The sequence below is a fragment of the Sporosarcina newyorkensis genome (genome assembly GCF_900167515.1).
GTDB lineage: Bacteria > Bacillota > Bacilli > Bacillales_A > Planococcaceae > Sporosarcina > Sporosarcina newyorkensis.
Map to the genome: position 1 here is coordinate 1 of NZ_FUYJ01000005.1, position 56675 is coordinate 56675.

The window sequence follows — 56675 nt, forward strand, 5'->3', positions numbered from 1 at the left end:
GGTCCCTATCCGTCGCGGGCGCAGGAAATTTGAGAAGAGCTGTCCTTAGTACGAGAGGACCGGGATGGACATACCGCTGGTGTACCAGTTGTCTTGCCAAAGGCATCGCTGGGTAGCTATGTATGGACGGGATAAATGCTGAAAGCATCTAAGCATGAAGCCCCCTTCAAGATGAGATTTCCCATTACGCAAGTAAGTAAGATCCCTCAAAGATGATGAGGTGGATAGGTCTGGGGTGGAAGCACGGCGACGTGTGCAGCTGACAGATACTAATCGATCGAGGACTTAACCTATTTTAAGAAGTACTACTTGATGTACACAATGTCTTTTATTCAGTTTTGAGTGAACAATTCAAAAGTTTTTCAAAAAACGTTTGACAAATCCGCTCAGTTTGGTATAATAATGATGGCTTTGAAAACAGTTCAGTGACGATTGCGAAGAGGTCACACCCGTTCCCATACCGAACACGGAAGTTAAGCTCTTCAGCGCTGATGGTAGTAGGGGGCTTCCCCCTGTGAGAGTAAGACGTCGCTGGTCTGTGAAAAACGCTGTAAACCTTGTGCCACATACCAATTATAATTATTCCGCAGTAGCTCAGTGGTAGAGCAATCGGCTGTTAACCGATCGGTCGTAAGTTCGAATCTTACCTGCGGAGCCAAAATTGGAGAGCTGTCCGAGTGGCCGAAGGAGCACGATTGGAAATCGTGTAGGCGGTTTGCGCTGCCTCAAGGGTTCAAATCCCTTGCTCTCCGCCAGTTTTCATACTTATACTTTATATGGCCCCTTGGTCAAGCGGTTAAGACACCGCCCTTTCACGGCGGTAACACGGGTTCGAATCCCGTAGGGGTCACCATTTCAAACATTGTATCTCCGATGAAATTGGGAGAAGCGAGCAGAACTAGGAAGCAATTGAGAGAAAGAAGGAGCGTACAATAGTACGTGACTGATTTACCCAGGAGGATTAGCTCAGCTGGGAGAGCACCTGCCTTACAAGCAGGGGGTCGGCGGTTCGAGCCCGTCATCCTCCACCATTTAATTTATAGTATTATCGCGGGGTGGAGCAGTGGTAGCTCGTTGGGCTCATAACCCAAAGGTCGCAGGTTCAAATCCTGCCCCCGCAACCAAGGTCCCGTGGTGTAGCGGTTAACATGCCTGCCTGTCACGCAGGAGATCGCGGGTTCGATTCCCGTCGGGACCGCCATTATCTTTTACATAGCTTTGTCTTAAGTTGTGATCTTAAACATAGCAAATGTGGCTCAGTAGCTCAGTCGGTAGAGCAAAGGACTGAAAATCCTTGTGTCGGCGGTTCGATTCCGTCCTGAGCCACCATTTATTATTAATATGCCGGTGTAGCTCAATTGGTAGAGCAACTGACTTGTAATCAGTAGGTTGAGGGTTCAAGTCCTTTCGCCGGCATCCTTACTGGTGGGGTAGCGAAGTGGCTAAACGCGGCGGACTGTAAATCCGCTCCCTCCGGGTTCGGCGGTTCGAATCCGTCCCCCACCACCATTTAGGGGCATAGTTCAACGGTAGAATAGAGGTCTCCAAAACCTTTGGTGTGGGTTCGATTCCTACTGCCCCTGTATTTTTGAAATTATTTTATGGCGGTCGTGGCGAAGTGGTTAACGCATCGGATTGTGGTTCCGACACTCGGGGGTTCGATTCCCCTCGTCCGCCCCATGCATAATTCCATCATTGTTGTACTATAATAAATACTATCATGGCGGTCGTGGCGAAGTGGTTAACGCATCGGATTGTGGTTCCGACATTCGGGGGTTCGATTCCCCTCGTCCGCCCCATTAGTGGGGTATAGCCAAGCGGTAAGGCAACGGACTTTGACTCCGTCATTCGTTGGTTCGAATCCAGCTACCCCAGTTGGTTTCGCGGAAGTAGTTCAGTGGTAGAATACGACCTTGCCAAGGTCGGGGTCGCGGGTTCGAATCCCGTCTTCCGCTCCACTATGTTGGCGGCATAGCCAAGCGGTAAGGCACGGGTCTGCAACACCCTTACCACCGGTTCGATTCCGGTTGCCGCCTCCAAATTTTATAATATTACTTATCATGCCCGAGTGGTGGAATGGCAGACACGTCGCACTCAAAATGCGATGCCGCGAGGCGTGCCGGTTCAAGTCCGGCCTCGGGTATCACCAAAAGAACACAGCCTTTGCTGTGTTCTTTTTTTGTTTTTAAAAATTAAAATTAGCTAAAAGATGTAAGACTAGCAAAGGGATGCATCAAAGTGTTTTCAAACTGAATCAAACATAAACAACAAACAATTCCATTCTAGAACGCACCAATACAGCCAGAGACAGCAACTTGACTGGCAAGAATAAACATAGGAATTTTCCGCACAAAAAAGAGGCGCCCAAAAAGTCAAATGAAAATGACTTCTCAGACAGCCTCCATAGAGGAGAAACATGAATTTGTTTAGATGCTATTTGTAAGGGTTCATTGCCGTTGCCATGGATGGTTATGGGTTATAGGTCAAAGTGTGAAAGGAAATGGGTCATCGGTTTAGACTAGTAAAGTTGTGTTTCTGTTTCTCGCTCCATGCTCCGGAAAAGAGTCTCACCTTTCCGAAGGTCAGAAATAATTAGAACCATCAAATTCTAGGTTAATCGTATAATTTTTTGTGTTGATTCGGTTAGAGAGCTGGTGTGCTGTCTTTTCTGCCAGCTGTGCTTTTTGCCGATAAACTTCTGGGTCAAATAAAGCTACACGATAGACGGTAGTAGTTTCTGCATACCCATATTGGAGCTCCTCTTTATTTGCCAATGATAATTCTTTATAAAAGGTTGCTTTTGCTCGTAGTTGGATTGCTAATTCAATTGCTTCTACCAAGGTGATCTGCTGTCCCTCGAAGTCTACGGAATGTGTACTGTTTGCCTTGTAGATAAGGAAGTCGAGCGTACGCTGATCTTTTCTTACTTGCTCCATTTCGTTTTCAACGTCATTTAAGGTTCGAGGAACAGGTGGTGGCGCAGTGCCTTTTTCCACAGTAATAAAAGCTACCCGGCGCGCTTCTGTTTCCAGTTCACGCAGTTGTTTGGATAGAATGCTCTTTAGTTTTATACCTTCTGCTAATGTGATGCTCATTATTTCACCCCGTTATCTATGTCGCAGGAGGAATTCTGCGCATTTAACACTGTACTAAAGTGATTCCCTCCATTTATACTGGTAAACATTTTTGCGCATGCTTCAGTAAGTTGTATAGCTTCTGTGCTATCTAATGAAGGACGAATAAAAAGCAGCTGCAGTATATTTATCGTTTCTTCTGTGACGGCAGTGCGAATAGAATCGACGTGAGGGCTGCCAAAAGGGCTGTAGTCGTCGGTTAAAAGAAGAAGTTTGTCAAAGGTGTTGAAATGGTTGTTCAAGCCTTCATAGCCATCCTCGGCAGTTCCAAGTGCCAACTGAATGTTTCCAGCTATCTTGTCTGAGTCGTAAATGACAGTAGGTATTTCATATTGCAATGAAAAGAATGTATTCAAATCTTCCGCGCTATGAAATGAGGGAGTATATTTTCTTGCCCTAATTTTTCTCATAAGCACTTCCATTGCCGAAGGATTGGTCAATGGATCAGAACCAAGTGTTCTCCAAATAGATTGCCATTCTGCCAAGCCCGGAAATTCGATTAACTCTTTATCGAGCAGTTCAAAATAGAGTTGTTCTTGAAATAATTGCAAACGACCTTTTAGCATCTGAGGTGATGCGGAGACAATTGTTTTGGTATAATGAATTATGCCTAATTTAAAATCAGGAATTTTAGTGAATATAGAAGGATGGATAGTAAGTTGCATCAGAATCACCCACATGTAATTTTACTCCATCTTATCATAAGGGAGGCGGGGAATGGTGAATGTCGCTCAGTTGCAGCAAGAGATACGTGAGTTTGCGGCGTCCATTGGAATAGACAAAATAGGTTTTACGACAGCTGCCCCGTTTGTGAAATTAAAAGATCGTCTGAAACAGCAACAAGAGCTAAACTATCAGTCGGGCTTTGAAGAGCCGGATGTGGAGAAACGTACGAAGCCATTTTTATTGCTGGAGGGTGCGGAGAGTATTATCTCGATAGCTGTCGCCTATCCTTCGAAAATGGCTGACAGTCCTCGTGGTAAGAAAGGCGAGCGACGGGGGATGTTTTGCAGGGCTTCTTGGGGCGAGGATTACCATACGGTGTTGCGGGATAAACTTGCGCAGTTGGAGCTATTCATCCTTACGAAGGTACCGGATGCCAGACTCCGTTCGATGGTCGATACGGGAGAGTTAGTGGATCGCGCAGTAGCGGAACGAGCAGGCATTGGCTGGTCGGCGAAAAATTGTTCCATCATTACGCCGGAGTTTGGGTCGTATGTCTATCTAGGTGAGATGATTACGAACTTGCCGTTTGCGCCTGACAGGGCTATGGAAGATCAGTGTCTGGATTGCACATTATGTTTGGATGCATGTCCTACAGGCGCGCTTATTCAGCCGGGTCAATTAAATGCTCAGCGTTGTATTGCTTTTTTGACACAGACGAAGCAGCCAGTGCCTGAAGAGTTCAGACAGAAGATAGGAAATCGTTTATATGGCTGTGATACGTGCCAAACGGTTTGTCCGAAGAATAAAGGGATGAATCATACGCATCAACCAGCCTTTACACCCGAGCCTGAACGTGTAAAACCTCTGTTATTGTCGCTCTTGTCATTGTCTAATCGGCAGTTTAAAGAGCAGTATGGACATATGTCGGGGTCATGGCGAGGCAAAAATCCAATTCAACGCAATGCGCTTATCGCATTAGCCCACTTTAAAGATGAGTCGGCTATTCCCGAACTGGGGAGATTAGTGAGAGAAGATGCTCGTCCAATGATCAGGGGGACAGCTGTTTGGGCACTCGGACGAATTGGTACCGAGCCGGCTGAAGAGATATTGCAAAAAGTATCACAAATTGAACAAGACGAAGCAGTTATAGCAGAAATTAACAAAGCGATGAAACAGTTATCTAGTAACCAAAAGAAAGAAGTGTAAGAAATGACAATTCACGTAGCTTTATTCGAACCACAAATTCCAGCAAACACGGGAAATATCGCACGTACTTGCGCCGGGACAGATACAGCCCTCCATTTAATTCGCCCTTTAGGTTTTTCGACGGAAGATAAAATGCTGAAGCGAGCGGGCTTGGATTATTGGGAGCATGTGGACATTACGTATCATGATGGAATTCAAGAATTTTTGGATGCATATCCAGAAGGAGAATTTTATTTCATTACGAAATTCGGAGAGACGAGCTATGATTCATTCGATTACTCGGATTCGGAGAAGGATGTATTCTTTGTCTTTGGTAAGGAAACGACAGGGTTGCCGAAAGAGATTATTGCGAAACATAAAGAAACTTGTTTACGCATCCCGATGAACGACGAACATATCCGTTCATTGAACCTATCCAACACGGCAGCAATTTTAATCTATGAAGCCTTGAGACAACAGAAGTTTGCTCATTTAACGTAAAAAAAGGGGACGGGCATATTGCCCGTCCCTTTTTATATACTTATCGTTTTGGTTGACCTGGCTTGTCTTCGTATCCACCTGTAAAGATGGCAGATAAAAACGCGAAACAGACAGCTGCAATTAATAATAGTCTCATGGTTTGTACCTCCTGTAAAATCAGTAGTCCTTCAAACAGTATACCGTAAAAGCAGAAAAAATGAAATGTTCTTCGTTATACTTTGTGACAGGTTCTCAACAATTATTAATGCGGCAGAAATATTAGCTGATAGGCGAACAAAACAGCGAAAATATAAAGCAACAAGGGAACTTGTCTACCTTGGCCTTTTGTCAATTTCAATAATGGATACGTAATAAAACCTAACGCAATCCCTGTAGCGATGCTGGATGTCAGAGGCATCGTCAAGATTACAAGGAACGCAGGAAATGCTTCATCAAATGAATCCCAGTCGATGTGTTTGACGGCGCTGATCATCAAGCTACCTACAATAATCAGGGCAGGGGCAGTGATGGCCGCGACGCCAGATACAGCACTGACGACAGGACTGAAGAACGCTGCCAATATAAATAGGAAGGCTACGGTCAACGTCGTCAACCCTGTACGGCCTCCTACGGCGACGCCGGAGGACGATTCTACGTAAGCTGACGTTGGACTCGTTCCAACCATTGCGCCGACTGAGGCGGCCAGTGAATCGGCAAGAAGCGCATGACGTGCACGCGGTAAAGATTTACCTTTCATCAAACCTGCCTGCTTGGCAACACCAATCATCGTTCCCGTTGTATCGAACAACGTAACGAGCAGGAAAGCGAAGACGACACCGTATAGTCCGTGTGAGATGACATCACCCATCGCTTGTATTGGGTTCCAGACGAGAATGCCTTCAGGCAGATGTGGCATTTTCATGAAACCTTCGAACTTTAATTGTTTAGTAAAGACGGCGACGATGCCAGTTGTAAACATTCCAATGAAAATCGCTCCGTAGACATTTAAGTTCATTAAGATAATTGTAACGATCAATCCAAAGAGTGTCAGAAGTACACCTGGAGAAGTCAGGTTTCCAAGTTGTACAATATTGGATTCATGCGGCGCGACCAACCCGGATAAACGCAGTCCTAAAAATGCGATGAACAGGCCGATGCCCGCCGTAATTCCATGTTTTAAATTCTCAGGAATAGATTCGATCAGCTTTTCCCGGAACGAAGTCATCGATAGTAAAAAGAAGATGAGACCCGCGATAAAGACGGCGGAAAAAGCAGTCAGATAATCGAGTTGACCATCAGAGCCGATGACCACAGAAGCAAAATAGGCGTTCAATCCCATCCCCGGAGCAATCGCTATCGGATAATTGGCGAACAAAGCCATCCATACTGTACCGATCACAGTAGCGATGATGGTTGCCAGAAATACTTGATCGAAAGGAACACCCGCATCTGCAAGGATGATCGGGTTGACGATGACAATATAAACCATGGTCAAAAATGTAGTCATTCCTGCCAATAATTCAGTTTTAACGGTTGTATTATTCTTTTTTAATTGAAACACTATACATTCTCCCCTTAAATGACGAACAAAAGTAAAGACCATAGACCATATTATTCGTTTTAGCGACAGAAATCAACCCACTATATTGAAAAAGTTATTCGTAAATCAGTAAAAAAAACTGTACAATTGAACCAAGAGTAACCGAGGGAGGAATTTTCATGTCGACTATTTTTGAACATATGGTTTTATTGAGTAACGGCGTACAAATGCCGCAATTTGGTTTAGGTACGTATAAAATGACAGATTCAGAGGAAACAATGCAGGCAGTTGAGGAAGCGGTTTCATTAGGTTATCGTGCGATTGATACGGCTTCTATTTATCAGAACGAGAAGGAAGTGGGCGAAGCGATTCGGAATTCCGCTGTGCCGCGTGAAGACTTGTTCGTTACATCGAAAGTGTGGAACGATGAACAAGGGTATGATGAAACGTTGCGCGCATTTGAGCGTTCTTTGACTGCACTGGATATGAATTACTTGGACTTATATTTGACACATTGGCCGGTTAGCGACAGCTATGTAGATACCTACCGTGCCATTGAGCGTTTATATGATGAGAAATTAATCCGTGCAACAGGGGTTTCGAATCATCATGAACATCATTTGAAAGAAATTTTTGCGGTCGCAAACATTCGGCCTATGGTTAACCAAGTGGAATTGCATCCGATATTAACACAAGAACCACTTCGTCAATTTTGCAATGAACATCAAATCGCTGTCACTTCTTGGAGTCCGCTTGCTAGAGGCAGATTGCTGCAGGACCCAACATTATCGGCGATTGCTGCGCAACATGGCAAAACTGTCGCACAAGTGATCATCCGGTGGCATATTCAGCATGGCTTGATCGTAATCCCTAAATCGGTGACTGTAGAACGTATTAAAGAAAATAGTGAAGTAGCCGATTTTGAACTGACTAGCGAAGAAATGGCGATAATCGATGCAATGAACCGCGATGAAAGAACGGGAACGGATCCGGCCACATATTAATTGAACTGTATATGTTGAATTAAAGTTTTACATGAGTTCGTGCAGAAATCAACGGGTTCTACGTTTTGCTTTGAGTGTATGTTATTTATTTCAGTTTATATATAGAAAATGGGGGAAATAAGATGGCGCTATTTCGACGAAAACCAGAACAACGCGTGGTCATTCAGGAAGATAATTTGAATCCTGTATCTGTTACAGATGATTTGCAAACCGAACAACACGAGCGCTATAAACAAGTAGAGACGGAATTGACTGCTGCAGTAGAGCAACATGAAAAAGTAAATGCCCAGCATAACGTATTAGGCGAAGCGGTTTCAGAAATAGAAAGCAGCTTTCATGTAATTCAAGATCTTAGCGAACAAACGACAGATGCTTCCAAGCAATTATATGACAATGGACGTTCATTGGAAGAGAAATCGATTTACATGGTAAAAGAGGCAGAGAACGGAGCCGAGGACGTTCGTTTAACGGCGCAAGTAATGAATGATTTAGGAAAGCATATGGAGATGTCGGAAGAAAGTATGACACAATTGAGTGATCGTTCTGTGGAAATTCAGTCGATTGTCGGCGTCATTGAGAATATTGCAGCCCAAACGAATTTATTGGCGCTTAATGCATCGATTGAAGCGGCGCGTGCGGGGGAATATGGAAAAGGGTTCTCTGTTGTTGCGCAGGAAGTGAGAAAACTTGCGGAAAGTACATCCAACAGCACAAAGGATATTCAGTCATTAACAAACTCCTTGAAAGATGAAATTCAGCAAGCATTGGAAGCTACCAAGAAAAGCTCAGTATTGATTGAGCAAGGGGTGGCGGTGAGTTTGCAGACTGCCTCAAAAATCGATCACATCTTGGAGACGGTTCAAGGAAGTCAAATCGATATCTCCTCAATTGAAAAAATGATTGCCGAGCAAAATAAATTATCAGCCCAAATGCAAGCAGAGCTCCAAAAGGCCAATTTGCTATTTACTTCTGCACATGAACTCATTGTGGAACATATTGAAGACGCGAAAGAAGTCGATAAGCGCCTGGAGAACGGCATACATCAATTATTAGTGAAATAGGAAAACCGCGAGAAAGCATGAATGCTTTCTCGCGGTTTTTTGTTTTATTCTGTTTCCAATACGATAGATTCCATCGTAATCGGATGTTCAAAAGCAATTTTTGACGCGGTCAATTTATAGGGACCTCTCGCAATCGTTTCACTGCCGTATAATTGATCACCGATGACCGGGTGACCTAAGTGGGCAAAGTGGACACGAATCTGGTGTGTGCGTCCGGTTTCTAGCTGAGCTTCAACAAGCGTGCTGTCAGGTCTGCGTTCCAGCACTTTGAAATGAGTTACCGCAGATTGTCCTGAAGGAGATACTCTGCGTCTCGTAGCATGGTAACGATCTTTACCAATCGGCATATTGATCGTACCGCGCGGCTTTCTTAGCTGACCTTCCAGTTCTGCCGTATAGAAGCGGTCGATTCGATTCTGTTCCAACATTCGATCCAGCATTGTTTTGGCAATTGGATGCTTGGCGATTAGCAAAAGTCCTGCTGTGTGCTGATCGAGACGATGGATATGTTCTGCATAGCTGCCGCCTTTTGCATCGATATAACCCATTACTTCATTAATCAGCGTGCCTGTGCCAGGTGCGTGTTCGGGATGAACTGCGACTCCGGCTGGTTTATGGACTGCAAGCAGATGCTCGTCTTCCCAAATTACATTCAGCGAATCAAAAGGCTCCGGTTTATACGATGAATGGGCATCGGAAAAGCCGAAAATCAGTCGAGTGCCTTCAGGCAAAGGTTCTTTCCACTCCACAGGCTGACCATCCGCATATGTTACACTTTTATCCATACGCATTTGGTGAACCGTCTTTTTGCCGCCTTGCCATTGTTCTCTAAGCAACTGTTCAACAGTTTCACCGGGCTTGTTCGTCGTGTAATGAAAACTTGTCATCTATCTAATCTCCTTAGTTGCTTTCGAATTCGTCGAAAAATGCCTTAATGTTTTCATCTGGTTGTGCTCCGGACATTCTGCCTTGCTCTTTACCGTCTTTGTAGTGAACGAGTGTCGGCCAACTTTCAACGCTATAACGACTTTTTGCCTGATCTTCAAATTCCAACATATTGTACTGATAAACATGCGCGTCATATTCATCCGCGATCGGCATCAGACGCGGTGTCATCTCCTGACAAAACGAGCATTCCGGACTGAAAAAATAGACCGTTGTTGGATCTCCGCTTTCGATCTTTTTGGCAACGTCATCTGGTAGGGCGATGTTTTGGTAGTTCTTATCTGACAATAGATCGATGGTCGATTGCTTCAAGTCATTTGTTCCATACGGATTATCCGCTAATTTCTTTTTATTGGATTGGTTATTGAGCACAACGATCAGAACGAAGATTACAACAATAATGCCGCCAATAGCTAATAGTTTTTTCATGTGTGTCACTCCTTTATTTGTTTTAACAATACGAGACTTGCGATGAAAATGATAGCGAAGGCTACGAGCGCCATCAATGGAATGGTTACAAAGCCGAAGTAATTAACGTATTGGCCCGTACACGAAACAGCGCCGCACGAAGGTGCACTTTCCTGCAGAAAGGCAAGTTTTTGAATACCATAATGGTAAAGAGAGATACAGCCTCCGATGAATGAAAAAGAAGCAGTCGTCCAAGCAATCTTACCATTTTTCTGAATCAATGCCACCAAACCGATCAGGACGATCGGATACATGAAAATACGCTGAACCCAACAAAGTGTACAAGGAATATATCCTTTTATCTCTGAATAGTACAGGGAACCTAGTGTAGCAGATAGGGCTACAGCCCAGATGAAAAGGAGCAGGTTTTCTTGTTTTTTTTGCATATGTAATCTCTCCAGTTCTAATGAATGCAGACATTCCTTCATGACAAAAGCCTTCCCAATGAGTGGGAAAGCTTTGAAATTACGGGCTCATACTTTCATTGGTTACATTATTCACTTCCGCTGGTTGCTTTTTTGCTTCTAAGTAGATGATATGGTGCCCATCCACTTCCTTTACGGTGAATTCATAACCCTGTTCTATGATTTTTTCACCTTGTACCGCTTCAAAGCGCTGGTCCATGAACCAACCGCCGATCGTATCGATATCTTCTTCCAAGATCTCGATATTGAGTGCATCATTGACATTTTCGATTAGCATTTTAGCATCCAAGATGTAATGATCTGGACCAATTTTCTGCAATTCGGGCAGTTCGTCCAAGTCGAATTCATCACGAATTTCCCCAACAATTTCTTCTAAAATATCCTCGATGGTTACAAGGCCGGACGTCCCGCCATATTCATCCAACAGAACAGCCATATGAATTCGCTCACGTTGAATTTTTAACAATAAGTCACCAATCGGCATCGTTTCGATCACCCGGATAATGGGCTGCATATAATTAACGACAGATTTGTCCCCATTGCTCGGATCCTTAATGTACGCTGTCAATAGATGCTTCATATTAATTAATCCGATGACGTGGTCTTTGTCCCCATCCGTAATTGGATAGCGTGTGTACTGCTCCACGTCCATCAATTCGAAGACTTCGGATAACGTCATCTCTTTTTCCACTGTCATCATTTCGGTACGAGGCAGCATGATTTCTTTGGCAATCCGATCATCAAACTCGAAAATACGATTGACGTATTTATATTCAGCTTGATTAATTTCCCCGCTTCGTAAACTATCCGATAAGATGATCCGCAGTTCTTCTTCTGTATGCGCCACATCCAATTCGGAAATGGATTTGAAGCCAAGCAATCTTGTGACTAGCCGCGCCGATCCGTTCATCCCTTTAATAATAGGGTACATCAATTTGTAAAATAAATTCAAAGGTCCGGATAGACTCATAGACAACTCTTCAGCTTTATGCAAAGCGATCGTCTTAGGAGCAAGCTCACCAATAACCACATGGAGATAGGTCACGATGGCTAAGGCCGTGGCGAAAGAAAGAATCGTTTCAACTTTTGTGTCTAGAGCAAGGTAATCAAAGACAGGAGCCAGCATTAACTTAACTGTTGGTTCCCCAAGCATACCCAGGCCAAGCGCAGTGATCGTAATCCCTAGCTGACAAGCGGATAAATATTCATCTAAGTTATCGGCAATTTTTTTCGCAAGGACCGCGCGTTTGTTTCCTTCCACGATCAGCTGATCGAGACGCGATGACCGGACCTTCACGATTGCAAATTCACACGCGACGAAGAAAGCGGTGAGTGCGATCAAGGCAGCAAATGCTGCCAATCGTATGGCAATGTCCAAATAATGGCTTTGTGCTTAACCCAAATGAGGGAAAAGAACAAAGCGTACACCTCCTGTAATGTAAAGTTAGTTATCTTTTATAATAATTTATTTATAGAGAAAACACAATTCCTGCCACTTACATATCGTGAAAAGATAGAGTATGGTGTGCTGAATGGGGACGGCTGTAGAAAAAAGGAACCTCCTAAGTAGGAAGGTTCCACATCATTATTCGCCGTATTTCGGCTGAGTTTCTTTAAAGGCATTCTGCTCATTCGGAACACGACTTTGATCTTCAAAAACATTTTCTGTTTTCTGGTCCTGTACGTGCAGACGCTCTTTTTCAAACTGTTGTTTACCTTTTGACTTATCTTTCCCCATAACAGCACCTCCTCTAAGAGAAGGATGGTCAGTTACAGGAAAAATCATTCATAGACGTGAAAAGTCATGAGATCATGCACCATTTTCAAAACTTCTGTCTCGTTCGGCGGCGTGTCATTCTTCCAATTAACCGATCCGTCTTTATGGTAATCACCCGCATATTGTTTGTTTTGATAATAAAAAGAAATTGTCCAACCTGGCAAATCCGATCCTTCAAACATTTTTTTATAACTAAAATGCTGCAGCATATTGATCAACTCTTTCTAAATTAGTGATATCCTTGCCGTTCCTTTCATAAACTGGCCAAAAGGGAAGGAAAGGATGAGTGCGTGTTTGTTAACCAACTAAAAAGCGCCATCGAAGACGAATACAAGTCCTACTTTTATTATAAGTCCATGTACCAGCTGACGAACGATCCATTATGGCAGGAGTTCATTCGACATGCGTATGAAGACGAGAAAAGTCACTACGAAATGTTTCAACAGCTCTATTATATGATGACGGGAAAATTCGTACCAAATCCGAAAAAGCTGGCACCGTGCACGAACTTGAAGGAATGCGCAAAAAATGCGCTGGTTGATGAACTTGATGCCGTCGAACAGTATAAAGAAATGCTTCTGACAGTTCCGTTTGATCAAGCCTATGACCCTGTATTCATCGCAATGCATGATGAGATGGAGCATGCTATTCGGATGTCTACGATCTTTAATGGAACGAAATGAATCAAACGCCGAAGTCGTATGTTTTGAAGTATCGTGCGCTTTCAAGCATTCGAACACCATACCAGAACATTTCTCCGTCAATTAGCTGAATTGCGGAATCCGGCAGTAATTCTTGGAACTGGATTTGTTGTTTTTCTTTAAATGGGTAAGGCTCTGATGCCAATAAAACGAGATCAAGCTGAGCTTCTTTAAACTGCTCTTCTGTCACGACAGGATAGCGGTCATTCGAATCAGCAAAAGGTGTCACGAAGCCGATTCGCTGAAGCAGTGTATAGATGTATGTATCTTTTCCAGCTACCATATACGGCTTTTTCCAGATGACATAGGCAACACGAGCGGCAGGGAGTTCGGGCAGCGCAGTGAATGCTTGTTGGATATCAGAAACAAGTGATGCGGCTTCCTTCTGGCGATCTGTCAAATCACCCATATCTGTCATCATCCGATACGCATCGTCAATCGTTTGGACCTCGGCTACATACACTGGATAAAAGGCCGACAGTGTCTCGACCATCTCTTTCGTATTTTCTTCTTTCTCCATGATGATCAAATCAGGTTTTGCAGCATGAACCTTCTCAAGCTGTAGATCTTTTGTTCCTGCTACCGCCTGAACTTCTTTTGCTTTCTCGGGATAAATACAATAACGTGTTCGTCCGATGACCTCGTTTTCAAGACCAATCGCGAATAAAGTTTCGGTAATGCCGGGGCATAAAGAAATGATACGCTTCGGCGGAAACTCATACTCAACTGTGCGTCCTAAATGATCGATGATTTCTTTCTTCAATTAGTGGATGACCTCCTCGACATAATAGTTTAAGTAACAAACTTCTCTATAGAATCGTCCTACTTGCAACGTACCTGAAAGGTAGTCGATTGTAAAGTCAAAAATCCTCGCCTCGAATTCCTTTTCATTCAGCTGGTTTTTGTTATAATTGGAACGAAGACCAAGTGGAATAAGGTGAAACGATTGACTATAGTGCTAACTATTTTGTTCATGGCGTTTATCGGGGCATTGATTGGCGGAGTAACAAATCACTTAGCGATCAAGATGCTTTTCAGGCCGCATGAACCAAAATTTATTGGAAAAACCCGTTTGCCGTTTACGCCAGGCTTAATTCCGAAACGACGCAATGAGTTGGCAACGCAGCTTGGAAAAACGGTGACGAATTATTTGCTGACACCAGATCTGTTCCGGAAAAAAATGTTGACACCTGCAATGAAAGAACGCGCCGAACTATTTGTTCAGGGTAAAATGAACCAATATGTCTTGCAATCGGACAAGACGTTGAATGACTGGCTCGAGCTTGCAGGAGCTTCTGAACTTCCGAATCAAGTGGAGGATAAACTGCTTGCGTTGATCGATCGTCAATTGGATGACATGAGATTAAGGGTGACGACAGGTACAGTGGAAGAAGTCGTGCCGTTGCGTTGGCAGCAGCAAGTAGAAGATAGAATTCCGCTCGCGTCGGATTTTTTGTTGCAGCGCGCAGAAAGATTCATTGATTCGGCGGAAGGAAGACAGACGTTCCAAAAAATGATTGACGACTTTCTCAATTCAAAAGGGACGTTTGGCGGAATGCTGAATATGTTTTTCGGTGAATCGGAATCTCTAGTCGGCAAGATGCAACGAGAAGCGTTGCGTTTTGTTGGAGCGCCAGGAACGAAAGAGTTATTGGATAAGCTGATCTGGAAAGAATGGCGGAATATCCAGCAACAGCCGATGGAGCAATTGACTGCAGATTTTGATTTTGATAGTGTGTTCAGCTCGGTGAAGCGCTATGCACTTGACCAATTGGCACTGAGTGATCGATTGGATCACAGTCTAGCTCATTACTGGCCGAATGGAACTGCATGGACAGCCGAAAACGTCACGCCGAAAATTGTCGGATTTTTATTCGATCAGGCGGAGTTGCAATTGGAGCAGTCTTTGAAGAAGCTGAAACTGGATGAAATGGTGAAGGAACAGGTCGACACATTCCCTGTCGCTGTGCTGGAAGATCTAGTGCTCGGTATTTCACGTAGGGAATTTAAGATGATTACGGTTCTTGGCGCCTTACTTGGCGGCGTGATCGGAATCGTGCAAGGAATTATAGCTCTTACATTGAATGGATTTTAGGAGGAGATTTAAATGTCGATTAATATTTATGATGATATGAACAAATTGGAATCTACATTGCGCAAGACGGATGAGTATTTAGCGGTGAAATCTGCGATGGAGGACGTCAAGAGCGATGAGGAAGCTCGTGTTTTATTTGAAAGCTTCCGCGAGATCCAAATGAATTTGCAGCAAAAACAAATGGCAGGCGAGGAAATCGCAGGCGAAGAGCTGGAACATGCCCAGAAGACTGCCCAGCTGGCTCAGGAAAATCCGAAAATCATGACGATGCTAACAGCAGAGATGAAGCTAAGCGAATTGATTGAGGAAGTAAATCGTGTTGTACTGAAACCAGTGCAAGACTTGTATGAAAGCTTCAATTAATACTTTATCTTTATTCAGCAGAAGACTCCCACCTCTATAAGTGATGAGATGAATGCGATTCTATTACCTGTACAGCGGGTGTTCAAACGCCCGCTGAACTAAGATAATGCCTCTGGCGGATGTCATGGATTTTGTAGGGAGTTAATCGTGCACGCACGATTCAAAATTCAGATGCAATCATGCCAAGGTGTGATTGATTGGAAACCGGCCTCTGCCGGTTTTTTTCAACAGATGGAGAGTAGGAGAGAAACATGCAGCAACTAAATGTAAACGAACAGTTCCCGCAAGATTGGATCCGAATGTTCACCCATTTGGCCAATTTATTTTTTGAGCAATCGAAGATCGGGACAGAAACTGTAGACGAGGCAACCATCAACATACGATTTTTTGAGCAATTTGAAGAGAAATCTCCGAGCATATCAGCGCAATTGCAATGGAATGGCCAACGACATACCGCGCAATTTGCAGAAGATGCTTTAGAGACTGACGAAAAAGAGCTACTGCGCCAAAAGAAGAGAATGTATTCTCATGTCTTATTGGAGGTATTAGAACAAGCGACAGGTATGGTACAGGAATGGGGTATTTTAACCGGTATCCGTCCCACCAAACTCTATCATATGTACCGACAGGAAGGAAAATCAGTCGAAGAAGCGCTGGCATTATTGAGGAATCGTCACCGAGTTTCGGCACGAAAGAGTGATCTGATTGCACAAATTGCAGATGTCCAGCTGAATGCGCTGCCTGATTTGTATTCGTTGAAGCAGGAAGTCAGTATTTACATCGGCATTCCATTCTGTCCAACAAAATGTGCCTATTGCACCTTTCCCGCTTATGCCATTCACCGGAAGAATGGGCGCGTAGAAAACTTCTTGGACGGTTTACATGAAGAGATGCGGGTCATCGGAGACTGGCTGAAGGAACATGATATCCGGATCACAACGATTTATTTTGGTGGCGGTACGCCGACATCGATCGAGGCAGATGAAATGGATGCACTCTATCAAACGATGGTTGACTCCTTTCCCCATATGGAGCAAGTGCGGGAAGTGACCGTGGAAGCGGGACGGCCTGATACGATCACCATTCCGAAACTCGAAGTACTGAAGAAGTGGGGGATCGACCGAATCAGTGTCAACCCACAATCCTATACAGATGAAACGTTGAAAGCAATCGGACGTCACCATAGTGTGCAGGAAACCATCGATAAGTATTGGCTATCTCGCGAGCAAGGCATGCGCAATATCAATATGGACTTAATCATCGGTCTGCCGAATGAAGGTCTCGCCGAGTTTGAGCATTCATTGGCGGAAACGGAGAAGATGCAGCCGGAATCATTGACGATTCATACGCTGTCTTTTAAAAGAGCTTCGGAAATGACACGTAATAAAGATAAGTATCAAGTGGCTGATCGCAAGACGGTTGGTCAGATGATGAAGCGTGGCGAAGAGTGGGCGAAAGACAACGGCTATATACCGTATTATTTGTATCGCCAGAAAAACATTTTAGGCAATCTTGAAAATGTCGGCTACTCCAAGCCGGGAGAAGAGAGTCTCTATAATATTTTAATTATGGAAGAAGCACAGACGATTATCGGTCTAGGTTGTGGAGCATCGAGTAAATTCATGGACCCTGCCACCGGTAAACTGACGCAATTTCATAATCCGAAAGAACCTGCAGCCTATATACTAGGATTTGAAGACGCCATCGATCGCAAAATAGCGTATTTAGATGGATTGTTTCCTTCTGCTGAATCCATAAAATAAGTTTCAATCCCCAGTCATAAAGTTGGCTGGGGAATTTTTGTGAGAAAATTATGCAAACGGTCAGAGGTTTGTGTATAATGGAGTGAATGAATGACCATTCACACAAAAGGGGGAATTGATTTTGGTAAAACAGATCGAAGTGGAAATCGAAGGTAGATTAGCAACTGTGACATTTAATCAGCCGGATGTCATGAATGCGATGGATGGCCAGATGATGAGGGAATTGGCGGATATCGTCGATGAACTGAAAGGGAAATCTTCTGTGCATGTTGTATTATTCCGAGGAGCAGGACGTGCGTTTTCAGCAGGTGGAAATGTTAAAGCGATGCTCGACCCAAGTGGACCGATGAAAATGGAGGATATTATGGTCGACTTGTCGAGATTGGCTCTGTCGATGTACAGCATGCCCCAAATCACGATTGCATCGGTCCATGGTGCAGCAGCGGGACTTGGTTGCAGTATAGCGATTGCCTGTGATGTAGTGATTGCGGAAGAATCGAGCAAAATCGCGATGAATTTCATTGGAATCGGTTTGGTACCGGATGGCGGAGGTCATTTCTTCCTGAAGGAACGAGTCGGCACAGCGAGAGCGAAGCAGCTGATTTGGTCGGGTGAAGTGTTAGATGGTAAACGGGCGATGCAAATCGGACTCATTGATCAAGTCGTTCCAGATGGGGAAGCGTGGAATACAGCAGGGCAGCGTGCCCAACAAATCTTGAATTCACCGACAGCTTCAATGGCGGTATCTAAACAAATTTTACATGCGGCCGGTGTGGCGGAGCTTGAAAGAATCGTGGAATTAGAAAGTAAAGCACAAGCAGCAATGCGAAAGACTTCCGATCACCGTGAAGGAATACAAGCATTCGTTGAGAAAAGAAAACCAAGTTTTACTGGGCAATAAAGAAGTGAACAAAAAATAGACGCGCAATTAGCTGCGCGTCTGAAATATAATGTATCCTTGGTGGATTTCAGAAATAGATTATTTATATTTAGCTGCTGTTTCTCGCCAAGAGAAATAGCCTTTTTCAATCGCTCGTAATAATAGTTCGGCTGAAGCTAAGTTTGTGGCTAACGGAATACCGTAGACATCACACAGTCGCAGCAAGGCACTGACGTCCGGTTCATGTGGCTGAGCTGTGAGCGGGTCGCGAAAGAATAAGATCAGATCTAGCTGCCCTGTAGCAATCATCGCCCCAATTTGCTGATCTCCGCCAAGCGGTCCAGACATGAGTCGACTTATTGAAAGCTCTGTTTCCTCCATGATACGTGTACCTGTTGTACCAGTAGCATAGAGATCATGTTTAGCAAATATTTGTTCATAAGCAATTGCGAAGTTTACCAATTCAGACTTTTTTTCATCATGGGCAATTAACGCGATGTTCAAACCAGTCACTTCCTTCTACGAATTATTGACGAAGATAGCGTATCATAAACAGCGCGAAAAATCTCGCTTTTCTGAGAGCGAAGAAAAAAGAAAAATTGGAAGATAGATTTAGTGGGTAGAAAACAATTAATATTAAATGAATCGATTTACATTAAATGTGAATTATAGTTTTTTAATTATTGTTTCCCGGGAAATAATATCGATTTTAATCAATAGAAACTAGCTGTTTAAGAAGTCATTTCAACTGATTTCTTGGACAGCTTTTGTTTGTCTTGAGGGAAGTTTTATGTCCCTCTTCTAGCGCTAATAATTTTTTCTGCGCTACTGTTTTGACATAGTACTGTTAAGAAGAAAACGCGAACTGAAAGGGTTTTGAGTCTCTGTATAGAACTAACGTTCCTGACGAAGAACTTGACGTGTTTAGTAGTCTCCACTATCTGAATCCGAAAGAAAAGGTTGTCCCGGAAAGACATCCCGTCTTTTCGGACAACCTCTTTTTTATACGTGGAATAGTAATAGTTTGCCGCGCGGTGATGCAAGGCGGTGTGTGCGTTCCGATAAATCTTTTTCAGTGAGCAGTTGGCGTCCTTGCTCCTTTGCGACCTCATCATTTTCCGCTGTGAATGATTCTTCTGTAATCAAAGTGCCGTTTTTCTCGTATGCAGTCAATTTGTAGGTTTTCATTTAATCTCCTCCATATGCTTTTATTCAGTATACTATGAATTTATTGAAATGAATAGCGATTCATTTTAATTTTTATGTAAAGTGTATTTGACATTATATTAGAGGTAAAGTAAACTTTACGTAAAGGTTGCTTTACTTCTTGTGCGGAATGGCAGATAAAAGGAGGATGTCAGTGAATAACTATATCAAAGCTAGAAGGTTGGAAATGAGGTGGACGCAAGATGTGCTGGCAGAAAAATTGGACGTCTCTAGGCAGACGATCATTTCATTAGAAAAAGGGAAGTATAATCCGTCTCTGATATTAGCTTTCAAAATCGCTGCATTATTTGATTGTCGTATTGAGGACATTTTTATTTATGAGGAGGAATAAGTATGTACGATGGATTTAATACTTGGTCTTTTTTGCTGGGATTGCCGCTTGGCTTGGTCATTGCCGGAATTGTATGGTTCATCAATTGGAGAATAGGAAAAAAACAACGTCGTTATGATGAACGATACCGGAATATCCATAGGCAAGCACGATCTTATTCATGGCTTGCTACCACTGGGGCAATTTTGATTGGTTGGATGGTTGCCATGCTGTTGGAGGGACCAGGTTTAGCTTTCTTCATTTTAACTGCTATTTGGGTTATTCATATGACGTCCTATGGAGTTGGAGCGGCCATAGCGAATAGTAAAAATTAATTTAGAGGGGGATTTTATATGTTACCATCTAGCTCTGGACTCTTAGGTTTTTTAATGGGGTTTGGCACTGTGTTAGCAATTGCAGTGTATCTGCGCCGGAAAGGAAAAAACAACGTCTCTTTGATGAACGCTATGAAAAAGTCCATGCTAAAGCTAGAACGATTTCTTGGGGGATAACGATAATTGTATTGGCTGCGATGTGGCTTGGAGCTTTGTTATATGAGGGAATTCAGCTTGCCTTTATTTTACTTTCCGTGGCATATGGAATCATGTTGATATCTTATGGAATCGCAAGCTTAGTGATAGATAAAAGAGAATAGTGAAACAATTTGTTGGTAGAATCCGTAGAACTAGAAAGAGAGAATGAAAGGAGACTGTGAGTATGGCTTTGCAGCTGGAACAGGTGACCAAAAGATTTGGAGACTTTACTGCGGTTGATCAATTATCGCTGATGGTAGAAGAAGGGACAATGTATGGTTTTTTAGGGGCGAATGGAGCAGGTAAGACGACGACATTCCGGATGATTCTTGGATTGCTGAACACGACAGAAGGGTCCATTGCATGGAATGGGCGGACGATCTCATATGAAACGAGCCCTCAAATTGGATATTTGCCTGAAGAGCGAGGTTTGTATCCGAAGATGAAGGTGCTGGAGCAATTAATGTTTCTTGGTCAATTACGCGGTATGGATAAAGTCAGTGCAAAAAGTGCATCATTCCAATGGTTGGAACGTTTTGAAGTCCCTCACTATACGAATAAGAAAGTGGAAGAATTATCAAAAGGGAATCAGCAGAAAATCCAAGTGATTGCGTCATTAATGCATAACCCGAAGTTGCTTATTCTCGATGAACCATTTTCAGGACTTGACCCAGTGAATGTGGAAATGTTGAAGAAGGCGATTGTTGATTTCCGCAACAATGGAGCGACGATTTTATTTTCCAGTCACCGAATGGACCACGTAGAAGAGTTATGCGAGCAACTTAGCATCATTCATCATGGCCAGCAACTCGTCAGCGGAAAACTGCGTGATGTTAAGCGTTCATTTGGTAAACAAAATGTTCGAATTCGTTCGGATTTTCCATTGGAAGGAATGGAGTCAATGGATGGCGTCATCACTTCCCATCACTCATTAGAAGGTGCAGTGTTTCAGGTGGAGGATGAAAAAGTTGCGAATGACTTATTACAGGCGGCCTTACTAAAAGGACCAATTCGTCATTTTGAAATAGAAGAACCTTCTTTGCAAGACATTTTCATTGCGAAAGTGGGGGAAGAGCATGCGTGAGTTTTGGATTATTTTCAAACAGAGTTTTATGACGAAAGCAAAAACTAAATCATTTTTTATTACGACGCTTATCATGGTTGCAGGAATTTTCCTTTTTGCGAATTTGCCGAGTATTATTGATAAGGCGGGTAAATTGATAGGAGACAGCAAAGAAGATAAAGTACTTGTTTTAGATCAAAGCGGTATGTTGGCTGAGCGTTTGCAACAACAGCTCAAGCAAAGTGATGAGGAGATTAAAGTCGAGCTTGCGGATGAACCGAAAGAACAGTTGTTAAAACAAGTGAAAGAGGAGGACATCGAAGCATTCATTGAATTGGATTTGGACGCAACGCAGACCATTCAAGCAACGTATACGACAGCAAGCTTGGTGGATAACTATTTGCCTTCTGCCTTACAAGATGCATTGCAATCGATTCAGACAGAAGTAAAAGCAGAGCAATTATCGCTGTCCGGTGAACAAGTAGCTACTTTGTTTGCGCCGATCCAATTTGAAAAACAAAATATTTCTGATTCAGCTAAGTCAGAGGACGAACTGAATCAGGCGCGAGTGCTAGTTTATGTGCTGATGTTCGTCATTTATTTTGCGGTCATTATTTACTCTTCCATGATTGCTACAGAAGTGGCGACGGAGAAGTCTTCGCGTGTAATGGAAATCTTGATATCGAGTGTATCGCCGGTTAAGCATATGTTTGCGAAAGTGCTGGGTATCGGATCATTAGGGATTGTTCAGATTGTGGTTTATGGATTGGCGGGATTCATTGCGTACAAACTTTCTTCGATGGGAGAAGAAAATGAACTTTCCGCATTCTTCAGTCTAGAAAATTTACAAGTCAGCACGTTAGTCTATGCGGTGATTTTCTTCTTGTTGGGGTACTTTTTATATGCCACACTGGCAGCGTTGCTTGGTTCGCTTGTCAGCCGTACAGAGGATGTCCAGCAAATGATCATGCCAATGTCATTGCTCGTGGTAGCGGCATTCATCATTGCGGCAACAGGTCTTGGGAATCCTGAGCTAGGCTATTTGAAGATTGCTTCGTTCATTCCATTCTTCACACCGCTCGTTATGTTCTTGCGTGTCGGTATGTTGGATTTGCCGTTATGGGAACCCTTGCTTTCGATTGCCATTATGGTTGCGACGATTATCATGCTCGGCTGGTTTGGAGCGAAGGTCTATCGTGGCGGGGTGTTGATGTACGGTCCATCGCGCTCATTGAAAGACTTGAAAAAAGCAATTCAATTAGGGAAAGAATAATATACTCTTAGATGTCAATGGTTTTTGCCGAAAGAGATACGGTTTTGATAAAGGCTTTGTCATCTAAGAGAGAGAAACTGCGTTATGAGCGCTAGTGATACTGTTATGATCGAGTACAGGCAGTTAATGATCACAGGCAAACGCATGATACAATAAAAAGAACAAGGGCTGTTCCGAAGAAGAAATCATTTTTAAATGACTTTCGGGGCAGTCCTTGTTTTTCATGCTCTTTTCAGTTGGAGATGGCTTATGGTAAAATAGAGAACGAGTATTCGTGGGAGAGGTGCATTTATGGAGACGATCCGATTTTTACATACAGCTGATCTGCACTTGGACAGCCCCTTTAAAGGCATGGCTGCCGCCGGGCCGGATGAATTGCTTAGATTGCAACAATCGACGTTCACGGCATTTGATCGCTTTATAGATTATGCAGTGAAAGAACAGCCAGACTTTATCTTAATCGTCGGCGATGTATATGATGGAGAAGACCGAGGCTTACGTGCGCAAATTCGTTTTCAGCAAGGAATGCAACGGCTTTTTGATGTTGGGATTCCTGTATTCGTAACGTATGGAAACCATGATCATTTGGCAGGTAATTGGACAAGAGTCTCATTGCCGGCTAATGTGCAGGTATTTTCAGAAGAAGTAGAACAGAAGCAGATGACTGTAAAGGGGAAAGATGTGTTCTTGCACGGCTTTAGTTATCCTCAGCGGCATGTGAGAGAACCGATGATCGAGAAATATCCTAGTGCGCACGGTGAAGGTATTCATATTGGTTTGCTGCATGGCAGTGTGGCGGGTGATTCCGCGCATGCTGTGTATGCACCGTTCACTATCCGTGAATTGCAGGAAAAGAACTATCACTATTGGGCGCTGGGACATATCCATAAGCGTCAGCAGTTAGTGGAATATCCTCCCATCGTTTATCCCGGAAATTTGCAGGGACGGCATCGGAAAGAACAAGGAATAAAAGGATTTTACGATATTTCGTTATCCAGTGAAAAAGCATCTTTGAAGTTTGTTGAGACTTCGGATATTGTCTTTACTGAATTGACTATTTCGTGTGAAGGGATTGAATTTGCGGATGCTTGGTTGACGAAGTGTCAGGAAGCGATCGACGGGCTGGTTGCCGAGTCAGGAAGTGTGGTAGTGGAACTGGTGATGGAGCACGTCGAGGGACTGGCTGATGATCTGCAGGGGGCATCTACTGAATCGGAATGGCTGGATGTATTAAGGGAACAATATAGCGGTATGGAGCCGTTTGTGTGGATTTCATCAATTGAATGGCCCTTGGTTACGAATAGGGAGTTGCCGAAAGCTTTGCTGGAACCTATAGAACAAACAATAGAAAAATGGGAGCAGGACGACTGGAACAATCTTGTGAAAGATGTATACAGTCATCGGGCAGGGCGTTATTTGGAACGTTTGGAACCACATGATATAGAACAATTGAAACAGCAAGCGGCTGCTTTATTGGCAAATGAATTGCTGAAGGAAGGATGATCAAATGAATATTCGAAAGATCGTCCTATATGGGTTTGGTCAGCATGAGAATGTAGAAATCAAATTTTCTAATGGCATGAATCTTCTATATGGTCCGAATGAAGCGGGCAAGACGACGATTCAGCAAGCGATTCTTCATATTTTATTCGGATTCCCGCAAAAGAATCAGCAAGAACTTCGCTATGAACCGAAAACAGGCGGAAGGTATGGCGGTTGTCTTTATGTAACGGACGCAGAATTTGGCAATTGGATGATTGAACGAGTGCGAGGTAAGTCCTCGGGTGACGTCAGAATACAGTTTGAAGATGGACGGACGGCAGGGGAAGAAGAGCTGAAACATTTATTGAGAGGCTATGACCGCCAGGCGTTTGAAGCGATCTTTTCTTTCTCGCTGTTTCAGCTGCAAGGTCTAGACAAGATGGACGAAGATGAACTGAGCCGCACCTTGCTGGCATCTGGCACTACAGGTCTCGACACGCTGTGGAAATTGGAAAAGAAATTAGAAAAAGAAACAGCCGGCTTATTTAAGAAGTCCGGAAAACTGCCGCTAATGAATCAAAAACTAGCGGAAATAAAAGAACTTGTACACGCAATCCAAAACGAACAGCAGAAACTTGCAGCCTACGAACCGTTAACGCAACGGCAACACCAATTGACAGAGCAAGTGAAAGCCTTGCGACTGGAAGAACAGCAGCTGCATGTACAAGCGGATGAACAGATGATCGCGATGCAGATCGTCCCGCTGCAACAACGACAGCAACAACTTTTAGAGCAATTGGCCGAGTATTCAAGCCGGGACTTCCCGGCCGACGGCATTCGAAGGTACGAAGAGCTGGCCAGCAAACAGGCGGAATTGGAAATAAAAAAGGCTCGTTTAGAAAAAGAACAGCAACAATGGCAAACTGAACTAGTCGGGTTGCGACCAGAAAGTGAACGACAGCAGTTGGAACGTTGGGTAGCTCAAGAAGCAGAATGGCATCGCTTGCGAACGGACACGCTCTCTGCTGAACAGGAAATCCGATTGCTCGCGACGAAAAAAAATCAGCTGACACATCGTCTTGCTCTGACAGAGACTCAGTTATCAGCTATCGAACAGATGAATATTTCAATTCAGAGAGAGCGTCAATTAGAACCGCTAGTGCAGGAACAGGCTGAGGCGGAGCAACAATTGACAACACTGAATCGTATGCTTGCAGAAGCGGAAAGTGAGCGCCAGGAAGCAGAGCAGCGGAAAGAACAGCTTGAAAGACAAGCTGTCACAGAACAGGAAATGAAGAAGCTGGCGAAATGGCCTGAGTTGAAACGGCAACTTTCAGAAGCGAAACTTATGCTGTCTGTTGCAAATCATCAGCAATCATCGGAGCGCCTGGTTCCATTATTCTTACTCGTCATTGGTCTCATTATTGGAGTATATGGTATATGGCAACAGCAGTGGTTCATCGCGATTTTAGGCGTGATCAGTTTGGCTGTCGGAATGTTTCTAAGGAAAAAGCAACCAGCTACATTGGAAGAACAACGAACTTTTATTCAAGAACATGAATCATTGGCCGCTGAGATGGAGAGCCTGGAGGAGCGCTTTGAAACACAGCAGCGAACCCAACAGCAAGTATATACAGAGATTGAAAGGCTGGACCGTAAATTACAGAAACTAGCTACTGAGATGGAGCAATCACATCGGCAAAAGCAGCAAGCAATCGGTGCGTTGAAAAAAGCCGTACAAGATGATCCGATCGATCTGACATTCAACATCCAAGAGAGCTTCCGTTTGTTGCGTGAGCTGCAGGACACGTTAGCAGAGCAACACACATGGCAGCAACGTTTGGAGGCAGGAAAACAACAACTGCAAAACCAAATGGACGAGGTCGAATCTTTGATTGGACCTGTAGCGGAAAGTGCATTGTATGAACATTTGCGCCAAGAACTGATGGATCAGAAGGAACTGCTTGGAAAGTACTACAACCAACAGCAAACCCTTGAAGATCTTGATGGTCAGTTGCAGGAAACGAATGCACTTTTGAAGGCAGTACAACAAGAAATCCAGGAGTTGTTCGACCGGACGGCTGTGTCAGAGAAAGAGCAATTTTATACTGCTTATCAAAATGATCAAAATGCGCAATTACTGAAGCGCCAACTAGCGGAGATTAATTCACAACTCTCGATGTATACAAAAGAACCTCTGAAAGTCGACTGGACGTTACCTGAGCTCGAACGAAGCCGTGAACAGACAGCGCACCGTCTGCAAGTTATCCGTAAAGAAGTGACCGAGCTGGTGGATGAGCAAGTGAAAGTAGATCATGAGCTTGCACAGATGGGAACGAGTAAGACTTTCAGCGAGCTCCAGCAAGTGTTCGAAGTAAGAAAAGCGGAACTCGAGGAATTGGCAAAACAATGGACGGTTCGAAAAGCAGTAACGGAAGCCATCAGGCAAACGATGAGTGAGTGGAAAGAACATCAATTGCCGGCTGTTTTGGAACTGGCAAATGAATGGTTTAGCCGTTTAACTGCATATCGATATCGCACACTTGGTTTAACTTCAGAAGGATATTTCCAAGCTGCGGCGCAGAACGGTCAGAAATTTATGATCAATGAACTGAGTCAAGCGACAAAAGAGCAGGCTTATCTTTCATTGCGGCTCGCATTAGCTTCCGCTCTGTCGGATCGTGCACCATTTCCTATTATTATGGATGATCCATTTGTTCACTTTGATAATGAGAGACTTTCGCGTATGATAGAAATTATTAAAGAGTTGCAACCATCTCATCAATTTTTATATTTCACCTGCCATGAAGAAATGAAATTGAAATGGACGAGTGACGTACATAAAGTCGAGATTGGAACAAGGGTAAAAGGAGAGATCCAGTTATGAAAAAATTATTGGAACATCAAGTAGGAGAGCCTGTTGATCTATTTCTCTTGATTAAACAGGCTACAAAAGGCATCACCCAACAAGGAAGCCCATTCATGACACTGATTCTGCAAGATAAAAGCGGAGATCTCGAAGCAAAACTATGGGATACTGGTGAAGAACAGGCACAGTTGTATCAGGCAGCGACCATCGTCAAAGTAGGCGGCGAAATCCATGAATATCGTGGCAAAAACCAATTACGTATTAAAGCGATTCGTCCGATGAAGGAAGAAGAAGGCGTTACGATCGCGGATCTGGTCCCATCTGCTGAAAAAAGCAAAGAAGTGCTCTTTGAAGAGTTAATGCAATATTTCTTTGAGATGAAAAATCCAGATATCCAGCGCGTCACTCGTCATTTATTGAAAAAACACCAAGCGGATTTTATGTTGTATCCTGCTGCGACAAGAAACCATCATGACTATGTAACTGGTCTGTTGGATCACGTTGTGTCCATGCTAAAGCTCGGTAAGGCGATTGCAGAGCTGTATCCAACACTGAATAAAGATTTATTGTATGCGGGAATTATTTTGCACGATATCGGAAAAGTTATTGAGCTTTCCGGCCCAATCGGTACACAATATACGATCGAAGGAAATCTTCTCGGCCATATTACCATCATGGTGAATGAAATTTCGAAGGCGGCTGAGGAACTCGAGATCGATGGTGAAGAGATCATGCTGCTGCAGCATATGGTATTGTCTCATCACGGCAAAGAAGAATGGGGCAGCCCGAAGCGGCCTATGCTGAAGGAAGCTGAAATCCTGCATTATATTGATAATATTGATGCGAAGATGAATATGTTGAATCGCGTCATGTCCAAAACAAACCCAGGTGAATTTTCTGAGCGTGTATTCCCGCTCGACAATCGATCGTTTTATAAGCCGACATTTGAGTAATCCGGTAAATAGATTAAAGAAAACTCCCGTGATAATAATATCATGGGAGTTTTTATCATCTTATTTACTTTCTTCTTTTCCTTCAGCTTCTGCGTCTTTTGAATCTTTTTGTTCTTCTTCGACGTCAGGAGTTTCTTCAGAATCTGCTGGTTGTTCTTCCATCTTGAACAAATCGAGTGCAGATTTTAGATCGCTGTCTTTAATTTTAACGTCAGCCGCTTTCACCAAATCGGATACTTTTGTTAACAATTCATTCTCATCTGCTTTTTCCATCAAAAGTTCCTGACGAATTTCATCTTTCTTTTCATCAGTGATCTTCTCATCTTCTTTTTTACGCTTTTCTTTTACTTCGATAATGTGGAAGCCGTGTTCAGATTGAACAGGTTCACTGATTGTACCTGGTTCAAGGTCGTAAGCTGCATTCCAGAATTCAGGAACCATAACTCCGTAACCGAACCAGTCTAGATTTCCGCCTTCTTCTTTAGAACCTGGATCTGTAGAGTATTCTTTTGCGACTTTCGCAAAGTCCTCACCTTTGTCCAGTTTTTCTTTTACTTCTTTAGCTGTTTCTTCGTCTTCCACAAGAATATGGCGAGCGTTGATCTCGGATTGAGACTCCTCGATGCGCTTATTCAGTTCTTCATCAGATACTTCAATTCCATCAGTCAATGCAGCCTCTTGTAACATATTCAGGCGAATCATTTTCTTGAAGCTATCAGGTGTTTGTCCTTGTTGTGCCAAGAAGGCTTCGAAGTTATCGCCAAGCTGTTCTTTATTCTTGTCGAACTCTTCGTCAACTTTTTTCTCATCGACTTTATACTTATCTTCAAGAACTTTTTCGAGAACAATCATCTGCAATGCTTGTTCACCAACGGAATCTTTCATCTCTTTATAGAATTCTTCTTTCGTCACATCTCCTGCTTTAGATGTCATGACGACTTCGCTATCCCCATTGCCTGAACATGCAGACAATGCTGCAACGGATGCTGCAAGTGTAAAAGCTAAAATTTTCTTTTTCATCAAATAACTCCCCTAATCTAAATGTCATTTCAAGATATCACTATAGCATAAAACGTTTGAAAAACAAAAAGGTTCCTTCTTTTTACAACGCCCAACCGCTTTTTTCCACTTTCGCATAAGATACAGTGTGAAAGGGGGTGCCTTCATGAGCGGTTATAATCACGGCGGGGCAGGTACATCCGGCTTTGCTTTAATTGTTGTTTTGTTCATCTTGTTGATTATTGTTGGTGCAGCGTACTTGTATTAAAAAAAGCCCTGCCCCGTGAGCGGGGCGGGCATACATAATCATTTTAAGCGTGAAAGAAAACTTCCACATATAAAGACAAGATAAGGATTGTGATGAGAATATTAACAGTCCGATAGATTTTCGGCTGCTTCTCTTCTGGAATCTCTCTAGATTGGCAAAGAGCAAATGTCATTTTATTAATTTGAAATAAGTAGAACAGTGAAAATAGAATGGTAATTGTGAGAACCATTTTAAACCTCCTCATTATGCGTCTATATTATCATATCAGAGTATGCGAGTAAAAGAAAAAAACCGAATTGATTAACGGTGGTTCTTATGTTTCCACTTCTGTTTTCTGAAGATAATCTTCTTGATCTTCATAAGTCTTCTCGATATTCTGAAAACCGCGTTCGAAAATATCCATGAAATCATCCCCGTAAATATTGCGAAGAACGGACATTACCTCTAAGAACTCTGGGAATTTTCCATAAATATCTCTTATCGGCAAGGAACCTTGGAGGATACTGTAATCTTCATTATGGTAATTGGCGTTCATTTTAATCAGCAGGTCCTTTCCTTCTTCCGTTACAGTCACATATGTATTGCGTCGATCGTCATTTTTTTTGGAGAAGTAGAGGAGTTCTCGCTGTTCTAGTTTTTTAGAGAAGTTGAACGCGGTAGAAACATGCATCACACCAAATTTAGCGATATCGGAAATTGTGGCGCCTTCTAGATGATAGGCAATCCATAAAATATGGTGCTCATTAATATTTAGATCATAAGGTTTGATCCATTGCTGCCAGTCTTTTTCAACAGCCTTCCATAATGCTTTGGACATTTGGGCGACGCGCTGATTGAAGATCATGGCATCTTTACGTGTAATATTCTGCTCTGCCATCGGGGCACCTGCTTTCTTGTCAGTCTTTTTATTTATTATAGCAAAAAAGCAACAAATAAAAAAGACGGAATAATAAAATAACTAATGCTAGGTGTAAGTGCCTACAGAATATGGTCGACATTCACGACGATATTCTGCAGCCTCTCCTTACACTTTGATCAGCCAGGTGGTTGAACTGATACACAGAGGCGATTTATCCAGCCAAATTAACGATTGCTAATGGACTTTTCAAGGTCCTCTAAAGCAATTTGGATTGCAGAGATCTCTTTTTCCAAACGCTTTTTATTGTGTTCAGTTGAACGCTTCCAGTCGGCTACGGAGTCTTTCATTTCCTCTACAGTTTCTGGAACCAGTTCTTTTGTTTCCTTTGTCAAATCTGTGACAGAATCCTTTAGATCCGCTACTTTACCTCTGACATCTTTCAACTTATCTTTCATCTCTAGCGAAGCTGTTTTTACACTGGATCGCAACTCGCTGCCAGGTTTTGGAGTTGAGTATAGTACTGTAATGGCGGAAGTGACAGCACCTGCCGCTAAGCCGATAAAGAATGTAGACGCTTTCATGTAGAAAACACTCCTTTTGAAGGTTATTATTTTATTAAAGCATGCAAGCCACGGATGGGCAAGAAAAGATCGTACATTTATTATGCAGGAGAAAGCTTTCCTAAGGAAAAGCTTTCATCAAAACATCTTATGCTTGTAATCTCAATTTAATATTATTTGCTAACTCAGAAACGACTTCCATTGGGAATTGTTCCACTTTCGAATTGAATTCAGGTTGGAAACCATCCGATTTATCATAGCGAGGAATAAAATGCATATGAAAATGAAATACAGATTGCCCGGCAAAAGAACCGTTATTCTGTAACAGATTCAACCCGACAGGCTGAAATTCTTCTTTCAATGCGTTTGCGATTTTAGGAGCGACTTTAAATAGGTTGGAAGCCTCTTCTTCTGTCAATTCATACAAGTTTTCACGGTGTGTTTTAGGTATGAGAAGCACATGACCTTTAGTGACGGGCATGATATCCATAAACGCGATGACATGCTCATCTTCATAAACTTTTTCACCCGGGATGGAGCCTTCAACAATTTTGCAGAAAATACATGAGGTCATTTCTACACTTCCTTTCATGTTTGGATGTATTGTAGCATATTTTCTGATAGTTAACGAAGGCAGACAGAGCAATTTTATATTTTCTTTGCTAAAATGAAAATGAAGATTGGAGGAACTATAATGGCAATTCTAGAACTAGAACACGTAACAGGCGGTTACACGCGCAAGCCGGTTTTGCACGACCTTTCATTCCAGATAGAAGAAGGGGAATTGGTTGGTTTGATCGGTCTGAACGGCGCGGGCAAAAGTACAACAATCAAACATATTATCGGTGTGATGAATCCTCTACAAGGTCAAATCAAAATTGACGGAGCAACATTTAGCGATAAAGCACATTATCGGCAGTCATTCAGCTATATTCCCGAAACGCCGGTTCTATACGAAGAGCTCACTTTACAGGAGCATCTTGAGCTGACTGCGATGGCGTATGGATTGGACAAGCAACAATTTGAAATACGTACGGAACAGTTATTGAGGGAATTTCGAATGGAGAAACGTTTGAAATGGTTTCCTGCCCACTTTTCTAAAGGTATGCGGCAAAAGGTCATGATCATGTGTGCCTTCTTAGTGGAGCCAAAACTATATATCATCGATGAGCCATTTGTCGGTTTAGACCCGCTGGCGATTCGAGCGTTGCTGGATCAAATTATTGAGCGCAAAAAAGCGGGTGCATCCATTTTGATGTCCACACATGTCCTTGCGACAGCGGAAAAATATTGCGACCGAATCATCTTGCTCCATGAAGGCCGAGTCCGGGCGAACGGTACAATGGACGATTTGCGTAAAGCGTTCGGGCGCCCCAATGCAACGTTGGATGATTTATATATTGCGATGACCGAGGAATCTGATTATGAACAGCATGCATGATATTTGGGGACAGCGATTCTTTCATTATGTCAATGAATTGCAGAAATATATGCGCTATGTATTCACCGGACACCTTGCAATCGTCTTCATGTTTGCAATCGGAGCGGGCGGATATGCCTACAGCGAATGGTTGAAAGAAGTGCCGGTCAGTTTTCCATCTGCATTGATCGTATCCTTCATTATCGCATTGATCTTAATGAAATCTGCACCCACGACATTGCTGAAGCCTGCTGATATCGTCTATTTCTTGCCGTTAGAACATCAATTGCCAGGTTACATGAAACGCTCACTGTCATGGTCTACATTTTCGCAGTTACCCTTGCCGCTCATTGCTGTGGTCGTGTCTCTTCCTTTATTAAAAGCTACGGAAGTAGGGACAGGCATTGACTATATACTAGCTGTGTTATTGATTATTGCATTGAAAGGGCTATTTGTTGGTACAGAATACAATGTTCGAATTGCCAACAATGAATTTGTCTGGCCAGATCGTATGATTCGTTTCGTGTTGGCGTTTTTGGCGATTTATTTCGGATTGACTTGGAGTCCCATTGCGTTCATCGCAGGCATCTTAGTAGCGATCCTCTATACGAAGTGGTGGGAAAAACAAGCTGTTCAAAAGCCTTTTCCCTATGAGCAGTTCATAGAGTTGGAACAAAATCGAATGATGCGTTTTTATCGATTTGCCAATTACTTCACGGAAGTACCGCATCTAGTCGGTTCCGTTAGTAAACGGAACTGGCTAAAGTTCGCAATGAAAAGTGCGACATTCGAGCGCCGAGATGTACAAGCTTATCTTGTCGGGCGCACGTTCATCCGGACCGACGACACATTCTGGCTATGGCTCAGGCTGACTGTATTGTCGGCGCTTGGTGCATTTCTGATTCCTATACCTATCGTCTCTTTCATCTTCGTCGGTGCATTAGCATTCGCGACAGCGGTACAACTAATCTTGGCGCTTGAAGGCGGAGTTGAGTTTACGATGGATCAGCTTTTCCCGGAAGAAGAGGAAAGGTCCCAGAGTAAGGCTGTTCGCGCGCTTGTAAGAAAGTTAATCATGCTGCAAGCCATCCTTCTCCTGTTGGCAGCGTTGCCATTGTACGGATTAAGTCTGATTCCGGTCCTTATTGCAGTAGTTGCAGTTATAATCGGTGAGGCTACTATTCGTTTGACGAAAGAGCAGGAAGTAGAAATTTAGTTTATGCTGCTGGGTTAGAAAAGGTGCAAGGCACAGTGTGTGTGGCGGGAGTATGGTCACTGAAAACACTTCGGCGCTTGCGGATGGCTCCCGCAATGAGCCAGTCAGGAAGATCGCCTGTCTGTCTCATCGCTCCGCCTACCGCTTGTAAGGCGCCTGCGTTTAGTAAGCGAAAGCACTGGGTATCTGATTGTATATTGTCCTCCGACTAAGAAGCCGGATTCTGAGGCTATCTCAATTTTAAACACTACACTCATTATTTTGACGATTCTAGCGAAGCCGCAACTGCGGGGTCGGCCGTAGCCATGAGACAGCTAGCGTTCTTTGCTAGTTGGCTCTTGGCGGGAGGCAATCCCCCAGCGGCGAAGCGGTGCCAAAGCACAACGCATAACACATACTCTGTCCCGAACCCATTGTCAGTCGAGCGACGAGAAAAAAATAAATGTCAGCTGTGAATTCGCCATTCAAAAATGGTGCAGTCGAATTGTCGGTCTAGTAGCTTCGTTATAAGTCACCTTCATAGAGTTGAATTATCTGAATATATATACCTAGTAAATTGTTAACTGACTATATAGAAATCATTCAAAAGTTCGAATAGTTCATAATGTGGTTGCAATTCTGGTTTATTTGCATATATAATTACTAAAAGGTATCAGGGGTGAGAGAGATGAACAATAACAACTCATATGCTGAATTTTTAAAAGCCGTAGGGAACAACAGCACTTCTCTCCAGGCGGAAAAGCTGCTGAATGAAATTTATTGGGATCTGTTTCTGCAACACATTCACTGGGAACAAACGCAAGCCCGCATTATGAACCTGATCGATGACGCGTTGGATCGTCGCGATGAAGAAGCATTTGAAATGTATACACAACAACTCCAAGAGTTCACTCAAGAACAAGGATATGAATATCAGCCTAAATAACATAAGACAGAGCTGTCCGGAAAGTCATCTTCATCTGACCTTTCGAACAGCTCTTTTTGTATGAAGATAATTAATCATCCTCTTAGGTATATTTCATGTGCAGTATATGGCTAGTCTGAAGAGGTGCAGCTTAACTAACATGCATTCACAAAAAAATGAAACGATCAGGCGGCGCCTTGATGCGTCCGTCTGTTTTATTTGCTTCGTTATTCCTTCTCGACAAGAGTTTCTTTAACGACTTAAAGGGTACAATAAAATACATACATAGTTAGTTTAAAACGTACGTTCGTTATTTCTTTAGAAAAAGCTGTAGCTGTGGTAAAATAGAAGGACTAGGTGTTTTAGAATAGGAGTGGAACCTTTTGAACGAAACATTTCAATTGCAAGCCCCATATACACCTCAAGGAGATCAGCCGTCAGCGATCGCGAGCCTTGTTGGTGGTATAAAAGAAGGCAAAAAGCATCAAACGCTGTTAGGTGCAACGGGGACCGGGAAAACTTTCACCGTATCCAACGTCCTAACCGAAATCAATAAACCAACACTGGTCATTGCCCATAATAAAACATTGGCTGGCCAATTATATAGTGAATTTAAAGAGTTTTTTCCTGACAATGCTGTCGAGTATTTTGTCAGCTTCTATGACTTTTATCAGCCGGAAGCGTACGTACCGCAGACGGATACGTATATTGAGAAAGATTCCTCTATCAATGATGAAATTGATAAACTGCGGCACTCTGCGACCAGTTCCTTATTTGAACGTAATGATGTGCTGATTGTCGCATCCGTATCTTGTATCTACGGTCTCGGTTCTCCTGAAGAGTATAACGAGATGGTTCTGTCACTGCGAAGAGACATGGAAATTCCGCGCAATGAATTATTGCGCAAACTGGTAGACATTCAATATGAGCGCAATGACATCAACTTTACCCGCGGAACATTCCGAGTCAGAGGAGATGTAGTGGAAGTATTTCCGGTTTCACGCGACGAACGCTGTATTCGTCTTGAATTCTTCGGGGACGAAATTGAACGCATTCGGGAAGTAGATGCCTTGACAGGTGAAGTGATTGGCGATCGGGATCATGTAGCGATCTTCCCAGGTTCCCACTTCGTAACGCGGGAAGCGAAATTGTTGAAGGCGATCGAAAATATAGAAATTGAATTGGAGCAACAACTCAAATATTTACGTGAGAACGATAAATTGCTGGAAGCGCAGCGACTGGAGCAACGGACACGCTATGATTTGGAAATGATGCGTGAAATGGGTTTTTGTTCGGGTATCGAAAACTACTCAAGACATCTGACGTTACGAGAAGCGGGAGCGACACCGTATACGCTTCTCGATTATTTTCCTGATGATTTCTTGATAGTAGTCGATGAAAGCCACGTGTCGCTGCCGCAAATTCGAGGCATGTACAATGGCGACCAAGCTCGTAAGAAGGTATTGGTAGAACACGGTTTCCGTTTACCATCCGCTCTTGATAATCGTCCATTGATGTTCGAGGAATTTGAGAAGCATATCAGTCAGGCGATGTATATTTCCGCTACGCCGGGTCCTTATGAAATTGAGCATACGGATAAGATGATCGAGCAGATCATCCGTCCGACGGGTCTGCTTGATCCGATCATCGAAGTACGTCCGATTGAGGGGCAGATCGATGATTTATTGGATGAAATTCAGTTGCGTATTGAACGTGATGAACGCGTATTGATTACGACACTGACGAAGAAAATGTCGGAGGATCTGACGGATTACTTGAAGGATATCGGTATAAAGGTGCAGTACCTTCATTCGGAAGTGAAGACGCTTGAACGTACTGAAATCATACGGGAATTGCGTCTTGGCACATACGATGTACTGATTGGTATCAACTTGCTGCGGGAAGGGATCGACATACCGGAAGTTTCGTTAGTGGCTATTTTGGATGCTGACAAAGAAGGATTCCTGCGCTCTGAACGTGCTCTAATCCAGACGATTGGGCGAGCGGCGCGGAACTCTGAAGGACGCGTAATTATGTATGCAGACAAAATGACAGACTCAATGGAAAAAGCGATTGGGGAAACAGAACGACGCCGGGAAATACAGCTTGCGTACAATAAAGAACATGGCATTACACCGCAAACAATTATAAAGCCGATACGCGAAGTAATCCGTGCGACCCAAGTGGCGGAAGAAACGGAATCTTACTTACAGCGCAGAATAGAAGGCAAGAAACTGTCGAAGGAAGAAAGAGGCTTGCTGCTCGTAAAATTGGAAAAAGAGATGAAGGACGCAGCAAAGGCTTTGGACTTCGAAAGAGCAGCCGAGTTACGGGACAGTATTATAGAACTGAAGGCAGAAAGGTAGAGGCTGGATGAAAAATAAAGAATTAGTGATCCAAGGTGCAAGAGCGCATAATTTAAAAGATATTACCGTTAAAATCCCTCGTGATCAGTTAGTAGTCATTACTGGATTATCGGGTTCCGGTAAGTCTTCGCTTGCTTTTGATACTATCTACGCAGAAGGGCAGCGGCGTTATGTGGAATCCTTGTCTGCATACGCCCGGCAATTCCTAGGGCAAATGGACAAACCTGACGTCGATTCTATAGAGGGACTGTCTCCTGCTATTTCGATCGATCAAAAGACGACTAGCCGAAATCCTCGTTCGACGGTCGGTACAGTTACTGAAATTTACGACTATTTACGTTTGCTCTATGCAAGGGTAGGAAAGCCTGTCTGTCCATTGCACGGCACGGAAATTTCCACGCAAACCGTTGAGCAAATGGTCGATCGGATAATGGTACTGCCGGAACGAACGCGCATTCAAGTCCTTGCTCCAATCGTTTCGGAGCGAAAAGGAACGCATGCGAAATTAATTGAAGACATTAAAAAACAAGGGTATGTCCGAGTGCGGGTCAACGGAGAAACCATGGATCTAGATGATAATATCGAATTAAATAAAAACAAAAAACATACGATTGAAATTGTCATTGACCGAATTGTCATAAAAGAGGGCATTGAAACACGTCTTAGTGACTCGCTGGAATCGGCATTACGTCTTGCTGACGGAAATGTCATCGTAGATGTAATTGGCGAAGAAGAGTTGTTTTTTAGTGAGCATCACGCGTGTCCGATTTGCGGTTTTTCCATTGGTGAGCTGGAGCCGCGTATGTTTTCATTCAACAGTCCATTTGGTGCTTGTCCAGAATGTGATGGATTAGGCATGAAACTGGAAGTGGACCCCGACTTGATCATTCCCAATAAGGAACTGACGTTGAAAGAGCATGCGATTGCTCCTTGGGAACCGACAAGTTCACAATACTATCCGGAATTGCTGAAAACCGTTGCGAAGCATCATGGTATTGCCATGGATGTGCCGGTCGGTGAGCTGGCGGATGAAGACCTGGAAAAACTCTTGAAAGGTTCTAACAAAGAGAAAATCCACTTCCGTTATACAAATGAATTCGGCAGTACCCGCGACAGCAATATTTATTTTGAAGGAGTCTTACGCAATGTTGAGCGGCGTTATCATGAGACGTCGTCCGATTACATTCGTGAGCAGATGGGAAAATATATGACGGAGCGGCCATGTCCTGCTTGTCTCGGCTATCGCTTGAAGCCTGAATCGCTTGCTGTATTGATTGACGGTCAGCATATCGGTCTAATCACGGAACGTTCTATTGTAGATACCGTGAGTTTTTTCAACCAGCTTCAGCTATCAGAAAAAGACGCACAAATTGCCGATATGATTCTGCGTGAGATCCAAGAGCGATTAGGTTTTCTAATTAACGTTGGCTTGGATTATTTGAACTTATCACGCTCTGCAGGCACATTATCCGGTGGTGAAGCACAGCGGATTCGCCTCGCAACTCAAATTGGTTCCCGTCTGACAGGTGTCCTCTATATCTTGGACGAGCCATCCATCGGTTTGCATCAGAGGGATAATGACCGGCTTATCTCCACCTTGCAAAATATGCGAGATATCGGCAATACATTAATCGTTGTCGAGCATGATGAGGACACGATGATGGCTGCCGATTACTTAATCGATATCGGTCCTGGAGCCGGTGTAGCAGGCGGAGAAATTGTGGCAGCCGGGACACCTGCTAAAGTCATGAAAAACAAAAAATCACTGACTGGAAAATATCTAAGCGGTGAATTATTTATTCCGCTGCCTATAAAGCGCAGACCTAGGGATGAACGCAGTATTGTCATTAAAGGAGCGGCTGAAAACAATCTAAAACATTTGGATGTTGAGTTCCCTTTAGGCCAGTTCATCGCTGTTACGGGTGTCTCGGGTTCAGGTAAAAGTACGCTCGTAAATGAAATCCTGCATAAGACATTGGCTCAGAAATTGAACCGTTCAAAACAAAAGCCGGGAAAATTTGACGAAATCAGCGGAATTGAACATCTCGAGAAGGTCATTGATATTGATCAGTCACCGATCGGACGTACTCCGCGGTCCAATCCGGCAACATATACAGGAGTATTCGATGATATACGAGATGTCTTTGCAATGACCAATGAAGCGAAAGTGCGCGGATATAAAAAAGGGCGATTCAGCTTCAATGTCAAAGGCGGTCGTTGTGAAGCTTGTCGCGGAGATGGAATTATTAAAATCGAAATGCACTTTTTGCCGGATGTCTATGTACCGTGTGAAGTGTGTCACGGCAAACGGTATAATAGAGAGACGTTGGAAGTGACATACAAAGGAAAGAATATCGCAGATGTATTGGCGATGACAGTTGAAGATGGAATGATGTTTTTTGAGAATATACCGAAAATCCACCGGAAGCTGCAGACGATTGTAGACGTTGGTCTCGGCTATATTCAGCTGGGTCAGCCCGCAACCACATTGTCGGGTGGGGAAGCTCAACGTGTTAAATTAGCTTCCGAACTGCACAAGCGATCGAATGGAAAATCTTTTTATATTTTAGATGAACCAACGACTGGCTTGCACGTTCATGACATTGCGAAATTGCTAGACGTTCTTCAGCGCTTGGTTGAGAGCGGTAATACGGTACTCGTTATTGAACATAATCTGGACGTTATCAAAACCGTCGATTATATTATCGATATCGGCCCGGAAGGCGGAGACAAAGGTGGAGAAATTGTCGCAACAGGAACACCGGAAGAAGTAGCAGAAGTTGAGGCATCATACACTGGAAAGTATTTGCGTTCAATCTTGGAACGTGACCGAAATCGTATGAAAGAGCTAATCGGAAAAACAGGGAAATAACTTCCTAATGAAACTTTTATGAAGCGCAGCCGTATAAATAGATAGGAAATGAAAAGCATGTTCAAAACAAGGAGGAGTCTAGAGATGCAAAACGAACGCAGACGAATATTAACTTTGCTGGAAGAAGGCAAAATCACAGCAGACGAAGCGTTGAAATTGTTGGAAGCACTTGGGAAACAAACGGAATCCACCGTGCAAGACGAAAAGCCGTCCACTGCGCAACATTCCGATCTCCATACTGAACAGGATCACCGTTGGTTTGATGAGCAACAGAAAAAGAAAGAATCGACGAATCCGCAAGACACGACAGATGAATCTTCAGCGGATGACTTTTTTGAAGATATTCGCAAAGAATTCATGACGGCGGGAGATCGTTTCATGCAATTTATGGATACGGCTGTCCAAAGAGTGAAAACATTCGATTTTGAAGCGCCATTTGGCAAGTCCGTCTCTTTTACCCATACTGAAAACAAAACAGCAGAAGATGTAGAGGAAATCATTATCCATATAGATCACGGAAAAGTGGAAGTCCTTCCGTCTGATGGTGATGAAATCACTGCGAAGTTCTCTGTTAAGCATTTCAACCACGACTCAGAGACGGAAGCGCGCGCACAGTTCCTTGATAAACTGTTGTTTGTGAAAGACGGCAATAAACTCCGAATCGGCAGTGATTTGAAGATGGTGCAAGTGAATGTCCAATTATACGTGCCTAGCCAGCAGCCTTACCGTAAACTTTCCGTCCGTCTTTTGAATGGCGGTTGTACAGTGGAGAAAGTAGATTTTGATAATCTGCGCATCAAAACTGCCAATGGCAAAATCGAATGTGCGCATATTCGATTTGACGAAGCGGAATTGGAAACCGCTAATGGAATGGTCCGTCTGTTGAAGGTGCGAGGCAATAAACTCGAAGCCGAAACATTGAACGGCCGTGTGTATGTGGATGGAGAATTGATAGACATAGATGCTAAGTCATTGAACGGCAACGTAAGTCTGACAACGACTTCAACGGAAGCTACACGTCTCGATGCGAAGTCCATCAGCGGAACAGTGGAGCTTTATATTCCTTCTACTCTAGGTCTAAGGGGAGAAATTACGTCGAATATGGGAAAACTGGATTTGCAGCTAAAAGACGTTTCGCGAGTGGAAGAGCAAGAGCAATTCCTGCACCGCACGATTCGTTTCAGCAAAGCCGGCGACGATGAAACGAAAGCCTCTTTACAAGTTAACGGCGAATCCAGAACTGGATCTGTCTTAGTTCACTATAACTCCATCGAACTGTAAACATATTTGAAAATGAAAACACCCGCCCTGTCACTTATCTTGTGATAGGGCGGGTGTTTGAGCTGAAGAAACAAGAATAGGGGGGGGAAGGGCAACGTTGATCTACGTTCCAGGCGGACGCTTTCCGCGGGGCGCGGATGAGCCGCTTCCTTCGCTACGCTCAGTCCAGGGTCTCATCATTCGCGCTAAATCCCACAGGAAAAGCCGTCACGAAGTAAGGCTTTTGCGAGCATAAGCGAAGCGTTGGCAGCACATTTTTGCATTTCGACCGTCTTTCGCTCGAATCCCTACTTTGTGACGGTAACTTTAAAGTGTAGTTCATCGTAATTTTCAAGTGGCAATGTTTTGTTCTCCAACAATAGTGATAATAGTTCAAATGCTAAATGGCATGGAGCATTGCCTGTGAGCTTGTTGATGTTAAAATCACTTCTGCCCTTTAACAAAGTCAATGAAAAGTGCCGGTTTTGTACTCTGACTGTGGGAGCACTTTCTAGATTTATAAAAATTACAAGGAATTTGCCATATGACTTTACACTCTAATTAGCGATTGGAGCGGAAGACGGTCGACTCCTGGGGGATCAGCGTGCGTCTTGAGACCCCGCAGGAAGCGAAGCGAACGAGGAGGCTCAAGGCCACGCCCCCCGGAAAGCGTACCGTCTGGAGCGGAAATCCCGGAGTGCTCACTAGCTGTGGTTTCACACGCCTATTCGGATAGTAAATCATAATACTTATCTTTTATTCTAACAAAACCTTTGACTAGAGGTAAGAAAGCGTCCGACTAGAACGTAGAGCAACGATGCCATTATTAATCACCAATTCTCTAATTTTAGCTTTAACCCCTGCCCAATCACAAAATAAGTGATTGGACAGGGGCTTTTTTATTTGGTATAAACCCAACAAAGAATCCCAAACGTAATCGCTCTTGCGCATTGCAGTTGATACGCTTTGCTCTGCAGCAACAGAGCCTCTGTGCGATTCGACATGAAGCCGCATTCTACCAGGATGGCTGGCATCTGAGTATCTCGTAAGACAGCGAAGTTCGCCTTCTTTACACCGCGATCGGTTCGTTGACAGGCGGTGATTATGTTCTTTTGGACTAGCGACGCCAGTACGGAGGAACTTTTGCTTGCCTGTGGATAAATATACGTCTCAATCCCGTGTGCTTCGCTCCATCCATTACCATGCGCATTTGCGTGGATTGATACATACGCATCTGCCCGTAATCGATTGGCAAGCGCCGTCCGTTCGTTTAAGGGCACATCACGTGAAGCCTCATGCACGTATCGAACTTTGATACCTTCCCGGCTTAAACGATCTCCAACAAGTGCAGCAACCGCCGAATTAAACTGGAACTCACGCAGCTTTCCATCAGGGGACCTCTTTCCTGGCGTGTTTGGCCCATGTCCAGCGTCAAGAATGATTAGTGTCATTTTCATCCACTCTCCTTTACTCTGTAGATAGTTGTCTTGTTGAAAAAGGAGACAGCCCATATGAAGTATCACAAGGATAAATCCATTTCATTTCTTTTTCTTCATGTTAAAATAAGATTTGGATAGCTATGACACGAGTTGGAAAGCGGGGAGCTTTATGGGGGAACTAACAGTAGAAGATATTATGAATCGATTCGGCCTTGAATTGATTGCAGGACACGAAGGTATTCATCGGCATATCAATATGAGCGATATTTCACGGCCAGGTCTTGAGATGGCTGGTTATTTTGATTATTATCCATCGGAGCGCGTGCAATTGATCGGCCGCAAGGAAATGTCGTTCTTGGAAACATTGCCGTCGATTACGAGAAGAAAACGTTTGGAACGTCTTTGCTCGGAGGATACGCCTGCATTCATTATTGCACATGGTGAAGAAGGACCGAGAGAACTAAGTCAGCTGGCGGATGAAAAAAATGTTCCGGTTTTGCGCACTGATTACAAAACGACGCAATTTTCCGGCATGCTGACGAATTACTTAGTCGGTCAGCTTGCCCCTATGACTACAGTCCACGGTGTATTAGTGGACGTCTATGGTGTCGGTGTCTTGATCACTGGAGGAAGCGGCGTTGGAAAGAGTGAGACCGCGTTGGAACTAATTAAAAAAGGTCACCGACTTGTCGCGGATGACTCGGTGGAAATTCGCCAAGTATCGGAAAACGTTTTGATCGGTACGTCACCGAAGTTGCTTAAGCATATGTTGGAAATCCGTGGCATTGGCATTATTGATATGATGACGTTATTCGGTGCGAGTGCAGTGAAGGATGATAAGCGGGTGCTGTTGGCGGTCGACTTGGAAATTTGGGATGAGGATAAGCATTATGATCGTTTGGGAATCGATGAGGAAAAGATTGAAATCCTTGATTCACAAATTACACGCTTGTCCGTTCCGGTCAGACCAGGTCGGAATATCGCGGTCATCATTGAAGTCGCTGCTATGGATTACCGTATGAAGCGTCTAGGATTCAATGCAGCGGATGAATTTACAAAGCGTTTGGACCAAGCAATCGCAGAGAATGCGGAAATTTTGAAAGCAGAGGAGAGCGACTAAGTGAATTTATTTTTACTTGCGATTAATCCTGTCGCGATTAGAATCGGCACTTCGGATACAGCTTTAGAAGTACGCTGGTATGGTATTCTCATTGCATTAGGGATTGTATTAGGATTCATCATCGTGCAACGTGAAATGTTGAGAAGGGGCATGCACCCTGACTTTTTGACGGATATGCTCATTTGGGCGATTCCGATTTCAATCATCAGTGCGCGTATTTATTACGTCATTTTCACTTGGGATTATTATCGTGACCATCCCGGCCAGATTATCCAGATCTGGAACGGCGGAATTGCCATTCATGGTGCGCTGATCGGTGCCGTGATTACGGCCATTATTTTTACGAGAAAGCGCGGCGTGTCGTTTTGGAAAGTCGCGGATATTACAGCGCCCGGCTTATTGATCGGTCAGATTATCGGCCGGTGGGGGAATTTCATGAACCAGGAAGCGCATGGTGGTCCTGTTTCAGATGCGTTTAAAGAAAACACGATCATTCCAGACTGGATTATGAACCAGATGACCATCGAAGGAGTGACCTACCATCCGACATTTCTGTATGAGTCGATGTGGAATGTTGTAGGGCTAATTTTAATTCTAGTCATTCGAAGAGTATTGAAGATGAAGCGCGGAGAAATCTTTTTATTTTATGTCATCTGGTATTCGATCGGTCGTTTCTTCATTGAAGGAATGCGGACGGACAGTCTGTATGTAATCGGCAGCTTGAGAGCGGCACAGATGGTATCTGTTGCCGGCGTTATTATTGGGATCGCGATCTTGTTATACCGAAGATTTGTGATGAAGGTGAATGAAAATTATGAAGACAAACAAAAATAATATCTCATTGTCCAGTACGTTGCAAAGCGGTTTGCAGGCTGGGCTGAAAACCACTTGGTCACTGGGGAAAATCATTTTTCCTATTACATTGTTCGTCACCATCTTGCAATTTACGCCTATCCTGCCTTGGTTAGTGGAACTCATTTCTCCGCTCATGCATATCTTTGGCTTGCGCGGTGAAGCAGCCGTTCCACTTGTGCTTGGGAATGCATTGAATTTGTATGCGGGGATTGCAGGGATCATCTCCCTGGAGTTGACGGTGAAGGAAGTATTCATCATAGCCGTTATGATCAGTTTCGCACATAATCTTTTTATCGAAACAGCCGTGGCCCTGAAAGTTGGTGTGAAGCTTTGGCTTGTCCTTGTGGTCCGTCTTGGACTGGCAGCGCTTGCTGGCATACTATTGAACCTTTTCTGGACAGGCGGTTCGGAAACCGCACAATACGGTTTGACTCCGAAAGCGGAAGTTATTCCTGACGGCATTTGGCAGATTATCCTTTTGGGTACAGAAAAAGCAACGTTCGGAGTGTTACAGCTTGCTCTGATCGTTATCCCGCTGATGCTATTTGTTCAGTTCGTGAAAGACCGAAATTATTTGGAACGTTTTTCAAATGGAGTCGCCCCATTTACAAAGTTGATTGGCGTGAAACCAAATGCTTCCATGACACTTGTCGCGGGTCTGTTAATTGGCCTAGCGTATGGGGCAGGTGTCATGATTCAAGCTGTTCAGGAAGATGGAGTTTCCAAACGTGATATTACTTTGGCATTTATTTTCTTAATGGCGTGCCATGCGGTGATTGAAGACACATTGCTCTTCTTACCGTTAGGCATTCCGATTTGGCCATTATTCTTAATACGGCTTGTGACTGCCATATTGCTGACTGTTACGGTCAGCGTGCTGTGGAAACAGCCGAGAGAGAAGGAGGAGTCTGTTGTTGACTGTTAAACCGATCACTACCTTATTGTTTGATTTTGATGGGACTTTGGGAGATACGAACGAATTAATTATCGCTACCTTTCAACATGTACTGAATGACCATTTTCCAGGCCGTTTTCAAAGAGAGGAAATATTGCCCTTCATCGGTCCTTCATTGCATGACACCTTTTCTTCAATTGCACCCGAAATGACAGACCAATTAATCGATGAATATAGAGTTTGGAATTTAGCGAATCATGATGAACTGGTCAGTGCCTTTGATGGAGTGGAGGATACGCTCCGCAGATTGTATGAAATGGGCATGAAAATGGCTGTTGTTTCAACGAAAAAGCGTGACATGGTGGAAAGAGGCTTGCGTCTGATTGGAATAGATTCTTATTTTGAGACAGTTATCGGTCTGGATGATGTGACGAATGCCAAGCCAGACCCTGAGCCCCTTATTCTGGCATTAGAGCGCTTAGACCGTACGCCTGAAGAAGCCCTGATGATAGGGGATAATTTCCATGATATATTAGGAGGGCAAAATGCGGGTGTACGCACTGCCGCTGTTGCCTGGGCGTTAAAAGGGGAAGACTATTTGCAGACATTTAAACCGGATTTCATGTTGCATCATATGTCGGATCTATACGACGTGCTAAAGGGAGAGCGGCCGTGAGACGCACCGAACGCTATCCTTCCAAAGGAGAAGCGAATTCACTTTGGCATATTTATCGGACTGTTTCGATCTTTAAAGTAGCAAAGAATTTCATTATCATCCAAATCGCTCGATATACTCCGTTCGTATCCTGGAAAAATGTTTTGTATCGTCTATTTCTTCGGATGAAGGTAGGGAAACAGACGGCATTTGCGTTAATGGTCGTACCAGATGTCATGTTTCCTGAACGCATTTCGGTCGGCGATAACTCAATCATTGGTTTCAATACGACCATTTTGGCGCATGAATATTTGATCGATGAGTATCGTATAGGAGATGTGGAAATTGGCAGCAACGTCTTAATTGGTGCCAATACGACGATTTTACCTGGAGTCAAAATTGGCGATGGTGCCATCGTTTCAGCGGCATCATTAGTCAACCGTGATATTCCTGCCGGTGTTTTTGCGGGCGGAAATCCAGTCAAAGTCATTTATTCAGCTGAGGAAATGAAGGCACGGGCTGCCCGGGAAGACAAATGAATGACGAGTGAATAAGTTGTGCTATAATAGAAGGTAGATTGCAGAGAGGGACGTTTTGAACGTTCCTCTTACTTTTTCGGAGGAGTTCGATTGGATAAAAAACAAAGGTTCAAAAAGGATAAAATTGTGTCATTTCTGCCGGATGGAGATTTCTATCGTAAGCGTGCGATGCAGGCTATGCAGCGTGAGCAGTTTTCAGACGCTGAAAAATATTATAAACGCGCATTGGAGCTGAATCCTGAGGATGCACTGACCCAGATGGAGTATGGTGTTTTCATCATGGAGGTCGGCCGTTTTGAGGATGCTTATGAATTGCTGAGAGCAGCGGATGAGTTAGAGCCGAACAACGAAGAGACAACATTTTATTTGGCTGAAGTTCATGCGCATCTTGGGTTGTTGCGTGAGGCGAAACAGTATGCGAACAAGTATATCGGATTGTCTCCAGATGGAATATTTGTCGAGGAAGCGCACGAAATCGTTGAGTTTGCCGATCAAGAAGAAACATATCTCGAAGATGGGGAAGTCCCGGACGGAGAAGTCTTGTTCATGCAAGAAAAGGCCCGAAGGATGATGGAAGAAGGCAACTTCGAGCAAGCGATTGATGTACTGGAAGATCTTTTGGCAGACTACCCAAAAACTTGGGCTGTCCACAATAACTTGGCGCTGGCGTACTTTTATATAGGCAAAGAAAAACATGCGGAAGAGATTTTATATGATGTACTTCGTGAGGAGAAAGGCAATATTCATGCACTCTGTAATTTAGCCGTGTTTTTCTATTACGGACGAGATGAAGAGCGACTTGGCAGCATGATGGAATTATTGTCTAAGATCAAACCATATCAAGTCGAACATCGATACAAACTGGGAGCGACATTTGCGCTGACAGGTCGCTATGAAGAAGCGTATTATTGGCTGCGCAGTTTGCAGAAGCGTGGCTTCCAGGGTGATGTCGGTTATTACTTCTGGCTTTCGAATGCAGCCTATTTTACCGGACACCGCCAAGTAGCAGAGCAGGCTTATGAGAAACTATTGCAAATGGATCCGTCAAAAGCTGGATTTGAGCCTTGGAAATCGTTAGAAGATGAGTTGGATCCGGATTCGTATGAGGAAGATGTCTCGTTTTTAATCGAGAAGATTTCCAATCCTTATCGCAGTGAGCGGATGTTTGGCTTGTATTTATTAGGCAAGTCCTCACATTTGCAAGAAATTTTGTCGCATCCCGGCTATATTAATGTGGAAGAGTTAAGTGCGTCGGAACAGTTGTTTTTGGCACATAGCTTAGATTACGAATTTGTAGCAGAGAACGATTTTGAAAAATCATTGAAAAAAGCGTTAACGACGTGTGATTTACTGTATGAACAGTACATGCCACTGGATCAGCAAGGGACACATTTGTTTCAGATGTGGTTCACATTATGTGAGAATGCTTTGGTCGGAGAGTATGCTTTTGCAAATCCTAAAGCAATTGCCGCAGCTGTAGACTATATGTTCCAATCATCGCGCTATGATCAAGTGACGAAGAAGTCGCTGGCAGAGAAATATGACGTAGCTGTTGCCACCTTAACAAAGTATGTTCAGGAATTGATCCAATTTTTGCCTTACACGACGGATTGACAGCAAATTGGATGTTGCATTTAAGTTGAATTCATGCGGCAATTCCACTACGATTTTATGTAGAGCTTATATATTTAAGGAGGACAACTACGATGTCAATAGATAAAGTATATGATGTGATTATTATCGGCGCAGGTCCAGCGGGTATGACAGCAGCTGTTTATACAGCTCGCGGGAATATGTCTACGCTCATGCTGGAGAGAGGCGTGCCGGGAGGTCAAATGGCGAATACCGAGGAAATTGAAAACTATCCTGGCTTCGAGAGCATTTTAGGTCCTGATCTCTCTACGAAGATGTTTGACCATGCGAAACGTTTTGGAGCAGAATATGCTTACGGGGACGTTACGGAGATTAAAGACGGCCGCGAATTTAAAACGATTCATGTGGGCGACAAGAGCTATAAGGCACGTGCTATTATTATTACGACAGGCGCGGAATACCGTAAAATGGGCATCCCGGGCGAAGCGGAGTTGACGGGTCGCGGTGTCAGTTATTGTGCGGTATGTGATGGAGCATTTTTCCGTGGCAAAGATATCGTCGTAATTGGCGGCGGAGATTCTGCGGTTGAAGAAGGTTCATATTTGACGCGTTTCGCGAACAAGGTAACGATCATTCATCGCCGTGATGAACTGCGGGCACAAAAGATTTTGCAAGAACGTGCATTTGCGAATGAAAAGATTGATTTCATTTGGAATACGACAGTGAAGCAAGTGAACGAGAAAGATGGCAAGATCGGATCTGTGACATTAGTGTCAACTGAAGATGGATCAGAGCGCGAGATGGAAACGGAAGGGATGTTCGTCTATATTGGATTGGATCCTCTTACGGGGCCATTCAAGGAACTTGGTATCTTGGACGAGAATGGATACATCGAAACGAATGACATCATGGAAACGAAAATTCCTGGAATCTACGCTGCAGGCGATGTTCGTGAAAAACTGTTGCGTCAAGTAGTTACAGCAACGGGGGACGGAAGTATCGCTGCACAAGCGGCTCAGAAGTATATTGAAGAATTGATGGAAGAACAAGAAGCAAAAGCTTAATCGATTCGTAACTTCAATGTAACAGGTTTGCAATGTAGAAAGGTTATTGTATAGGTAGTCAAGACCCCCTTTTTACAATATAGCAACTTTGTGGCTATTTGCGGTAACAAACTTCCGTGAATAGCCTCCTTTTTTTGTCGTTTTTCCGGAAAGCATTGTATACTAGTACTACATACTTGAAAAGTGGGGAACTACATATGCAAAAAATTGCTAATTTACTCGTAGTCAAAGATGGGCAAGTCCTTTTGCTGAAGAAACCGAGACGCGGATGGTATGTGGCTCCGGGAGGGAAAATTGATGAGGGGGAATCCATCTATGAAGCCGCTATACGCGAATTCGTAGAGGAAACTGGAGCGCGTCCCATCAATCCGCATCTTAAAGGTGTCTATACAATGATGATCATGGATGATGAGGGCGAGGCATTATTGAATGAATGGCTCCTTTTCACATTCATTTCACATGATTATTCGGGTGAACTGTTGGAAACAACAGTAGAAGGAGAGCTGGAATGGCATCCTATAGAGAGTCTGCATACATTACCGATGGCGGAAGGAGATCGTTCCAATTTATTGTTTGCGATTCATCATGAAGGTACGCAATATGGAACGTTTTATTATACAGAGCAATTTCGTTTATTGCGTGAGTCGCTACAACAATCGATGGAAGGTGAATAGAATAGTATGGATCAACCACATGTTTCAAATGAATATGAAGTTGTAATTATTAGCGGAATGTCAGGTGCTGGAAAAACGGTTGCTATGCAATGTTTTGAGGATATGGGCTTCTATTGTATCGACAATCTGCCACCCGAATTATTTGTGACATTCTTGGAATTGATGATGAAATCCGATAATCAGATGAGACGCATTGCCGCGGTGATGGATACACGCGGTGGCAGCCTGTTTGATTCATTGGTCACTGCTTTGGATGAGTTGTTCAAAATGGATGGCGTTAAGGCGAGTTTGTTATTTCTTGATGCGAATGATGAAACGCTTGTTAAACGCTATAAGGAAACGCGTCGCTCTCATCCTTTATCCGAAGGTGGCGTGTTGCTCGAAGGCATACGGAAAGAACGTATTTTACTGACGGAATTAAAAGGCTTGTCGCGATCGATTTATGACACGTCCCAGTTAAAGCCGAAACAATTACGTGAAAAGATTATGCGGGAATTTTCCAAGGCAGGCGAGCCGACGTTTACGTTGAATTTTGTTTCATTCGGATTTAAGCATGGAATGCCGATCGATGCAGATGTCGTATTTGACGTCCGATTCTTACCGAATCCATATTATTTGGAAGAATTACGTCCAATGACTGGATTAGATACGGAAGTCTCTGAATACGTTTTAAAGTGGAATGACACAAAAGTATTGATTGATAAATTGACGGATCTTTTCAGATTCCTGATCCCGCAGTATAAGCAAGAAGGAAAAGGGCAGGCAGTCATCGCATTTGGCTGTACAGGTGGTCAACATCGCTCCGTCACACTTGCCGAATACTTCATGAAAGAATTCAAAGAGGATTACCCAACGTTTGTTTCTCACCGGGATGTCGAAAAAAGAAAGGTGTGACATTGCTATGCCATCCACTACTATAAAAAGAGTTGTTGTGTTCGGCGGTGGAACAGGCCTTTCAAACATTTTGCGTGGATTGAAACGCTATCCTATTGATTTGACAGCGATTGTCACAGTAGCAGATGACGGAGGTAGTTCGGGCCGATTGTTCGATCAGTATGACATCCCGCCGCCAGGAGATATCCGACAGGTTATGGCAGCGCTTTCAGACGTAGAACCGTTGATCGAAAAGATGTTCCAATACCGTTTTGAAGGGTCCGATGATCTGAAAGGCCACTCACTCGGAAATCTCATGCTGACGGCGTTAACAACGATCACTGGAGATTTTGCGCGGGCGGTGGAGCAGATGGGGCTCGTCCTGAATATAAAAGGAAAAGTCTTGCCGGCAGCAAATCAACGTATAACCTTGCATGCTGAGCTTGAAGATGGTTCAATAATTACAGGTGAATCCAAAATACCTCTCTATGGTAGAAAAATCCGAAACGTATTTATTTCACCGGAAGATGTCAAGCCGTTGCCGGAGACCGCGGCGACGATCAAAAAGGCGGATTTGATCGTGTTTGGGCCTGGCAGCTTGTATACTAGTATTTTGCCGACCATACTTGTGCAAGATATTCGGGACGCAGTTCTCCAAAGTACCGCGAAGAAGGTCTATGTCGGTAATTTGACGACACAAAGAGGAGAGACTTTCCGCTATACTGCTTCTGAGCACGTTCAGGCTCTGTATGACCACGCGGGAGAGCCTTTCCTGGATGCTGTCCTCGTTAATAATGTAGAAGCCTTCAGACGCGCTTACAAAAGTGTTGGAGAAGAAACGGAGCCGTGGTTGGTCGAAAACGATCTAGATAAGCTTCAAGCGCTCGTGCCTGAAGTATTTGTACAAGAAATTGCTACTGTATATAATGGAACGATAATGCATAAATCGGCAGACGTGGCGGATGTGTTGATGCGCTATATAGAGAGAACGTAGAAGGCGGATAGATATGAAGATCGCCGAAAAAGGGGGAATATCATGTCTTTTGCATCCAAAACGAAAAAGGAATTGACGCAAATTGAAGCGGAGGACTGCTGTACGAAAGCAGAAATTGCAGCTTTTATTCGAATGAATGGCGTGATGTCTTTTTCCAATAAACAATTAAGTCTTGATGTTCAAACAGAAAATGCAGCGATAGCAAGACGACTTTATTCTAACTTGAAAAAGTTGTATCCTTATAAAGTAGAGATGCTTGTACGGAAGAAAATGCGTTTGAAGAAAAATAATATTTATATTTGCCGTATTCGGGAAGGCGCTAAGGATTTATTGGAAACACTGTCCATTATGACGTATGATTTTCAAATGGTGAACCGAATCGACCCGCAGCTCATTGAAGACGACTGCTGCGCGCGTGCATACTTACGCGGAGCTTTCCTGGCAGGAGGTTCCGTCAATAACCCTGAGACGTCTTCCTATCACTTGGAGGTGTTCTCAAGTTATCAAGAACATAGCGAATCACTAGTCGAGTTAATGAATCGATTCCAATTAAATGCGAAATCTATAGAGCGAAAAAAAGGATTTATCGCGTATTTGAAGGAAGCTGAAAAGATATCCGATTTCCTAGGTATAATCGGTGCGCATGTATCTCTCATGAAATTTGAGGATGTCCGAATTATGCGGGATATGAGGAATAGCGTAAATCGGCTAGTGAATTGCGAAACCGCCAATCTGAATAAAACGATTGGTGCGGCCCAGCGGCAAGTAGAGAATATTAAGTTGATTGAACAGACGATCGGGCTCGATCAATTGCCGGAACGTCTGCAAGAAATTGCTCAATTACGCGTAGCTCATCAAGATGTTACGTTAAAAGAATTGGGCGAACTGGTGACAGGGACGCCTGTCAGTAAATCGGGTGTCAATCATCGCTTGCGGAAGATTGAAGAGATCGCTGAAAGATTGCGCGGAAATTAACGAAAGAACGAGTAGATCCTTCTTAAAAAAGGAAGAAAAGGAGCATACGATATGGTAGAAAAAACTGTGAAAGTGGGAATCAAACCTGGATTACAGGCGAGACAAGCCGCACTATTTGTCCAGGAAGCAAATAAATACACTGCAGATATTTATTTGAAGAAAGAAAGACGCCAGGTGAATGCGAAAAGCATCATGGGGATTATGAGTCTGGCGATTGCCAAAGGCACTGAGATCATCTTGATGGCAGACGGCATTGATGAAGACTTGGCACTTCAGAATCTTACGGATTTTGTAGAAGCTGAACAGCAATAAAAAGAACCGATTCTCCTTTTTGGGAAGAATCGGTTCTTTTTTGTCTTATTTTTTCATGTCGCTGCGTTGAACGATATGATCGATTAAGCCATATTCTTTTGCACGTTCCGCTGTCATGAAATTATCACGATCCGTATCTTGTGCGATGACTTCAATCGGCTGACCTGTACGATCGGCCAAAATTTGATTCAACTTCTCACGTAAGTGCAAGATGCGCTTCGCTGCGATTTCAATTTCAGTCGCTTGACCTTGTGCACCACCAAGTGGTTGGTGAATCATTACTTCTGCGTTAGGCAATGCGTAACGTTTGCCTGGTGCTCCCGCTGTCAGTAAGAAGGCACCCATGGATGCAGCCATACCGATACAGATTGTCTGGATGTCCGGTTTAATAAATTGCATCGTGTCGTAGATCGCCATACCCGCTGTAATACTTCCACCCGGGCTGTTAATATAAATGGAGATGTCTTTTTCCGGATCTTCTGCTTCCAGGAATAAGAGCTGCGCAACGATCGAATTCGCAACATTGTCATCGATGCCGCTGCCGAGCATGATAATCCGGTCTTTCAACAAGCGGGAATAGATGTCATACGCCCGTTCACCACGGTTGGTTTGTTCAATAACTGTAGGAATAAGATTCAATGGTACTTCCTCCTTTTAATGCTTCATAATAATCGTTCGGTTGAAATTAGTTGGTATTTCAACTATAATTGTATTTTACCTATGATGGTCAACAAAGGTCAAATCATTTGCCTTAAAAAATTAGATTGCTTTTCATTCTATTCCACGGTATAATGGAAGATGTCTGTTAGAGAAGCTTTTATAATTTTTGCAGCAGACGAGATCACTGAGTATAGGTAATGTTTTTATTTTGCCCTCGTGGTGCAACGGATAGCACGTAAGATTCCGGTTCTTAAAATGTGGGTTCGATTCCTGCCGAGGGCGTTACTAGGTTAAATCGTTATACGATATGTACTGAATAAAGATCCTGTAAATGTTGATTTATCATCATTTACAGGGTTTTTCATTTTTGTCCAATACAGTGAAACGAATTTGTGTTTCACGTGTGCTATTTCTGTTCTCATGTCCACTTTCTTGAGTATCGACAACACACGGTTCTTTTATAACATATGTTAGCAGCAAGGAAGCTAAGAAATTTCTCAATTGGTACAATAACTTTGTTGCTTGGAGTATTAAAGGTTTAGTTGCAAAAGAGACTTGTTAAACCGTCCGAAAAGTCATTTCTACATGACTTATCAGATGGTTCTTTTTTATGCTTGGTCACACAAAAAGTAGCTATAATTGAAAGATATTATTCATTTTCTTTATGAATTAAATAATGGGAAAATAAGTATGAGATTAGGCCTTTAAATCGAAAAAGAAAGTTTGTATGAAGCGAAATTAAATTAGCGCCTTTTCACCTATTAAAAAATAAAATTTAAATATATTAATAGCGAATCTTGTCTCTTGAAAACGCTGTCATAATCATGTTTGTAGATGGTATCCACTTAATTGGATATTTAGAAAATAACGAAAACGATTTGAACTCGAATTTTAACTATGGTAATCTAGCAACTAAGTAAAAAATGTTTGATGAAAAAGTCAAGGGGGAGAATTATGAAGAAGTCGGCGATAGGTGTTTTGGCGATGATGATGCTTTTACTACTGGCAGCATGCGGTAATGGTGATTCAGATTCCGGTAGCAGCAGTAGTGGAAGTAAGTTGGATGATTTGAAAGAGAAAGGCGTTGTCAGAGTCGGCTTTGCCAATGAGAAACCGTATGCATATGAGGAAGATGGGGAATTGCAAGGTGCTGCGGTCGCTATTGCCAAAGCGGTCTTTGAAAACTTGGGCGTTGAGGAAGTGGATGGCAAACTATCCGAATTCGGTCAATTGATCCCAGGCTTAGGCGCAGGGAAGTTTGATGTAGTGACAGCGGGTATGGCAATTACGCCGGACCGTTGTGCAACTGTTTCGTTTGGTGAGCCTGAAATCAAATATGGGGAAGGCTTGATCGTAGAAAAAGGCAACCCGATGAATTTGAAGAGCTATAAAGATATTGCCGCGAATCCAGATATCAAAGTGGCGGTGATGAGTGGAGCTACAGAAAAAGATTTCATGCTTCGTGAAGGCATTGCAGAAAGTCAAATTATGATGGTTCCCGATATTCCGGCTTCATTCTCAGCTGTTGAATCGGGGCGTGCTGCTGTCACAACGGGTACTGAAATGACCATTAAAATGGCGCTGGAATCAGCAAATAATGACAAGCTCGAGTTTGTCACGGATTTCGAACAACCTGATATCGAAGGCGTACCAAGCTATGGCGCAGCTGCTTTCCTAGACAGTGATGATGAACTGCGTGAAGCGTACAATGAAGAATTGCAAAAGCTGAAAGACAGCGGGAAAATTGCAGAGTTGATCGAACCATTCGGTTTCACAGAAGAGATGAATATTGTTGAAAATGAAATAACAACGGAAAGTGTCTGCAGCGGAGAGAACTATTAAAAGAGTGGCCGGGTCATGCCCAACAGCGGCATGGCCTTTTTCTTACCTTCCGTAAGCTGCTCATGGCACTAGATTAAGAAGGATGAAATGAAAACGTAAATAATGGAGTGGTTTTTGTGAGTTCCTTACCCGATATATTTTCCACCGTCGTACAAGGGTTAGGCGTAACGTTACAGGTGCTGGTCCTGTCGATTATTTGTGCGAGTATTATCGCTTTCGTCGCAGGTCTGTCGCGTGTCAACACGAATCCTTTGCTGAGAGGGTTCACTGGTTTCTATGTAGAAATTTTTCGTGGGACATCGCTGATTGTACAATTGTTCTGGTTTTCCTATGCACTGCCCGGCCTATTCAATATCCATCTGGGGAGCGATATATGGGTGGCTGTACTGGCGATTTCGCTAAATTATGGGGCCTATATGTCTGAGATTGTGCGCGGATCGATTCAAGCAGTGGCGGTCGGACAGACTGAAGCATCCGTCGCGCTGAATTTATCGAAATTTCAACGGATGCGGCATATTATTCTACCTCAGGCGCTGCGTATGATGCTTCCTGAATACGGCAACTACTTGATTCAAATTTTGAAAGCAACGTCGTTGGTGTCATTGATTGGACTGACGGACTTATTGTATTACGGAAATATTTACCGAAGCACGCACTTGGCGGAATCCCCGACGGTTTATGTACTTCTCCTCGTGATGTACTTTGTGATTGCGCTGCCGTTGATTGCTTTCACAAGAAAGATGGAGAGTGTATCGAAGAAAGGGGTGGCTAGCTGATGACTTGGAGTTGGGAAGTGTTTTTTTCAGTAATTCCTATGATTTTTAAGGGCTTATGGATCACCCTAGGACTGACGCTGGCATGCTATTTATTTGCCGCTGTCTTCGGATTCTTCTGGGTGTTTATCAGCAGACTTCCTTGGCGGCCTGTGCGATGGCTGTTTGGATGGCTTGCGGAATTCATTCGTTCTACGCCTCCGCTCGTGCAATTGTTTTTTATTTATTATGCATGGCCTATGATGCCGGTTGTAGGGGTGTCGCTAAATCCTTTTGTAGCTGCAATTCTCGGTCTTGGCATACATTTTAGCACGTACATGTCTGAAGTATATCGTTCAGGCATTGAATCAGTGGATAAAGGTCAGTGGGAAGCATCGACTGCACTGAATTTATCCACACGTCAAAAATGGATGAAAATCATTTTGCCTCAAGCAATTCCGCCGACGATCCCAATGCTCGGGAATTACTTGATCATCATGTTTAAGGAAGTT

General features: G+C 43.5%; 58 protein-coding genes, 17 tRNA genes, 2 rRNA genes and 1 pseudogene (1 of these 78 running past the window's edge). 59 read left to right on the forward strand and 19 right to left on the reverse strand.

Annotated features, from left to right (window positions below; genetic code table 11):
* The 18 genes from B5D59_RS10410 to B5D59_RS10495 form a co-directional block, all read left to right on the forward strand.
* A 23S ribosomal RNA gene (locus B5D59_RS10410) occupies positions 1 to 293 on the forward strand; the annotation flags it as partial.
* Positions 294 to 421: 128 nt separating this feature from the next.
* A 5S ribosomal RNA gene (rrf, locus tag B5D59_RS10415) occupies positions 422 to 537 on the forward strand.
* Positions 538 to 583: 46 nt separating this feature from the next.
* Positions 584 to 658: transfer RNA gene (locus B5D59_RS10420), tRNA-Asn, on the forward strand.
* Between the two features lie 5 nt (positions 659 to 663).
* A tRNA-Ser gene (locus B5D59_RS10425) sits at positions 664 to 755 on the forward strand.
* 23 nt (positions 756 to 778) lie between these two features.
* A tRNA-Glu gene (locus B5D59_RS10430) sits at positions 779 to 853 on the forward strand.
* A gap of 102 nt (positions 854 to 955) precedes the next feature.
* A tRNA-Val gene (locus B5D59_RS10435) sits at positions 956 to 1031 on the forward strand.
* Between the two features lie 18 nt (positions 1032 to 1049).
* Positions 1050 to 1124, forward strand: a tRNA-Met gene (locus B5D59_RS10440).
* A gap of 1 nt (position 1125) precedes the next feature.
* A tRNA-Asp gene (locus tag B5D59_RS10445) sits at positions 1126 to 1201 on the forward strand.
* 52 nt (positions 1202 to 1253) lie between these two features.
* Positions 1254 to 1329, forward strand: a tRNA-Phe gene (locus tag B5D59_RS10450).
* A gap of 14 nt (positions 1330 to 1343) precedes the next feature.
* A tRNA-Thr gene (locus B5D59_RS10455) sits at positions 1344 to 1416 on the forward strand.
* 8 nt (positions 1417 to 1424) lie between these two features.
* Positions 1425 to 1509 (forward strand) — tRNA-Tyr (locus B5D59_RS10460).
* Between the two features lie 3 nt (positions 1510 to 1512).
* Positions 1513 to 1583: transfer RNA gene (locus B5D59_RS10465), tRNA-Trp, on the forward strand.
* A gap of 21 nt (positions 1584 to 1604) precedes the next feature.
* Positions 1605 to 1680 (forward strand) — tRNA-His (locus B5D59_RS10470).
* 43 nt (positions 1681 to 1723) lie between these two features.
* Positions 1724 to 1799: transfer RNA gene (locus B5D59_RS10475), tRNA-His, on the forward strand.
* A gap of 4 nt (positions 1800 to 1803) precedes the next feature.
* Positions 1804 to 1875: transfer RNA gene (locus B5D59_RS10480), tRNA-Gln, on the forward strand.
* 8 nt (positions 1876 to 1883) lie between these two features.
* Positions 1884 to 1958 (forward strand) — tRNA-Gly (locus B5D59_RS10485).
* Between the two features lie 7 nt (positions 1959 to 1965).
* A tRNA-Cys gene (locus B5D59_RS10490) sits at positions 1966 to 2039 on the forward strand.
* A gap of 23 nt (positions 2040 to 2062) precedes the next feature.
* Positions 2063 to 2143, forward strand: a tRNA-Leu gene (locus B5D59_RS10495).
* 439 nt (positions 2144 to 2582) lie between these two features.
* On the opposite strand, the gene B5D59_RS10500 is transcribed toward B5D59_RS10495, so the two are convergent.
* Positions 2583 to 3095, reverse strand: a complete 513-nt coding sequence (locus B5D59_RS10500) for a DIP1984 family protein (RefSeq protein WP_078817870.1) — start codon at positions 3093 to 3095, stop codon at positions 2583 to 2585.
* On the reverse strand, positions 3095 to 3814 hold the full coding sequence (locus B5D59_RS10505; RefSeq protein WP_078817871.1) for a B3/B4 domain-containing protein: 720 nt from the start codon (positions 3812 to 3814) through the stop codon (positions 3095 to 3097). Before B5D59_RS10505 ends, B5D59_RS10500 begins: the two co-directional genes overlap by 1 nt.
* Before the next feature lie 37 nt (positions 3815 to 3851).
* Here B5D59_RS10505 and queG point away from each other — a divergent pair, with 37 nt between their 5' ends.
* Both queG and trmL read left to right on the forward strand, forming a co-directional pair.
* Positions 3852 to 5006, forward strand: a complete 1155-nt coding sequence (queG, locus tag B5D59_RS10510) for a tRNA epoxyqueuosine(34) reductase QueG (protein ID WP_246602801.1) — start codon at positions 3852 to 3854, stop codon at positions 5004 to 5006.
* Positions 5007 to 5009: 3 nt separating this feature from the next.
* Positions 5010 to 5486, forward strand: a complete 477-nt coding sequence (gene trmL, locus B5D59_RS10515; protein WP_009498319.1) for a tRNA (uridine(34)/cytosine(34)/5-carboxymethylaminomethyluridine(34)-2'-O)-methyltransferase TrmL — start codon at positions 5010 to 5012, stop codon at positions 5484 to 5486.
* A 241-nt stretch (positions 5487 to 5727) separates the two neighbouring features.
* On the opposite strand, the gene B5D59_RS10520 is transcribed toward trmL, so the two are convergent.
* Complete coding sequence (locus B5D59_RS10520; protein WP_040759548.1) at positions 5728 to 7026, reverse strand: NCS2 family permease; 1299 nt, start codon at positions 7024 to 7026, stop codon at positions 5728 to 5730.
* Positions 7027 to 7184: 158 nt separating this feature from the next.
* Between B5D59_RS10520 and B5D59_RS10525 the strand changes: the two genes are divergently transcribed.
* Together B5D59_RS10525 and B5D59_RS18570 are read left to right on the forward strand one after the other, a co-directional pair.
* Positions 7185 to 8009, forward strand: coding sequence for an aldo/keto reductase (locus B5D59_RS10525; RefSeq protein WP_139365999.1), 825 nt, complete (start codon positions 7185 to 7187; stop codon positions 8007 to 8009).
* A gap of 122 nt (positions 8010 to 8131) precedes the next feature.
* Positions 8132 to 9070, forward strand: a complete 939-nt coding sequence (locus B5D59_RS18570) for a methyl-accepting chemotaxis protein (protein WP_078817872.1) — start codon at positions 8132 to 8134, stop codon at positions 9068 to 9070.
* 44 nt (positions 9071 to 9114) lie between these two features.
* On the opposite strand, the gene B5D59_RS10535 is transcribed toward B5D59_RS18570, so the two are convergent.
* The 6 genes from B5D59_RS10535 to B5D59_RS10555 all read right to left on the reverse strand — a co-directional run bounded on the left by B5D59_RS10535 (position 9115) and on the right by B5D59_RS10555 (position 12894).
* On the reverse strand, positions 9115 to 9957 hold the full coding sequence (locus tag B5D59_RS10535; RefSeq protein WP_078817873.1) for an RluA family pseudouridine synthase: 843 nt from the start codon (positions 9955 to 9957) through the stop codon (positions 9115 to 9117).
* A 13-nt stretch (positions 9958 to 9970) separates the two neighbouring features.
* Positions 9971 to 10444, reverse strand: a complete 474-nt coding sequence (locus B5D59_RS10540) for a thioredoxin family protein (RefSeq protein ID WP_078817874.1) — start codon at positions 10442 to 10444, stop codon at positions 9971 to 9973.
* A gap of 5 nt (positions 10445 to 10449) precedes the next feature.
* Positions 10450 to 10869 (reverse strand): disulfide oxidoreductase, encoded by a 420-nt coding sequence (locus tag B5D59_RS10545; RefSeq protein WP_078817875.1) that lies wholly within the window; start codon positions 10867 to 10869, stop codon positions 10450 to 10452.
* 79 nt (positions 10870 to 10948) lie between these two features.
* Positions 10949 to 12268, reverse strand: a complete 1320-nt coding sequence (locus B5D59_RS10550) for a hemolysin family protein (protein WP_050804702.1) — start codon at positions 12266 to 12268, stop codon at positions 10949 to 10951.
* Between the two features lie 225 nt (positions 12269 to 12493).
* Entirely contained in the window at positions 12494 to 12646 is a 153-nt protein-coding gene (locus B5D59_RS18210) for a hypothetical protein (RefSeq protein WP_171805929.1), read from the reverse strand.
* A 44-nt stretch (positions 12647 to 12690) separates the two neighbouring features.
* On the reverse strand, positions 12691 to 12894 hold the full coding sequence (locus B5D59_RS10555) for a YheE family protein (protein ID WP_078817876.1): 204 nt from the start codon (positions 12892 to 12894) through the stop codon (positions 12691 to 12693).
* Positions 12895 to 12975: 81 nt separating this feature from the next.
* Here B5D59_RS10555 and B5D59_RS10560 point away from each other — a divergent pair, with 81 nt between their 5' ends.
* Positions 12976 to 13368: a ferritin-like domain-containing protein gene (locus B5D59_RS10560; RefSeq protein ID WP_078817877.1), complete on the forward strand. Its 393-nt coding sequence runs from the start codon at positions 12976 to 12978 to the stop codon at positions 13366 to 13368.
* Between the two features lies 1 nt (position 13369).
* Here B5D59_RS10560 and B5D59_RS10565 read toward each other — a convergent pair whose 3' ends face one another.
* On the reverse strand, positions 13370 to 14149 hold the full coding sequence (locus tag B5D59_RS10565; RefSeq protein ID WP_078817878.1) for an ABC transporter substrate-binding protein: 780 nt from the start codon (positions 14147 to 14149) through the stop codon (positions 13370 to 13372).
* Positions 14150 to 14323: 174 nt separating this feature from the next.
* Here B5D59_RS10565 and B5D59_RS10570 point away from each other — a divergent pair, with 174 nt between their 5' ends.
* From B5D59_RS10570 to B5D59_RS10585, 4 genes are all read left to right on the forward strand, one after another.
* On the forward strand, positions 14324 to 15481 hold the full coding sequence (locus B5D59_RS10570) for a DUF445 domain-containing protein (protein WP_078817879.1): 1158 nt from the start codon (positions 14324 to 14326) through the stop codon (positions 15479 to 15481).
* Positions 15482 to 15493: 12 nt separating this feature from the next.
* Entirely contained in the window at positions 15494 to 15844 is a 351-nt protein-coding gene (locus B5D59_RS10575) for a YlbF/YmcA family competence regulator (RefSeq protein WP_078817880.1), read from the forward strand.
* 251 nt (positions 15845 to 16095) lie between these two features.
* Positions 16096 to 17607 (forward strand): coproporphyrinogen III oxidase, encoded by a 1512-nt coding sequence (locus B5D59_RS10580; protein WP_078817881.1) that lies wholly within the window; start codon positions 16096 to 16098, stop codon positions 17605 to 17607.
* A 115-nt stretch (positions 17608 to 17722) separates the two neighbouring features.
* Positions 17723 to 18508, forward strand: a complete 786-nt coding sequence (locus B5D59_RS10585) for an enoyl-CoA hydratase (RefSeq protein WP_009498303.1) — start codon at positions 17723 to 17725, stop codon at positions 18506 to 18508.
* A gap of 78 nt (positions 18509 to 18586) precedes the next feature.
* On the opposite strand, the gene mgsA is transcribed toward B5D59_RS10585, so the two are convergent.
* Together mgsA and B5D59_RS10595 are read right to left on the reverse strand one after the other, a co-directional pair.
* Positions 18587 to 18991 carry a methylglyoxal synthase gene (gene mgsA / locus B5D59_RS10590; RefSeq protein ID WP_040759538.1) on the reverse strand — a complete coding sequence of 135 codons (405 nt, stop codon included), beginning with the start codon at positions 18989 to 18991 and terminating at the stop codon, positions 18587 to 18589.
* 498 nt (positions 18992 to 19489) lie between these two features.
* Positions 19490 to 19675 carry a YhzD family protein gene (locus tag B5D59_RS10595; protein ID WP_078817882.1) on the reverse strand — a complete coding sequence of 62 codons (186 nt, stop codon included), beginning with the start codon at positions 19673 to 19675 and terminating at the stop codon, positions 19490 to 19492.
* 166 nt (positions 19676 to 19841) lie between these two features.
* On the opposite strand from B5D59_RS10595, the gene B5D59_RS10600 reads away from it, so the two are divergent.
* The 9 genes and pseudogenes from B5D59_RS10600 (at position 19842) to yhaM (ending at position 28197) form a co-directional block, all read left to right on the forward strand.
* Positions 19842 to 20045, forward strand: coding sequence for a helix-turn-helix transcriptional regulator (locus B5D59_RS10600; RefSeq protein WP_143759401.1), 204 nt, complete (start codon positions 19842 to 19844; stop codon positions 20043 to 20045).
* A 2-nt stretch (positions 20046 to 20047) separates the two neighbouring features.
* Positions 20048 to 20359 carry a hypothetical protein gene (locus tag B5D59_RS10605; protein WP_078817883.1) on the forward strand — a complete coding sequence of 104 codons (312 nt, stop codon included), beginning with the start codon at positions 20048 to 20050 and terminating at the stop codon, positions 20357 to 20359.
* An 18-nt stretch (positions 20360 to 20377) separates the two neighbouring features.
* Positions 20378 to 20536: a hypothetical protein gene (locus tag B5D59_RS18215; protein ID WP_176132556.1), complete on the forward strand. Its 159-nt coding sequence runs from the start codon at positions 20378 to 20380 to the stop codon at positions 20534 to 20536.
* Positions 20518 to 20679: pseudogene (locus tag B5D59_RS18695) on the forward strand (hypothetical protein); the annotation flags it as partial. The gene B5D59_RS18215 and the pseudogene B5D59_RS18695, both read left to right, overlap by 19 nt.
* 62 nt (positions 20680 to 20741) lie before the next feature.
* Entirely contained in the window at positions 20742 to 21641 is a 900-nt protein-coding gene (locus tag B5D59_RS10610; RefSeq protein WP_078817884.1) for an ABC transporter ATP-binding protein, read from the forward strand.
* Positions 21634 to 22893 (forward strand): ABC transporter permease, encoded by a 1260-nt coding sequence (locus B5D59_RS10615; RefSeq protein WP_078817885.1) that lies wholly within the window; start codon positions 21634 to 21636, stop codon positions 22891 to 22893. The genes B5D59_RS10610 and B5D59_RS10615 overlap by 8 nt, the downstream gene beginning before the upstream one ends.
* A gap of 291 nt (positions 22894 to 23184) precedes the next feature.
* The gene (locus B5D59_RS10620) at positions 23185 to 24396 is read left to right on the forward strand and encodes a metallophosphoesterase family protein (RefSeq protein WP_078817886.1); all 1212 of its coding nucleotides are present in this window, start codon (positions 23185 to 23187) and stop codon (positions 24394 to 24396) included.
* 4 nt (positions 24397 to 24400) lie between these two features.
* Positions 24401 to 27262 (forward strand): ATP-binding protein, encoded by a 2862-nt coding sequence (locus B5D59_RS10625; RefSeq protein WP_078817887.1) that lies wholly within the window; start codon positions 24401 to 24403, stop codon positions 27260 to 27262.
* The gene (gene yhaM / locus B5D59_RS10630) at positions 27259 to 28197 is read left to right on the forward strand and encodes a 3'-5' exoribonuclease YhaM (RefSeq protein WP_009498293.1); all 939 of its coding nucleotides are present in this window, start codon (positions 27259 to 27261) and stop codon (positions 28195 to 28197) included. Before B5D59_RS10625 ends, yhaM begins: the two co-directional genes overlap by 4 nt.
* A 60-nt stretch (positions 28198 to 28257) precedes the next feature.
* Here yhaM and B5D59_RS10635 read toward each other — a convergent pair whose 3' ends face one another.
* A complete protein-coding gene (locus B5D59_RS10635; RefSeq protein ID WP_009498292.1) occupies positions 28258 to 29217 on the reverse strand; it encodes a peptidylprolyl isomerase in 960 nt (319 codons plus the stop codon).
* A gap of 145 nt (positions 29218 to 29362) precedes the next feature.
* Here B5D59_RS10635 and B5D59_RS10640 point away from each other — a divergent pair, with 145 nt between their 5' ends.
* Positions 29363 to 29464 (forward strand): YjcZ family sporulation protein, encoded by a 102-nt coding sequence (locus B5D59_RS10640; protein WP_139366000.1) that lies wholly within the window; start codon positions 29363 to 29365, stop codon positions 29462 to 29464.
* A gap of 43 nt (positions 29465 to 29507) precedes the next feature.
* Here B5D59_RS10640 and B5D59_RS10645 read toward each other — a convergent pair whose 3' ends face one another.
* From B5D59_RS10645 to B5D59_RS10660, 4 genes are all read right to left on the reverse strand, one after another.
* Positions 29508 to 29693: a hypothetical protein gene (locus B5D59_RS10645; protein WP_040759532.1), complete on the reverse strand. Its 186-nt coding sequence runs from the start codon at positions 29691 to 29693 to the stop codon at positions 29508 to 29510.
* Positions 29694 to 29777: 84 nt separating this feature from the next.
* Positions 29778 to 30341 carry an HTH-type transcriptional regulator Hpr gene (locus B5D59_RS10650; RefSeq protein WP_009498290.1) on the reverse strand — a complete coding sequence of 188 codons (564 nt, stop codon included), beginning with the start codon at positions 30339 to 30341 and terminating at the stop codon, positions 29778 to 29780.
* Positions 30342 to 30547: 206 nt separating this feature from the next.
* The gene (locus B5D59_RS10655) at positions 30548 to 30904 is read right to left on the reverse strand and encodes a YtxH domain-containing protein (RefSeq protein ID WP_009498289.1); all 357 of its coding nucleotides are present in this window, start codon (positions 30902 to 30904) and stop codon (positions 30548 to 30550) included.
* A 127-nt stretch (positions 30905 to 31031) separates the two neighbouring features.
* On the reverse strand, positions 31032 to 31457 hold the full coding sequence (locus B5D59_RS10660) for an HIT family protein (RefSeq protein ID WP_040759529.1): 426 nt from the start codon (positions 31455 to 31457) through the stop codon (positions 31032 to 31034).
* A gap of 120 nt (positions 31458 to 31577) precedes the next feature.
* On the opposite strand from B5D59_RS10660, the gene B5D59_RS10665 reads away from it, so the two are divergent.
* The 6 genes from B5D59_RS10665 to B5D59_RS10690 all read left to right on the forward strand — a co-directional run bounded on the left by B5D59_RS10665 (position 31578) and on the right by B5D59_RS10690 (position 40942).
* Positions 31578 to 32324 (forward strand): ABC transporter ATP-binding protein, encoded by a 747-nt coding sequence (locus tag B5D59_RS10665; protein ID WP_078817889.1) that lies wholly within the window; start codon positions 31578 to 31580, stop codon positions 32322 to 32324.
* On the forward strand, positions 32308 to 33519 hold the full coding sequence (locus B5D59_RS10670; RefSeq protein ID WP_078817890.1) for an ABC transporter permease: 1212 nt from the start codon (positions 32308 to 32310) through the stop codon (positions 33517 to 33519). Before B5D59_RS10665 ends, B5D59_RS10670 begins: the two co-directional genes overlap by 17 nt.
* Positions 33520 to 34186: 667 nt before the next feature.
* The gene (locus B5D59_RS10675) at positions 34187 to 34444 is read left to right on the forward strand and encodes an IDEAL domain-containing protein (protein WP_009498285.1); all 258 of its coding nucleotides are present in this window, start codon (positions 34187 to 34189) and stop codon (positions 34442 to 34444) included.
* A 362-nt stretch (positions 34445 to 34806) separates the two neighbouring features.
* Complete coding sequence (gene uvrB, locus B5D59_RS10680; protein ID WP_009498284.1) at positions 34807 to 36789, forward strand: excinuclease ABC subunit UvrB; 1983 nt, start codon at positions 34807 to 34809, stop codon at positions 36787 to 36789.
* A gap of 7 nt (positions 36790 to 36796) precedes the next feature.
* A complete protein-coding gene (gene uvrA, locus B5D59_RS10685; protein WP_078817891.1) occupies positions 36797 to 39661 on the forward strand; it encodes an excinuclease ABC subunit UvrA in 2865 nt (954 codons plus the stop codon).
* A gap of 84 nt (positions 39662 to 39745) precedes the next feature.
* Entirely contained in the window at positions 39746 to 40942 is a 1197-nt protein-coding gene (locus tag B5D59_RS10690; RefSeq protein ID WP_078817892.1) for a DUF4097 family beta strand repeat-containing protein, read from the forward strand.
* A gap of 878 nt (positions 40943 to 41820) precedes the next feature.
* Here the strand turns inward: B5D59_RS10690 and B5D59_RS10695 are convergent.
* Positions 41821 to 42372, reverse strand: a complete 552-nt coding sequence (locus B5D59_RS10695; RefSeq protein WP_342746528.1) for an N-acetylmuramoyl-L-alanine amidase family protein — start codon at positions 42370 to 42372, stop codon at positions 41821 to 41823.
* 157 nt (positions 42373 to 42529) lie between these two features.
* Here B5D59_RS10695 and hprK point away from each other — a divergent pair, with 157 nt between their 5' ends.
* The 12 genes from hprK (at position 42530) to B5D59_RS10755 (ending at position 52909) form a co-directional block, all read left to right on the forward strand.
* Positions 42530 to 43480 (forward strand): HPr(Ser) kinase/phosphatase, encoded by a 951-nt coding sequence (hprK, locus tag B5D59_RS10700; RefSeq protein ID WP_078817894.1) that lies wholly within the window; start codon positions 42530 to 42532, stop codon positions 43478 to 43480.
* Positions 43481 to 44314: a prolipoprotein diacylglyceryl transferase gene (lgt, locus tag B5D59_RS10705; RefSeq protein ID WP_078817895.1), complete on the forward strand. Its 834-nt coding sequence runs from the start codon at positions 43481 to 43483 to the stop codon at positions 44312 to 44314.
* Positions 44286 to 45260 carry a nucleoside recognition domain-containing protein gene (locus B5D59_RS10710; RefSeq protein ID WP_078817896.1) on the forward strand — a complete coding sequence of 325 codons (975 nt, stop codon included), beginning with the start codon at positions 44286 to 44288 and terminating at the stop codon, positions 45258 to 45260. Before lgt ends, B5D59_RS10710 begins: the two co-directional genes overlap by 29 nt.
* Positions 45250 to 45906 (forward strand): pyrophosphatase PpaX, encoded by a 657-nt coding sequence (ppaX, locus tag B5D59_RS10715; RefSeq protein WP_078817897.1) that lies wholly within the window; start codon positions 45250 to 45252, stop codon positions 45904 to 45906. The genes B5D59_RS10710 and ppaX overlap by 11 nt, the downstream gene beginning before the upstream one ends.
* Positions 45903 to 46424: an acyltransferase gene (locus B5D59_RS10720; RefSeq protein ID WP_078817898.1), complete on the forward strand. Its 522-nt coding sequence runs from the start codon at positions 45903 to 45905 to the stop codon at positions 46422 to 46424. The genes ppaX and B5D59_RS10720 overlap by 4 nt, the downstream gene beginning before the upstream one ends.
* A gap of 90 nt (positions 46425 to 46514) precedes the next feature.
* Entirely contained in the window at positions 46515 to 48038 is a 1524-nt protein-coding gene (locus tag B5D59_RS10725; RefSeq protein ID WP_078817899.1) for a tetratricopeptide repeat protein, read from the forward strand.
* A gap of 92 nt (positions 48039 to 48130) precedes the next feature.
* Positions 48131 to 49081, forward strand: a complete 951-nt coding sequence (gene trxB, locus B5D59_RS10730) for a thioredoxin-disulfide reductase (RefSeq protein WP_078817900.1) — start codon at positions 48131 to 48133, stop codon at positions 49079 to 49081.
* Between the two features lie 197 nt (positions 49082 to 49278).
* Positions 49279 to 49755, forward strand: coding sequence for an 8-oxo-dGTP diphosphatase (locus tag B5D59_RS10735; RefSeq protein WP_078817901.1), 477 nt, complete (start codon positions 49279 to 49281; stop codon positions 49753 to 49755).
* A gap of 6 nt (positions 49756 to 49761) precedes the next feature.
* On the forward strand, positions 49762 to 50649 hold the full coding sequence (gene rapZ / locus B5D59_RS10740; RefSeq protein WP_009498272.1) for an RNase adapter RapZ: 888 nt from the start codon (positions 49762 to 49764) through the stop codon (positions 50647 to 50649).
* Positions 50650 to 50656: 7 nt separating this feature from the next.
* Positions 50657 to 51622, forward strand: a complete 966-nt coding sequence (locus B5D59_RS10745) for a gluconeogenesis factor YvcK family protein (protein WP_040759750.1) — start codon at positions 50657 to 50659, stop codon at positions 51620 to 51622.
* Positions 51623 to 51664: 42 nt separating this feature from the next.
* Entirely contained in the window at positions 51665 to 52597 is a 933-nt protein-coding gene (gene whiA, locus B5D59_RS10750) for a DNA-binding protein WhiA (RefSeq protein ID WP_009498270.1), read from the forward strand.
* A 51-nt stretch (positions 52598 to 52648) separates the two neighbouring features.
* The gene (locus tag B5D59_RS10755) at positions 52649 to 52909 is read left to right on the forward strand and encodes an HPr family phosphocarrier protein (RefSeq protein ID WP_009498269.1); all 261 of its coding nucleotides are present in this window, start codon (positions 52649 to 52651) and stop codon (positions 52907 to 52909) included.
* 45 nt (positions 52910 to 52954) lie between these two features.
* Here B5D59_RS10755 and clpP read toward each other — a convergent pair whose 3' ends face one another.
* On the reverse strand, positions 52955 to 53548 hold the full coding sequence (gene clpP, locus B5D59_RS10760) for an ATP-dependent Clp endopeptidase proteolytic subunit ClpP (RefSeq protein ID WP_078817902.1): 594 nt from the start codon (positions 53546 to 53548) through the stop codon (positions 52955 to 52957).
* 231 nt (positions 53549 to 53779) lie between these two features.
* Between clpP and B5D59_RS10765 the strand changes: the two genes are divergently transcribed.
* The 4 genes from B5D59_RS10765 to ehuD all read left to right on the forward strand — a co-directional run.
* Positions 53780 to 53851 (forward strand) — tRNA-Arg (locus B5D59_RS10765).
* Positions 53852 to 54523: 672 nt separating this feature from the next.
* Positions 54524 to 55411, forward strand: a complete 888-nt coding sequence (gene ehuB / locus B5D59_RS10770) for an ectoine/hydroxyectoine ABC transporter substrate-binding protein EhuB (protein WP_078817903.1) — start codon at positions 54524 to 54526, stop codon at positions 55409 to 55411.
* 116 nt (positions 55412 to 55527) lie between these two features.
* Positions 55528 to 56187 carry an ectoine/hydroxyectoine ABC transporter permease subunit EhuC gene (ehuC, locus tag B5D59_RS10775; RefSeq protein ID WP_078817905.1) on the forward strand — a complete coding sequence of 220 codons (660 nt, stop codon included), beginning with the start codon at positions 55528 to 55530 and terminating at the stop codon, positions 56185 to 56187.
* Positions 56187 to 56675, forward strand: the 5' portion of a protein-coding gene (gene ehuD / locus B5D59_RS10780) for an ectoine/hydroxyectoine ABC transporter permease subunit EhuD (protein ID WP_078817906.1). Its footprint extends 195 nt past the window's final position; the window shows 489 of its 684 coding nt (coding positions 1-489); the start codon lies at positions 56187 to 56189; its stop codon lies beyond the right edge, outside the window. Before ehuC ends, ehuD begins: the two co-directional genes overlap by 1 nt.

Bases quoted from the DNA above. Each gene is read 5' to 3' on its own strand.
- B5D59_RS10500 (WP_078817870.1), bottom strand. From the start codon at position 3,095: ATGAGCATCACATTAGCAGAAGGTATAAAACTAAAGAGCATTCTATCC.
- B5D59_RS10505 (WP_078817871.1), bottom strand. From the start codon at position 3,814: ATGTGGGTGATTCTGATGCAACTTACTATCCATCCTTCTATATTCACT.
- queG (WP_246602801.1), top strand. From the start codon at position 3,852: ATGGTGAATGTCGCTCAGTTGCAGCAAGAGATACGTGAGTTTGCGGCG.
- trmL (WP_009498319.1), top strand. From the start codon at position 5,010: ATGACAATTCACGTAGCTTTATTCGAACCACAAATTCCAGCAAACACG.
- B5D59_RS10525 (WP_139365999.1), top strand. From the start codon at position 7,185: ATGTCGACTATTTTTGAACATATGGTTTTATTGAGTAACGGCGTACAA.
- B5D59_RS18570 (WP_078817872.1), top strand. From the start codon at position 8,132: ATGGCGCTATTTCGACGAAAACCAGAACAACGCGTGGTCATTCAGGAA.
- B5D59_RS10535 (WP_078817873.1), bottom strand. From the start codon at position 9,957: ATGACAAGTTTTCATTACACGACGAACAAGCCCGGTGAAACTGTTGAA.
- B5D59_RS10540 (WP_078817874.1), bottom strand. From the start codon at position 10,444: ATGAAAAAACTATTAGCTATTGGCGGCATTATTGTTGTAATCTTCGTT.
- B5D59_RS10545 (WP_078817875.1), bottom strand. From the start codon at position 10,869: ATGCAAAAAAAACAAGAAAACCTGCTCCTTTTCATCTGGGCTGTAGCC.
- B5D59_RS18210 (WP_171805929.1), bottom strand. From the start codon at position 12,646: ATGGGGAAAGATAAGTCAAAAGGTAAACAACAGTTTGAAAAAGAGCGT.
- B5D59_RS10555 (WP_078817876.1), bottom strand. From the start codon at position 12,894: ATGCTGCAGCATTTTAGTTATAAAAAAATGTTTGAAGGATCGGATTTG.
- B5D59_RS10575 (WP_078817880.1), top strand. From the start codon at position 15,494: ATGTCGATTAATATTTATGATGATATGAACAAATTGGAATCTACATTG.
- B5D59_RS10580 (WP_078817881.1), top strand. From the start codon at position 16,096: ATGCAGCAACTAAATGTAAACGAACAGTTCCCGCAAGATTGGATCCGA.
- B5D59_RS10595 (WP_078817882.1), bottom strand. From the start codon at position 19,675: ATGAAAACCTACAAATTGACTGCATACGAGAAAAACGGCACTTTGATT.
- B5D59_RS10600 (WP_143759401.1), top strand. From the start codon at position 19,842: ATGTCAGTGAATAACTATATCAAAGCTAGAAGGTTGGAAATGAGGTGG.
- B5D59_RS10605 (WP_078817883.1), top strand. From the start codon at position 20,048: ATGTACGATGGATTTAATACTTGGTCTTTTTTGCTGGGATTGCCGCTT.
- B5D59_RS18215 (WP_176132556.1), top strand. From the start codon at position 20,378: ATGTTACCATCTAGCTCTGGACTCTTAGGTTTTTTAATGGGGTTTGGC.
- B5D59_RS10610 (WP_078817884.1), top strand. From the start codon at position 20,742: ATGGCTTTGCAGCTGGAACAGGTGACCAAAAGATTTGGAGACTTTACT.
- B5D59_RS10615 (WP_078817885.1), top strand. From the start codon at position 21,634: ATGCGTGAGTTTTGGATTATTTTCAAACAGAGTTTTATGACGAAAGCA.
- B5D59_RS10620 (WP_078817886.1), top strand. From the start codon at position 23,185: ATGGAGACGATCCGATTTTTACATACAGCTGATCTGCACTTGGACAGC.
- B5D59_RS10625 (WP_078817887.1), top strand. From the start codon at position 24,401: ATGAATATTCGAAAGATCGTCCTATATGGGTTTGGTCAGCATGAGAAT.
- yhaM (WP_009498293.1), top strand. From the start codon at position 27,259: ATGAAAAAATTATTGGAACATCAAGTAGGAGAGCCTGTTGATCTATTT.
- B5D59_RS10635 (WP_009498292.1), bottom strand. From the start codon at position 29,217: ATGAAAAAGAAAATTTTAGCTTTTACACTTGCAGCATCCGTTGCAGCA.
- B5D59_RS10640 (WP_139366000.1), top strand. From the start codon at position 29,363: ATGAGCGGTTATAATCACGGCGGGGCAGGTACATCCGGCTTTGCTTTA.
- B5D59_RS10645 (WP_040759532.1), bottom strand. From the start codon at position 29,693: ATGGTTCTCACAATTACCATTCTATTTTCACTGTTCTACTTATTTCAA.
- B5D59_RS10650 (WP_009498290.1), bottom strand. From the start codon at position 30,341: ATGGCAGAGCAGAATATTACACGTAAAGATGCCATGATCTTCAATCAG.
- B5D59_RS10655 (WP_009498289.1), bottom strand. From the start codon at position 30,904: ATGAAAGCGTCTACATTCTTTATCGGCTTAGCGGCAGGTGCTGTCACT.
- B5D59_RS10660 (WP_040759529.1), bottom strand. From the start codon at position 31,457: ATGACCTCATGTATTTTCTGCAAAATTGTTGAAGGCTCCATCCCGGGT.
- B5D59_RS10665 (WP_078817889.1), top strand. From the start codon at position 31,578: ATGGCAATTCTAGAACTAGAACACGTAACAGGCGGTTACACGCGCAAG.
- B5D59_RS10670 (WP_078817890.1), top strand. From the start codon at position 32,308: ATGAACAGCATGCATGATATTTGGGGACAGCGATTCTTTCATTATGTC.
- B5D59_RS10675 (WP_009498285.1), top strand. From the start codon at position 34,187: ATGAACAATAACAACTCATATGCTGAATTTTTAAAAGCCGTAGGGAAC.
- uvrA (WP_078817891.1), top strand. From the start codon at position 36,797: ATGAAAAATAAAGAATTAGTGATCCAAGGTGCAAGAGCGCATAATTTA.
- B5D59_RS10690 (WP_078817892.1), top strand. From the start codon at position 39,746: ATGCAAAACGAACGCAGACGAATATTAACTTTGCTGGAAGAAGGCAAA.
- B5D59_RS10695 (WP_342746528.1), bottom strand. From the start codon at position 42,372: ATGACACTAATCATTCTTGACGCTGGACATGGGCCAAACACGCCAGGA.
- hprK (WP_078817894.1), top strand. From the start codon at position 42,530: ATGGGGGAACTAACAGTAGAAGATATTATGAATCGATTCGGCCTTGAA.
- B5D59_RS10710 (WP_078817896.1), top strand. From the start codon at position 44,286: ATGAAAATTATGAAGACAAACAAAAATAATATCTCATTGTCCAGTACG.
- trxB (WP_078817900.1), top strand. From the start codon at position 48,131: ATGTCAATAGATAAAGTATATGATGTGATTATTATCGGCGCAGGTCCA.
- B5D59_RS10735 (WP_078817901.1), top strand. From the start codon at position 49,279: ATGCAAAAAATTGCTAATTTACTCGTAGTCAAAGATGGGCAAGTCCTT.
- rapZ (WP_009498272.1), top strand. From the start codon at position 49,762: ATGGATCAACCACATGTTTCAAATGAATATGAAGTTGTAATTATTAGC.
- B5D59_RS10745 (WP_040759750.1), top strand. From the start codon at position 50,657: ATGCCATCCACTACTATAAAAAGAGTTGTTGTGTTCGGCGGTGGAACA.
- whiA (WP_009498270.1), top strand. From the start codon at position 51,665: ATGTCTTTTGCATCCAAAACGAAAAAGGAATTGACGCAAATTGAAGCG.
- B5D59_RS10755 (WP_009498269.1), top strand. From the start codon at position 52,649: ATGGTAGAAAAAACTGTGAAAGTGGGAATCAAACCTGGATTACAGGCG.
- ehuB (WP_078817903.1), top strand. From the start codon at position 54,524: ATGAAGAAGTCGGCGATAGGTGTTTTGGCGATGATGATGCTTTTACTA.